This window comes from Rhizobium sp. WYCCWR10014 (assembly GCF_001657485.1).
In the GTDB taxonomy this organism is placed as follows: domain Bacteria; phylum Pseudomonadota; class Alphaproteobacteria; order Rhizobiales; family Rhizobiaceae; genus Rhizobium.
This window is the reverse complement of sequence record NZ_LXFU01000033.1, coordinates 1-56,702: the sequence shown is the minus strand read 5'-3', so window position 1 is coordinate 56,702 and position 56,702 is coordinate 1. Positions and strand designations below refer to the sequence as shown.

Annotated in this window: 54 protein-coding genes (1 of these 54 running past the window's edge); 25 read left to right on the top strand and 29 right to left on the bottom strand. The window is 61.6% G+C overall.

Annotated features, from left to right (window positions below):
* The 4 genes from A6U98_RS13800 to A6U98_RS13785 form a co-directional block, all read right to left on the bottom strand.
* On the bottom strand, positions 1-705 hold the 5' portion of the coding sequence (locus tag A6U98_RS13800) for a pirin family protein (protein WP_064650603.1). The gene continues 219 nt to the left of window position 1, outside the view; only the first 705 of its 924 coding nucleotides appear in the window; the start codon lies at positions 703-705; its stop codon lies off the left edge, out of view.
* A 139-nt stretch (positions 706-844) separates the two neighbouring features.
* Positions 845-1,612, bottom strand: coding sequence for an SDR family oxidoreductase (locus A6U98_RS13795; protein ID WP_064650602.1), 768 nt, complete (start codon positions 1,610-1,612; stop codon positions 845-847).
* A gap of 88 nt (positions 1,613-1,700) precedes the next feature.
* Complete coding sequence (locus tag A6U98_RS13790) at positions 1,701-1,952, bottom strand: exodeoxyribonuclease VII small subunit (protein WP_003545921.1); 252 nt, start codon at positions 1,950-1,952, stop codon at positions 1,701-1,703.
* 2 nt (positions 1,953-1,954) lie between these two features.
* Positions 1,955-2,890 (bottom strand): histone deacetylase family protein, encoded by a 936-nt coding sequence (locus A6U98_RS13785; RefSeq protein WP_017959231.1) that lies wholly within the window; start codon positions 2,888-2,890, stop codon positions 1,955-1,957.
* 285 nt (positions 2,891-3,175) lie between these two features.
* Between A6U98_RS13785 and A6U98_RS13780 the strand changes: the two genes are divergently transcribed.
* Positions 3,176-3,577: a hypothetical protein gene (locus A6U98_RS13780; protein WP_064650600.1), complete on the top strand. Its 402-nt coding sequence runs from the start codon at positions 3,176-3,178 to the stop codon at positions 3,575-3,577.
* A gap of 1,281 nt (positions 3,578-4,858) precedes the next feature.
* On the opposite strand, the gene A6U98_RS13765 is transcribed toward A6U98_RS13780, so the two are convergent.
* From A6U98_RS13765 to A6U98_RS13740, 6 genes are read right to left on the bottom strand one after another with little or no spacing between them, the layout of a single operon-like run.
* Positions 4,859-5,530, bottom strand: coding sequence for a flavin reductase family protein (locus tag A6U98_RS13765; RefSeq protein ID WP_064650594.1), 672 nt, complete (start codon positions 5,528-5,530; stop codon positions 4,859-4,861).
* A gap of 1 nt (position 5,531) precedes the next feature.
* Positions 5,532-6,956 carry a Xaa-Pro peptidase family protein gene (locus A6U98_RS13760; RefSeq protein ID WP_064650592.1) on the bottom strand — a complete coding sequence of 475 codons (1,425 nt, stop codon included), beginning with the start codon at positions 6,954-6,956 and terminating at the stop codon, positions 5,532-5,534.
* A 45-nt stretch (positions 6,957-7,001) separates the two neighbouring features.
* A complete protein-coding gene (locus tag A6U98_RS13755; RefSeq protein ID WP_020048729.1) occupies positions 7,002-7,823 on the bottom strand; it encodes an ABC transporter permease in 822 nt (273 codons plus the stop codon).
* Complete coding sequence (locus tag A6U98_RS13750; RefSeq protein ID WP_064650591.1) at positions 7,816-8,643, bottom strand: ABC transporter permease; 828 nt, start codon at positions 8,641-8,643, stop codon at positions 7,816-7,818. The genes A6U98_RS13755 and A6U98_RS13750 overlap by 8 nt, the downstream gene beginning before the upstream one ends.
* A gap of 9 nt (positions 8,644-8,652) precedes the next feature.
* Positions 8,653-9,702, bottom strand: a complete 1,050-nt coding sequence (locus A6U98_RS13745) for a PotD/PotF family extracellular solute-binding protein (protein WP_197496391.1) — start codon at positions 9,700-9,702, stop codon at positions 8,653-8,655.
* Entirely contained in the window at positions 9,699-10,934 is a 1,236-nt protein-coding gene (locus tag A6U98_RS13740; protein ID WP_064650589.1) for an ABC transporter ATP-binding protein, read from the bottom strand. The genes A6U98_RS13745 and A6U98_RS13740 overlap by 4 nt, the downstream gene beginning before the upstream one ends.
* Before the next feature lie 504 nt (positions 10,935-11,438).
* On the opposite strand from A6U98_RS13740, the gene A6U98_RS13735 reads away from it, so the two are divergent.
* The 4 genes from A6U98_RS13735 (at position 11,439) to A6U98_RS13720 (ending at position 15,376) form a co-directional block, all read left to right on the top strand.
* The gene (locus A6U98_RS13735; protein WP_064650586.1) at positions 11,439-12,371 is read left to right on the top strand and encodes an ABC transporter substrate-binding protein; all 933 of its coding nucleotides are present in this window, start codon (positions 11,439-11,441) and stop codon (positions 12,369-12,371) included.
* A 5-nt stretch (positions 12,372-12,376) separates the two neighbouring features.
* Entirely contained in the window at positions 12,377-13,249 is an 873-nt protein-coding gene (locus A6U98_RS13730) for an amino acid ABC transporter permease (protein ID WP_064650584.1), read from the top strand.
* A gap of 88 nt (positions 13,250-13,337) precedes the next feature.
* On the top strand, positions 13,338-14,468 hold the full coding sequence (locus A6U98_RS13725) for a sugar phosphate isomerase/epimerase family protein (protein WP_064650582.1): 1,131 nt from the start codon (positions 13,338-13,340) through the stop codon (positions 14,466-14,468).
* Positions 14,469-14,629: 161 nt separating this feature from the next.
* Positions 14,630-15,376, top strand: a complete 747-nt coding sequence (locus A6U98_RS13720; RefSeq protein ID WP_064650580.1) for a GntR family transcriptional regulator — start codon at positions 14,630-14,632, stop codon at positions 15,374-15,376.
* Between the two features lie 84 nt (positions 15,377-15,460).
* On the opposite strand, the gene A6U98_RS13715 is transcribed toward A6U98_RS13720, so the two are convergent.
* Positions 15,461-16,111, bottom strand: coding sequence for a GntR family transcriptional regulator (locus A6U98_RS13715; protein ID WP_064650577.1), 651 nt, complete (start codon positions 16,109-16,111; stop codon positions 15,461-15,463).
* Between the two features lie 162 nt (positions 16,112-16,273).
* Here A6U98_RS13715 and A6U98_RS13710 point away from each other — a divergent pair, with 162 nt between their 5' ends.
* From A6U98_RS13710 to metG, 4 genes are all read left to right on the top strand, one after another.
* The gene (locus A6U98_RS13710) at positions 16,274-17,698 is read left to right on the top strand and encodes a malonyl-CoA decarboxylase (protein WP_064650575.1); all 1,425 of its coding nucleotides are present in this window, start codon (positions 16,274-16,276) and stop codon (positions 17,696-17,698) included.
* Positions 17,695-19,224, top strand: coding sequence for a malonyl-CoA synthase (locus A6U98_RS13705; protein ID WP_064650573.1), 1,530 nt, complete (start codon positions 17,695-17,697; stop codon positions 19,222-19,224). The genes A6U98_RS13710 and A6U98_RS13705 overlap by 4 nt, the downstream gene beginning before the upstream one ends.
* 176 nt (positions 19,225-19,400) lie before the next feature.
* Complete coding sequence (locus A6U98_RS13700) at positions 19,401-20,747, top strand: SLC13 family permease (protein WP_064650571.1); 1,347 nt, start codon at positions 19,401-19,403, stop codon at positions 20,745-20,747.
* Between the two features lie 272 nt (positions 20,748-21,019).
* Positions 21,020-22,564: a methionine--tRNA ligase gene (gene metG / locus A6U98_RS13695; RefSeq protein WP_064650569.1), complete on the top strand. Its 1,545-nt coding sequence runs from the start codon at positions 21,020-21,022 to the stop codon at positions 22,562-22,564.
* Positions 22,565-23,051: 487 nt separating this feature from the next.
* On the opposite strand, the gene A6U98_RS13690 is transcribed toward metG, so the two are convergent.
* The 6 genes from A6U98_RS13690 to A6U98_RS13665 form a co-directional block, all read right to left on the bottom strand.
* On the bottom strand, positions 23,052-24,191 hold the full coding sequence (locus A6U98_RS13690) for a PAS domain-containing sensor histidine kinase (protein ID WP_064650567.1): 1,140 nt from the start codon (positions 24,189-24,191) through the stop codon (positions 23,052-23,054).
* Positions 24,188-24,979 carry an alpha/beta hydrolase gene (locus tag A6U98_RS13685; RefSeq protein WP_064650565.1) on the bottom strand — a complete coding sequence of 264 codons (792 nt, stop codon included), beginning with the start codon at positions 24,977-24,979 and terminating at the stop codon, positions 24,188-24,190. Before A6U98_RS13685 ends, A6U98_RS13690 begins: the two co-directional genes overlap by 4 nt.
* 87 nt (positions 24,980-25,066) lie before the next feature.
* The gene (locus A6U98_RS13680) at positions 25,067-25,603 is read right to left on the bottom strand and encodes a DUF4334 domain-containing protein (protein WP_064650563.1); all 537 of its coding nucleotides are present in this window, start codon (positions 25,601-25,603) and stop codon (positions 25,067-25,069) included.
* A 149-nt stretch (positions 25,604-25,752) separates the two neighbouring features.
* The gene (locus A6U98_RS13675; protein ID WP_064650561.1) at positions 25,753-26,316 is read right to left on the bottom strand and encodes a biotin transporter BioY; all 564 of its coding nucleotides are present in this window, start codon (positions 26,314-26,316) and stop codon (positions 25,753-25,755) included.
* 24 nt (positions 26,317-26,340) lie between these two features.
* Positions 26,341-26,949, bottom strand: coding sequence for an energy-coupling factor transporter transmembrane protein EcfT (locus A6U98_RS13670; RefSeq protein ID WP_064650559.1), 609 nt, complete (start codon positions 26,947-26,949; stop codon positions 26,341-26,343).
* The gene (locus tag A6U98_RS13665) at positions 26,949-27,623 is read right to left on the bottom strand and encodes an ABC transporter ATP-binding protein (protein WP_064650557.1); all 675 of its coding nucleotides are present in this window, start codon (positions 27,621-27,623) and stop codon (positions 26,949-26,951) included. The genes A6U98_RS13670 and A6U98_RS13665 overlap by 1 nt, the downstream gene beginning before the upstream one ends.
* Before the next feature lie 347 nt (positions 27,624-27,970).
* On the opposite strand from A6U98_RS13665, the gene A6U98_RS13660 reads away from it, so the two are divergent.
* On the top strand, positions 27,971-29,161 hold the full coding sequence (locus A6U98_RS13660; protein WP_064650555.1) for a winged helix-turn-helix domain-containing protein: 1,191 nt from the start codon (positions 27,971-27,973) through the stop codon (positions 29,159-29,161).
* A gap of 174 nt (positions 29,162-29,335) precedes the next feature.
* Here the strand turns inward: A6U98_RS13660 and ribB are convergent, their stop codons facing one another.
* The 3 genes from ribB to A6U98_RS13645 all read right to left on the bottom strand — a co-directional run bounded on the left by ribB (position 29,336) and on the right by A6U98_RS13645 (position 34,963).
* Entirely contained in the window at positions 29,336-30,439 is a 1,104-nt protein-coding gene (ribB, locus tag A6U98_RS13655; RefSeq protein WP_064650553.1) for a 3,4-dihydroxy-2-butanone-4-phosphate synthase, read from the bottom strand.
* A gap of 13 nt (positions 30,440-30,452) precedes the next feature.
* Positions 30,453-31,550 (bottom strand): chorismate synthase, encoded by a 1,098-nt coding sequence (aroC, locus tag A6U98_RS13650; RefSeq protein ID WP_064650551.1) that lies wholly within the window; start codon positions 31,548-31,550, stop codon positions 30,453-30,455.
* Between the two features lie 233 nt (positions 31,551-31,783).
* Positions 31,784-34,963, bottom strand: a complete 3,180-nt coding sequence (locus A6U98_RS13645; protein ID WP_064650549.1) for an EAL domain-containing protein — start codon at positions 34,961-34,963, stop codon at positions 31,784-31,786.
* 244 nt (positions 34,964-35,207) lie between these two features.
* Between A6U98_RS13645 and A6U98_RS13640 the strand changes: the two genes are divergently transcribed.
* Positions 35,208-35,468, top strand: a complete 261-nt coding sequence (locus A6U98_RS13640) for a DUF1344 domain-containing protein (protein ID WP_003569889.1) — start codon at positions 35,208-35,210, stop codon at positions 35,466-35,468.
* Positions 35,469-35,753: 285 nt separating this feature from the next.
* Here the strand turns inward: A6U98_RS13640 and A6U98_RS13635 are convergent, their stop codons facing one another.
* From A6U98_RS13635 to A6U98_RS13620, 4 genes are all read right to left on the bottom strand, one after another.
* Entirely contained in the window at positions 35,754-36,344 is a 591-nt protein-coding gene (locus A6U98_RS13635) for a histidine phosphatase family protein (RefSeq protein WP_064650547.1), read from the bottom strand.
* Positions 36,345-36,367: 23 nt separating this feature from the next.
* Positions 36,368-37,186 carry an enoyl-ACP reductase FabI gene (fabI, locus tag A6U98_RS13630; RefSeq protein ID WP_003545976.1) on the bottom strand — a complete coding sequence of 273 codons (819 nt, stop codon included), beginning with the start codon at positions 37,184-37,186 and terminating at the stop codon, positions 36,368-36,370.
* A 121-nt stretch (positions 37,187-37,307) separates the two neighbouring features.
* Positions 37,308-38,525: a DnaJ C-terminal domain-containing protein gene (locus A6U98_RS13625; RefSeq protein WP_197496390.1), complete on the bottom strand. Its 1,218-nt coding sequence runs from the start codon at positions 38,523-38,525 to the stop codon at positions 37,308-37,310.
* Between the two features lie 278 nt (positions 38,526-38,803).
* Positions 38,804-39,262, bottom strand: coding sequence for an RT0821/Lpp0805 family surface protein (locus A6U98_RS13620; RefSeq protein ID WP_064650545.1), 459 nt, complete (start codon positions 39,260-39,262; stop codon positions 38,804-38,806).
* Between the two features lie 65 nt (positions 39,263-39,327).
* On the opposite strand from A6U98_RS13620, the gene pdxH reads away from it, so the two are divergent.
* Positions 39,328-39,948 (top strand): pyridoxamine 5'-phosphate oxidase, encoded by a 621-nt coding sequence (gene pdxH, locus A6U98_RS13615; RefSeq protein ID WP_064650543.1) that lies wholly within the window; start codon positions 39,328-39,330, stop codon positions 39,946-39,948.
* Positions 39,949-39,954: 6 nt separating this feature from the next.
* On the opposite strand, the gene A6U98_RS13610 is transcribed toward pdxH, so the two are convergent.
* A complete protein-coding gene (locus A6U98_RS13610; RefSeq protein ID WP_064650541.1) occupies positions 39,955-40,992 on the bottom strand; it encodes a polysaccharide deacetylase family protein in 1,038 nt (345 codons plus the stop codon).
* 251 nt (positions 40,993-41,243) lie between these two features.
* Here A6U98_RS13610 and A6U98_RS13605 point away from each other — a divergent pair, with 251 nt between their 5' ends.
* Positions 41,244-42,527: a D-alanyl-D-alanine carboxypeptidase family protein gene (locus A6U98_RS13605; RefSeq protein WP_064650539.1), complete on the top strand. Its 1,284-nt coding sequence runs from the start codon at positions 41,244-41,246 to the stop codon at positions 42,525-42,527.
* An 82-nt stretch (positions 42,528-42,609) separates the two neighbouring features.
* Positions 42,610-42,927, top strand: a complete 318-nt coding sequence (locus A6U98_RS13600; protein ID WP_064650537.1) for a hypothetical protein — start codon at positions 42,610-42,612, stop codon at positions 42,925-42,927.
* A 49-nt stretch (positions 42,928-42,976) separates the two neighbouring features.
* Here A6U98_RS13600 and A6U98_RS13595 read toward each other — a convergent pair whose 3' ends face one another.
* The 3 genes from A6U98_RS13595 to A6U98_RS13585 all read right to left on the bottom strand — a co-directional run bounded on the left by A6U98_RS13595 (position 42,977) and on the right by A6U98_RS13585 (position 45,865).
* On the bottom strand, positions 42,977-43,468 hold the full coding sequence (locus A6U98_RS13595) for a GNAT family N-acetyltransferase (RefSeq protein WP_064650535.1): 492 nt from the start codon (positions 43,466-43,468) through the stop codon (positions 42,977-42,979).
* A 16-nt stretch (positions 43,469-43,484) separates the two neighbouring features.
* Positions 43,485-44,900, bottom strand: coding sequence for a metalloprotease TldD (gene tldD / locus A6U98_RS13590; protein WP_064650533.1), 1,416 nt, complete (start codon positions 44,898-44,900; stop codon positions 43,485-43,487).
* Positions 44,901-45,199: 299 nt separating this feature from the next.
* A complete protein-coding gene (locus tag A6U98_RS13585; protein WP_197496389.1) occupies positions 45,200-45,865 on the bottom strand; it encodes an invasion associated locus B family protein in 666 nt (221 codons plus the stop codon).
* 316 nt (positions 45,866-46,181) lie between these two features.
* Between A6U98_RS13585 and coxB the strand changes: the two genes are divergently transcribed.
* The 6 genes from coxB (at position 46,182) to A6U98_RS13560 (ending at position 51,484) form a co-directional block, all read left to right on the top strand.
* Positions 46,182-47,066, top strand: a complete 885-nt coding sequence (coxB, locus tag A6U98_RS13580) for a cytochrome c oxidase subunit II (RefSeq protein WP_064650529.1) — start codon at positions 46,182-46,184, stop codon at positions 47,064-47,066.
* 17 nt (positions 47,067-47,083) lie between these two features.
* A complete protein-coding gene (gene ctaD / locus A6U98_RS13575; RefSeq protein ID WP_011650757.1) occupies positions 47,084-48,784 on the top strand; it encodes a cytochrome c oxidase subunit I in 1,701 nt (566 codons plus the stop codon).
* A gap of 67 nt (positions 48,785-48,851) precedes the next feature.
* Positions 48,852-49,802: a heme o synthase gene (locus tag A6U98_RS13570; protein ID WP_064650607.1), complete on the top strand. Its 951-nt coding sequence runs from the start codon at positions 48,852-48,854 to the stop codon at positions 49,800-49,802.
* Positions 49,802-49,942, top strand: a complete 141-nt coding sequence (locus A6U98_RS37155) for a hypothetical protein (protein WP_012756322.1) — start codon at positions 49,802-49,804, stop codon at positions 49,940-49,942. Before A6U98_RS13570 ends, A6U98_RS37155 begins: the two co-directional genes overlap by 1 nt.
* On the top strand, positions 49,939-50,547 hold the full coding sequence (locus A6U98_RS13565; protein WP_064650527.1) for a cytochrome c oxidase assembly protein: 609 nt from the start codon (positions 49,939-49,941) through the stop codon (positions 50,545-50,547). Before A6U98_RS37155 ends, A6U98_RS13565 begins: the two co-directional genes overlap by 4 nt.
* Before the next feature lie 61 nt (positions 50,548-50,608).
* A complete protein-coding gene (locus A6U98_RS13560; RefSeq protein WP_064650525.1) occupies positions 50,609-51,484 on the top strand; it encodes a cytochrome c oxidase subunit 3 in 876 nt (291 codons plus the stop codon).
* A gap of 493 nt (positions 51,485-51,977) precedes the next feature.
* On the opposite strand, the gene A6U98_RS13555 is transcribed toward A6U98_RS13560, so the two are convergent.
* Positions 51,978-52,619: a chloramphenicol phosphotransferase gene (locus A6U98_RS13555; protein WP_064650523.1), complete on the bottom strand. Its 642-nt coding sequence runs from the start codon at positions 52,617-52,619 to the stop codon at positions 51,978-51,980.
* A 258-nt stretch (positions 52,620-52,877) separates the two neighbouring features.
* Here A6U98_RS13555 and A6U98_RS13550 point away from each other — a divergent pair, with 258 nt between their 5' ends.
* From A6U98_RS13550 to rnhA, 5 genes are all read left to right on the top strand, one after another.
* Complete coding sequence (locus tag A6U98_RS13550; RefSeq protein ID WP_064650522.1) at positions 52,878-53,258, top strand: DUF983 domain-containing protein; 381 nt, start codon at positions 52,878-52,880, stop codon at positions 53,256-53,258.
* Positions 53,251-54,006, top strand: a complete 756-nt coding sequence (locus A6U98_RS13545; RefSeq protein WP_064650520.1) for an SURF1 family protein — start codon at positions 53,251-53,253, stop codon at positions 54,004-54,006. The genes A6U98_RS13550 and A6U98_RS13545 overlap by 8 nt, the downstream gene beginning before the upstream one ends.
* Before the next feature lie 63 nt (positions 54,007-54,069).
* A complete protein-coding gene (ispH, locus tag A6U98_RS13540) occupies positions 54,070-55,071 on the top strand; it encodes a 4-hydroxy-3-methylbut-2-enyl diphosphate reductase (protein ID WP_064650518.1) in 1,002 nt (333 codons plus the stop codon).
* Positions 55,072-55,143: 72 nt separating this feature from the next.
* Positions 55,144-56,109: a homoserine kinase gene (locus A6U98_RS13535; RefSeq protein ID WP_064650516.1), complete on the top strand. Its 966-nt coding sequence runs from the start codon at positions 55,144-55,146 to the stop codon at positions 56,107-56,109.
* Complete coding sequence (rnhA, locus tag A6U98_RS13530) at positions 56,106-56,561, top strand: ribonuclease HI (protein ID WP_003545999.1); 456 nt, start codon at positions 56,106-56,108, stop codon at positions 56,559-56,561. Before A6U98_RS13535 ends, rnhA begins: the two co-directional genes overlap by 4 nt.
* Positions 56,562-56,702 lie beyond the last annotated feature (141 nt).

The following is a 56,702-nucleotide window of genomic DNA, read 5'->3' as shown; positions in this document are numbered from 1 at the left end:
GACCAGCAGCTGGTCGGCGGCGAAGCGGTCGCCCGATATGACGACCTCGCCCGACAGCACATAGACGGCGCGCTCCTCGTGGCCGGCGCCGAAGGGAAATTTGGCGCCCGCCTGCAGGTCGAGATCGACATAGAGCGTGTCGGAGAAAATACCGACCGGCGATGTCATGCCTTCGAACGAGCCGATGACCACGCGCCCGCGCACGCCTGCCGTCTCGATCAGCGGCATCGCCGACTTTTCCGTATGGGCGAAGGAGGGATCGATCTCCTCCTTGTCGTCGGGCAGCGCCAGCCAGGTCTGCAGTCCCGACATCAGCAGCGGATGGCCGCGCAGATTGTCGGGCGTGCGCTCGGAATGCACGATGCCGCGGCCGGCCGTCATCAGGTTGATGTCGCCGGGACGGATGACCTTTTCGGTGCCCAGGCTGTCGCGATGGCGGATCTCGCCGTCGAACAGATAGGTGACCGTCGACAGTCCGATATGCGGATGCGGCTTGACGTCGAGCGCCTCGTCCGGCTTCAGGATCGCCGGCCCCATGCGGTCGAAGAAGATGAACGGCCCGACCAGCCGCCGCTGCCGGCTGGGCAGCGCACGGCGCACCTGGAAACCGCCGATATCGCTGGTGCGCGGGATGATCAGGTTCTCGATCGCGTCGCAGGCGAAGGCATCGCCGGGCAGGGGGTCTTTACCGGGAAAGAAGGACATTGGGATCTCCGATCGCTACAGTGCCGAGCGTCATCGCCCACAGATAGCGCCTGGAGCGCCGCGCGTCCAATCGGACGCGTAAAAGGACGCTCCACCACCTGAAAGCGCGCCGTCCGTCCGATCGGACACGCGGCCGGTCTCAGATCGCGGTAAAGCCATTATCGACGAAGAGATGGGCACCGTTGACGAAGCTCGACTCGTCACTGGCGAGATAAAGGGCGGCTCGCGCGACATCTTCGGGCTCGCCGATCCGCCCCTGCTGCGCGGCAATCGCGGCGTCCGAAACGTCGACGCCGAGCGCCTGCAGATCGGCCACCTCGCGCAGGCCGTGCGGCGTGCGGATGAAGCCGGGGCAGACGGCGTTGCAGCGGATGTTGCGGTCACGGAATTCGACCGCGATGGCGCGGGCAAACATATGCACCGCCCCCTTGGTCGTGTCGTAAAGCACTTCCATTGGCGTGGCGGCGACCGCCGAGATCGACGAGGTGCAGACGATCGACCCGCCGCCGCTGGCAATCATCTTCGGCAGCACGGCCTTGGTCATCAGGAACATCGAGCGCACGTTGACGGCGTGCAGCCAGTCCCATTCCTCGACGGTCGTTTCCAGGAAAGGTTTAATAACGATCGTGCCGGCGTGATTGAAGAGCACAGTCACAGCGCCGTAACGTTCTTCGACACCGGCGACGGCCGCAATGACGGCTGCTTCGTCCGAGACGTCGGCCGTCCAGCAATCGGCATCGCCGCCGGCATCACGGATCTGCTTCACGGTCTCGGCGGCTGCATCGCCATTGCGGTCGATGATCGCAACGCGCGCGCCTTCCGCTGCAAAAAGCTTCGAGGCGGCGGCGCCCATGCCGGTCGCGCCGCCCGAGATAATGGCGACCTTGCCCTTCAATCTGTCCGACATTTCCTTGTCCCCTCATCGTTTTGGATGGGGATCATAGATCGGTCTGAAGCCGATAGCCAAGCGCCTTCGAAAGGGGGTTTTCTGCGCCTCAGGCGCCGTCCAGCGGCTCGACGCCCTGCGGCTTGCCGGCACGGTCGAGCCGGATCTTCTCGATGCGGTTCTCGGCGGCCGAAAGCAGGGTCTCGCAATGTTTCTTCAGCGCTTCGCCGCGCTCGTAGATCTCGATCGATTCATCCAGCGCCACATCGCCGCGTTCCAGCCGGGCGACGATGCTTTCGAGTTCGGCAACCGCCTTTTCGAAGGAAAGGCCGGACACCTCCGGCTTGGCGCTGTCAGTCATTCTCAACCCTTCATCATTCTCAGAATATGCATGCCCGCCGATTCGGCGAGTCCCTCGAGATCATAACCGCCTTCGAGCAGGCTGACGACCCGGTTCTTCGCGTGCCGGTCCGCGAGTTCGAGCACGCGCCCGGTCGCCCAGTCGAAATCCTCGCCGGTCAGATTGATCTGCGCTAAGGGATCGCGGTGATGCGCGTCGAAGCCGGCGGAGATGATGATGAGATCCGGCCGGAAATCGTCCAGCGCAGGCAGCACGCGCGATTTGAACGCCTCGCGGAAGTGGTCGCTGCCGACATTCGGCGACAGCGGCGCGTTGACGATGGTGTTGTGCTTGCCCTTCTCGTCCTTGGCGCCGGTGCCGGGATAGAGCGGCATCTGATGCGTCGAGCAGAACAGCACCGAAGGATCGTCCCAGAAGATATCCTGCGTGCCGTTGCCGTGATGCACGTCCCAGTCGACGATGGCGATGCGCTCGGCGCCATGGGTTTTCTGCGCATGCCGGGCGGCGATCGCCGCATTGTTGAAGAAGCAGAAGCCCATCGCCGTCATCTTCTCGGCATGGTGCCCCGGCGGCCGGGCGGCGACGAAGACATTGTCGGCCCGGCCGGTAAAGACGTCGTCCACCGCCGCCATCGCCCCGCCGATGCCGGTCAGCGCCGCCTGCAGGCTCTTGCTGCTGGCATAGGTATCGGCTTCGATCTGGTTGATCTCACCCTCTTCCTCCGGAATCTCCCGCATCACGGCGGTCAGATGCTCCTCCGGATGGGCAAGCAGCACCGCATCCTCGTTCGCCTGCGGCGCCTGCCGGCGCTCCAGCCGCTCGAAATTCGGATGTTCCAGCGCGACATTGATGGCGCGGATCCTGTCCGATCGCTCCGGATGACCGGCGGGCGTGACATGTTCCAGGAAGATCGGGTGTTCATAAAGACGGGTGCTCATGAAGACACTCTATCGGTCGCTTATGTCATGTGCCACAGCAGATGGGGCATCGCCTGACGATTTCAACAAGCGCTCTTGCCGCGCCTGCCGACCCTTCGGCTATCACGCTTCTCATTTGCGCCGTTTCCATCGAGCCGGTCCAGTGCAGCGGCGCCGCATCTTTTCAGGCGCGTGGAGGACACTGTAACACTTTGAACTATTGCGTAATTTTATCCTTAAGCAGGTTCCGGTATAAGCAATTATGAAGTAGTGTTGCGATGGGAACTCTGTAAGGCAGATCTGTTGATGAGTCAGTCGAAACGTCCTGATGTGGCGGAAATACGCCTGCCGTTTCGCGATGTCGATATGACCGGCCGGATGTTTCTGGCATCCTATATTTCCTATGCCGAGTCCGTGCTTGCGAGCTTCTGGTCGTCGCGGCCCGATGTCGATGACGAACCCGTCTATAGCCCCAGCAGGGTTTCCTGCTTTCTCCACCGTCCGCTGCACTACGACGAGCCGGCAACCTTCACCGCCACCATCGACAAGATCGGCGTGCGCTCCATCGGTTTCCTCATTTCGATCGATACCGGCGAGGAGCGCGCCGCCGAGGTGGAAATCATCTGGCAGGCCCACGCCCCCGAAGACCAGTCCCCGGCCTCGCTGCCGGAGGAGACGCGCGACTGGCTTTATCGGTTTTTGAATTAGGGCGTTATGCGGGCGGCGGGATGTGCTTTCTAAAATCGATTTCACTGCCGAGGCCGTGCCAAATTATCTAGCAAATGACACGCGCCTTTTCCCGCGCGAACGCAGATAGGTGATACCGAAGGCGTAGAGCCCAGTCATCGGATCACTTTTCTTCCGGGCAAGGAGTATTTGACGCGTAATTCGTAGAAATACTTGGAACGCCGGCAATGCTGGTTAACTGCAGGGATATCTCCCTGCCCACTGCGTCAGAGAAACGGGACGTAATTGTCGAAATACGCTTTGAGCCGGCCATGAAAGATACGATCTGGGTTCGGGGGTCACCCATCTCGATCTGGCGCCGCATGACTAATGCAGCGAAGTCATCAAGTCCGCCACTCTGGAGCGTTAGTATCGAGGCGACTCTGTCCTCACAAACGAACAGACGGAAATTCGTGTCTCGAACAACCCATTGGTGAGGTAGTTCAGATGATAGCGGTTGAAGGCTCCAACCGTTCGACTCGGCGTTCCGTCGAGCTTCGACAAATGAACTATCCAATTCGAAACCCTTGAGATCGTCAGCGGCTTTGGCGGGTCCAACGCTCGTCAGCATTATTCCAGCAAGGACACACATCCAGAGATTCCTCATTCCTATCCTCGCGGCTGCAGCGGTGATTGACCCGTCGTTCGAAAGGTTCTTCCAAAGGTTTGCGGTCCATGTCAATTGTTCCAGCCAATCTTGGAAAGGAGCCGTTCGGTGAAGCAAATTTCAATGCTCGCTACTGCGCTGTTACTTGTGTCCGTCTGCGCTGCTTGGGGCGATGAGGAGCCTCCCCGTCCTTATCAAGGTCCTCTCTTCTTCAACGGCAAGGGTTACGTCAGTACGCGCTTTATAAGCGCAATCGCACCGCTAGGTGACGGTTCTCCCATCTATGCGGGTGCCAAGCCCGGGGGCGGAAAGGTACTCGCAGTGCTGCACTCAGAGCCTGGTCCAGGAGTTCGTGCCGTTCATGTCGTTCCGAATGAAGACATCGTGGTAGTGGTAATCGCGCCGAAGCGCACCGGTCTTATAGGATGGAAGGGCTGGATCAGATTTACGGTTGTGACCGAACGCTTTCCGGACGGAAACGAGGTCTCTCGGACGTTTCCAGCCTTCCTCGAGAAAGTCGACAGCAGGTAAGCTGATTCTGGAGTTGCTCCAGCTCGACGAGCATGGCGGTCAGCCTGAGCCGGTTCTTCGCGTCACCCTCGATATATTGGACCGGATCACCCGACGGCGCGTGATCGGCCGGAGCCCAAGCCCGGCTATGCGATGACCGGCTCCGAAACGCTCTTTCGCGAATTCCACTCCTCCTTGGTCTGCGTCTTGACGTCGAACTGGTCGCGCGTCCTCGTGTAGGTATGGCCGCCCATTCTTCCGACGGCGTCCATCAGTTGCTGGTCGATATGCAGGTTCGTCGGATTGACCGCATCGCTTCTGACATAGACGCCGAGCACTTCGCCGAGGATGATTTCGCGGGCAGGGCCGACCTGCAGGGTGGTGTGGCGGCGGCATTCGAGTGCTGCGGGCGCTGCCAGGATGCGGGGGCCTCTGACCATCTGTCCCGGCGCCGTTGCCAGTCCGGCTTCGGTGAGTTCGTCGACCTCGGGCCCGAACTTGATGGCGCAGACCTCCATCTGGTCGACAAGGGCGTCATCGCAGATGTGCACCGTGAACTCGCCGGTTTCGCGGATGTTGCGGGCCGTATCCTTGAAGCGCATGTCGGCATAATTCTCGACGCCGATCGCAACGATTGCCGGGTCGTGGGTGAGAACGTTGAAGAAGCTGAACGGGCCGGCATTCGGCAGGCCTTCCTTGCTCAGGGTGGTGACCAGCGCGATGGGGCGCGGGATGACCGTGCCGATGAGGATCTTGTAACGCTCGCGCTCGGTCAGCTTGGCGAAATCGAAATGCGTGTGTTGTCTATGACGGGTCATGTCAGGCCTCGGTAGCGACGCGGTGGGTTTCAAGCGGGGTATGGCGGCTGAGGTTCTCGAAACCGTCCTTGGTCACGACATACATGTCGCCGATATTGCAGCCGGCCGACAGCGGCTCCAGCCACTGCGTATGCAGCACGAAGACCATGCCCTCCTCCATCCTGTCGTAGTTATGCGAGGAGATGTTGAAGCTGTTCTGGCCGCCGGCCATGCCGACCGAATGGCCGAGGTTCGGATTGTGTGGTCCGTGCGTTGCCGGATAGACGTGCATGAGCTTGCGGCCCTGCGCCTCCCAGTCGATGTCCTTCACATACTGATTGGGGATCAGGCGTGCGCCGCCATCCGGCATCGGCGACCAGTTATAGGGCATGGTGCGCGCTTCCGGTGACGAAAGCATGCCACGCTCGATCATCGGTTCGAAGGCGGCGTTATTGACGTCGCGCATCAATGCGCCGGGCCTGATGAGCTTCTCGGCCCGCTTGACGCCTTCGGTGCAGGCGGCAAGCACATCCTCCTGATGGCTGGTGATGTCGCCGATCGCGATCATGCGGGCGGTCTGGGCGGTATAGCCACGATAGGTCACGTTGGAGATATAGAGGTTGATGAGGTCGCCGGGCCTGACGATGTGGCCATAGGGCTTGCCGCAATGGGTGCCGAATTCATTGATGCCGATCTGGTAGCCGTCGCCGGTTTCGCCGCCGAGCGCCATCTGCGCATAGGTGAAGGCGGCCAGGATTTCATGGTCGGTGACGCCTGACTTCGCCACGTGATAGGCGGCCTGCGTGCCGATGCTGATCAGCTGGGCGGCGGCGCGGAACATCTCGATCTCGGGCAGTGAGCGGACCTTCTGCATGCGGTCGAGAATGGCGTTGTCAGCCACGAACTTGCTCTTCGGCAGCAGTTCGTCGAGGGCAGACCAGAAGGTCAGCGACGTACGGTCGCCGATCCTGCCGATCTGGGCCTTGGCAAGACCGAGACTGGCGAGAACCTCGGCGCATTTCTCGGCGGTCTTGATGACGGAATCGCCGGGACGGTCGGCATATTCGCGGCCGATCGGGCCGATCTGCCAGATTTCGTCGACGAGCACAGGCTCGCCGCCCGGCGGAAGCAGGACGGATTGGGTGAAGAAGGAGAGAAGCACCATCGCCTTGTCGGCATCGGTCGGGATGATCAGCACGCCCTCGCGCATCCAGTCGCAAATATAGCGCAAATAGGCATTCGAAGCGTGGAACCAGCCGACGCTGCCGGCATGGACGACCAGCGCGTCATGACCGGCTTCGACCGCCTGACGGCGAATTCTGCGAAGGCGATCCTCGAACTCTTCGACAGGAAGCGGCAGCGGCGCAGAGAAATCGAAATCCGGCTGGAAATCGGCCAGCAACGATCCCATCCGATAGGCGCCTGCGTTTGTCGGGCGCATGTTCATGAGTTTGTTCCTTCCAAGTTCAGGCATAGGTCAATGACGGATTGTTCAGGCCTGGCGCGGCGGCGCGAGAACGCGCCGTGCAACCAGCAGTCCGACCAGCGTCACGGCGATCAGAATTCCGGAGATTGCCGCGACCCGCACGTCGAGCGATTCCTCGATCAAAGCGAACATGCGCAGCGGCAGGACGGTCGTTCGAGCGTCGGCGAGGAAAAGCGATACCGACACATTGTCGAGCGACTGGATGAAGACAAGGAATGCGCCGGCCAGAATGCCGGGCATTAGCAGCGGCAGCGTGACGCGCCGCAGTGTCATGAACCAGCTCGCGCCCATCGTTGTCGATGCCTCGGCAAGCGAGGGGTTGAGACCCTGGGCGACGACGGAGGCGGCGCGGTACATCAGCGGCCCGAAGACCACGACATGGCCTGATACGGTCAGCCAGAGCGACGGCTTGAAGCCGATGAAATTGGCGACGATCAAGGCGGCAAGGCCGTAGACGAGGCTCGGCAGAACGAGCGGGGCGAGCAGCAGCGGCTCGATGGTGCCGGCGGTGCTGCGCTTCATGCGCGTCATGCCGATGGTTGCCGGAACCGCAAAGATCAGCGATCCGAGGACGGCAAGGCCGGCGATCTTCAGCGAGTTCCAGGCGGCAATATGTTCGGTTGCCGAGCGCACGGGATCGAGCAGCGCCGCGTACCACCTGAGCGAGAAGCCCTGCGGCGGGTATTTCAATGTCTGCCCCGAGGTAAACGACATCGTCAGCGCTATCACGATGGGTGCCACGAGATAGATGACGCAGAGCCCGCCGAAACCGTAGACGAATGCCTTGTAGAGCATGACGGGAATGGGATTTTCGCGGCGATCACGCATGGCCGACCAACCTCCTGTGACGGGACATCATGGTAAGGGCGACCAACAGGCAGCCGGTGGACAGCAGCAGGACGACGGCGATGGCCGAGGCCAGCGGCCAGTCGAACAGCGTACCGACCTCGCGGTAGATCAGCTGCGGAACATAGACGTTGCGCGCGCCGCCGATGACGGCCTGAGTAACGAAGGAGCTGCTGGTGCTGGCAAAGACGAGGATCCAGCCCGCCAGCAGGCCCGGCAGCATCAGCGGCAGAAGCACGGTCACAAGGATGCGCCAGGGACCGGCGCCGGAAACCTGGGCGGCTTCCGTCAGCTGGACGGGCGTGCGTGACAGGATGGCGATCAGCGGCAGAATGATCAGCGGCAGGTCGATCTGGCACATGGCCATGACCAGGCCGAGTTCGGTAAACAGCAGGCTGGTCGGCATTCCCGTCAGGCCGAGCGCAGCCAGCGCTTCGCTGATCGGCCCCTGGCGTCCGAGGATGACGATCCAGGCGAAGGTGCGCACGACATTGCTGGTCAGCATCGGAATGAGCGTCAGGAAGATCAGCACCTGCCGCAGGTTTCGGCCGCCGTGCCAGTAGAGGAGTGCGATCGGCACGCCGAGCAAGGTCGTGCCGATGACGGTTTCGAGCCCGAGCCTTGCGGTATTGACGAGGACACGGAAATTGAACGCGTCGCCGAAGAAGCGGGCATAATGGTCGAGGGTCGCTCCGCCGGGACCGGCGAAGCTGAAACCGACGAGGACGGCGAGCGGCGTTGCGAAGAACGCCACGCAAAGCAACAGCATCGGTAGGACGTATGGGAAGCCGCTCGCCTTCATCACATCACCTCAACCGGCAACGAGTGCGTCGAACTGGCGAATCCAGTCGTCGCGGTTCTTGTTGATCGCGACCCAGTCCGGATAGACCATGGTCTTGATCTGGTCGCGGGTGACATAGGCTTCGATGCCCGGCGTCAGCGCCACGTCCTTGTTGGTCGGGAACATCTCGGTCGGCGGCTCCTTGAGCTGGTCCTGGGCGGCCTTGGAGATGGCGGCATCCATATAGGCATAGGCCGCGTCGAGATTGGCCGAGCCCTTGGTCAGGTGGATGTTGACGGGGGCCGCCGGCGAGCCGGTTTCGGGATGGACGAATTCGGCGCTGAGGCCGAGGCTCTTCAGACGGGCGACGTTGCCGGTCGAGCACATGAAGACGGCGATTTCGCCCTGCTGGAACAGCGTCATCTGGTGGTTGGTGCTGTCGACCACGCCCTTCAGATGCTCCGGATGATCCTTGAACAGCTTGAAGACGGCGTCCATGTCGTTCGGGCCGGAACCGAAGATCTTGGCGATCTCGGTATAGGCCATGACGGCGGTGTTCGAGGCAAAGCCGGTCCAGGAAACCTTGCCGCTATAGGCCGGGTTTTCGAAGAGATCGCGATATCCCTTCGGCTTCGGAACGAGATCGGGATTGTAGGCGATGCCGTTGACCTCGATGGTCACGGTCGGGCCGAATTCGCCCTGGAAGGACGGATCGAGCATGCCCCAGTTCTTGAGCTTGCCAGGATCGATCTTCTGGATGAGATCCTTCTCGATGGCGACGGCCATCTGACCGGGCGACATCAGCAGCGTGTCATAGGGCGGGTTGCCGGGGCTTGCCATGATCTTGGCAAGCTGGTCCTGCGCCATCGCCGGCGCAATCGTCAGGTCGTAGCCTGCATCCTTGACCATCGGCGTCAGCACTGTGCGGTAGGCGTCTTCCCAGCTACCTGGGAAAGTGGCGGCAACGGCTCCGCCGCCGGCAGCGCGGGCGGTAAATGGAAGCATGGCCGATGCGGCGACACCGGCCGCCAGGAAGCCGAACCCACGACGGGTAATCTGAAAGTCCTTCATCACGTTCACCTCTGTTGAATTGTTTCTTCACTCATGATTTCCGGTTCGGCCGGAAAGGCGTGACACCTTGCGGTGTCGATCTCGGCAAATAGCTGCGTTCCCGGTTCGGGAATGAATGTGGAGGGGCCTCTGACCTCGGAAGCGCGCAGGCCCGTGCCATCTTCCAGAACAAGGTCATGGACGAGGGAGGGGCCGAGCGGTACGGAAACCGTCATGCGAACCGGCAGGGTGCTCTCGCTTGGCTGCGTCGACAGGCGAACCTCTTCCGGCCGGAAGGTTATCGTGACCTTCGAGCCGAGGGTGAAGTTCAGCCGGCGCGGCAGGAGCAGGGTCCTGTCATTCGCAAGGCCGATCAGCGTGTTGTCGGCATCGAGGCGCAGTACCGTTCCGTTGAGCAGGTTTGCCTGGCCGATGAAGGTGTTGACGAAGAGCGTCTTCGGGCGATCGTAGACGGTCATCGGCGTGTCGATCTGCTCGACATTGCCCTTGTTCATCAGCACCAGGCGGTTTGCGAGGCTCTGGGCCTCCTCCTGGTCATGCGTGACGATCAGCGTCGTGATGCCGAGCGTCTTCTGCAGGTGAAGCAGCTCCACCTGCAGATCGAAACGCAGGGCGCGATCGAGCGCGCCGAAGGGTTCGTCGAGAAGCAGAAGGGACGGGCGCCCGGCGATGGCGCGCGCGACGGCGACGCGCTGCTGCTGGCCGCCGGAGAGTTCCCGCGGCAGGCGGTTGCCATAATCCTTGAGCCTGACGAGAGACAGCATCTCCTCGACGCGCGCCTTGCGCTCGGCGCGGGGAAGCTTCTGGCAGGCCAGCGGATAGGCTATGTTTTCTGCGACCGTCAGATGCGGAAACAGAGCATAATTCTGAAAGACCATGCCGACGCCGCGCGAGCGGGCCGAGACATCGGCGAGATCCTGATCTCCCAGCACAATCTTGCCGGTCTTCGGCTGGATCAGCCCGGCGATGGCGCGCAGCACAGTCGACTTGCCGCAGCCGCTCGGCCCGAGCAGGGCAACGATCTCGCCGGCCTCGATATCGAAGGCCACGTCGCTGATGGCATTCTGGCCACCGTAACTATGGGTGAGGCCCTGAACGCGGAGCCGTTTGCGTTCAGCCGTATTCGGTATGCCTGGCATAGGGCCTCCCTGGTTCTGGGTCGAGGTCACGGATTGCTGCGCTGTCTCCGGCACAAGACGGAGATGCGGTCCGGCGAGAAATTTTGCGTCGAGCTTGTTCATGAGAAACGAATTGCAAGCGGCGTGCCAGTTTTGCAGTTCACCGTTGAAGAGGTGGTCAAGACTATGAAAATAAACGGATATTTTTGACTTACAAAGTTTCGAAAGTTTGTAATAATAATCATGCGGTTTGAAATTCGCATGCAGTTTATGTATAAATTTTCGCCAGCGCCGTATATTAAATGGGCATCAGATGGAAGTAGTCACGGCCCTGAACGGCAGATCAATCGCCGAAAACTGCGGGTTTTGGCATCTGAATCGGTGGTTTTGGGTCTTGGTGGCGAATGATACGGTCAAAAAATGATGCGGCACGGCCACGGCGGGTAAAAATTGTGCATTGTATGTTCGAAACTTTATGCGAATCCTATTGCGGAAATCCCTCCGAAATAGTGCTTTCGACAAAAATCCTTTAGATATCAAATTATTAGTGACACGCCACTGCAAGTGGCACGGCGATTGCATGAACGATCCCGAGAATTCACCAATACAAAAATGAAAGGGGATCACATGATGCGCATCCAGAAAATCTTGAAGGCAGGAGTTGCCGGAGCGATGGTCACTTTGATCGCGGCCTCTGATTGCGCTGCCGGAGGTGCCGCCGAGAAGATGACGGCCGATGCCGATATCGCCAAGCTCCCCGGTATCGTCCTCACGCAGAAACTGGCCGACGGGCTGCCGCCCTCCATCAAGTCGTCGGGCGTGCTGAAGGTTGCGACCGACCTGACGCCGCCGATCAGCTTTCACGGCGAGGATGGCAAGCTGATCGGCATCGATGCCGATATCGCTGCCGCACTCGGCGTCATCCTGGGTGTCGATGTTGAGATGACCGATGTCGGCGCGGGTGCTGCAATCGTGCCCTCCATATTGGCAAAGCGCTTCGACATCTCGATCTCGGGGATCAACGACGATCCGGAGTTGGAAAAGCAGGTCGACGTCATCGACTACATGTATGACGCCACCACGATCATGACCGGCAAGGACAATCCGCTCGGGATCAATGGCATGGAGGATCTGTGCGGCAAGAAGGTCGCCGTTCCGGTCGGTACCTTCCAGGCGAAGATGGTCGAGGCGACATCGGCCAAATGCGCGACGCCGGTCAACATCATGTCGATCCCGAAAATGCCGGATGTGCTGCAGGCCGTGCGCACGGGGAGGGCTGACGCCACGGTCAATGGCTACGCCACCAGCGTCTACACGACCGAACACCAGACCGGAAACGGCAAGGGCCTGCAGGCGCTGCCGGATATCCGCCTTGCCGTCGGTTATCTCGGCATGCTGACCGCCAAGGACAACCCGCAACTGCGCGACAGCGTCGTTGCCGCCCTGCAGCAGATGGTGGACTCCGGCGCCTACGAGGCCATCATGAAGAAGTGGAGCCTCGGACCGCTGGCCGTGAAGACCGTCAAGGTTAACGATGCCGCCAACATGCCTGCGGATTGACGCCGATGGCCCTGTTTCAAGCGTCACCAATATCGCTTACCGTTGCTTCATCGGTCGGAAGACCGAGGCGTTGGGGCCAGATCGCAACCGGTGCCATCGCGATTTCAGCGCTGGCCTTCTTCGCGCTCGTCGTCGGGCAAAGCCAGAGCATCCAGTGGTCCGAAATCCCCCGCTACCTGGTGGATCCTTCGATCCTGCGCGGCGTGCTGCTGACGCTTGAATTGACGGCTGGCGCCATGGTGTTCGGCATCGTGCTCGGATGCCTGCTGGCACTGATGGCGACGAGCCAGAACCTGGTCCTGAAGGCGATCGCCGCCGGCTTCGTCTGGTGGTTTCGCGGCGTCCCGCTCATTGTCCAGATCTTCTTCTGGTTCAATATCGCCCTCTTCATCCCGCAGGTCGGGGTGGGAAGCTTCACCATTTCGATCAACGATCTGGTGACGCCGGCCCTGGCCGGCTTCCTGGCACTCGGACTTCACGAAGCTGCGAACATGTCGGAGATCATCCGCGGTGGCCTGATTGCGGTCGATCGCGGCCAGCGCGAAGCGGCAACGGCGCTCGGGCTGAAAAAGACACAGACTTTTTTCACCGTCATCATGCCCCAGGCCACGCGTATCATCGTCCCGCCGACGGGGAACCAGGCCATCGGCATGCTGAAGGCCAGTGCCATCGTCTCGGTCATCGGCATGCAGGATCTGCTGACGCAGGCCCAGGCGATCTACGCCCGGAACTTCCTGGTCATCGAACTGCTGTTCGTCGCTTCGATCTGGTACCTCGCCATCACGAGTATCGCATCCATAGGCCAGCACTATCTCGAAAAGAGTCTCGTTCCGAAAGGCCGGGCAGCAGAGAAGCCTCGCGCTCCCGGACGGGCGTGATCGCGGATCCATCGATGTGAATTCAGATCAACAACGAAGGGGTCGCCAGTGCAGCGCGCTCCATCAGGAAACAGCAGAGGAGCATGACATGAAATTGGGAATCGACGGCATAAAGCTGCCCGAGGCAAAGAAGCGGGGGCCTCTGGCAAGCCTTGATCACGTCAAGGAACTTGGGCTCGCAGGCATTTTCTTCAGTACGGCGCTGGACATGAGCCCCGACCTCGACCGCGGCCTGCTGCGCGAAATCAGGGCAAAGGCCGACGACCTTGGCCTCTATCTCGAAAGCGGCATCGGCAAGATCAATCCCTATTGCAGCGCCGAGGAACCGGCCCTTCGGGCAGCCGGCGGCGGCGATATCATTGCCGGTTTCACGCGCATGATCGAGGCAAGTGCCGCAATCGGCTGCCATGAGCTCTGGGTTGCTCCGGGCAATTTCAAGAGCGAATATCGTGGCCGGCTGGCCAATGACCGCTTCCGCACCGATGTGACCTGGGAAGAGCAGTTGCTCGGAATCGAAAAGGTCCTCCGCAAGCTGGCGCCCGTCGCGCGCGCCAATGGCGCGCACATGAACATCGAAACCCATGACGAGATCACGTCCTTCGAGATCCTGCGATTGATCGAGAAGGTCGGCGCCGATTGCGTCGGCGTCGTCTTCGACACGGCAAACGGACTGCAGCGGGGCGAGCATCCGGTCTTCGCCGCCAAGCGCCTGGCTCCCTATATCCGCCAAACCCATATCAAGGATGCCTATGTCGGGCGCGCTCCGGGCGGTCTCGATTTCCAGACAAGACCCGTTGGCGGCGGCATCGTCGATTTCGCCGCGATCCTTCCCATTCTTGCGGACGCCCACTCGACGCTGAACCTGTCGCTGGAAGTCGCCCAGTCTGTCGCCGACAAGCCTCGCAAAGCCAATCCGCGCCAATGCATCGAGATCGACGATCCTATCTGGCGCGCCGGCCACCCCGACCTGACGGCGGATGAGCTTGCGGCCTATATGGCGATGGTGGATGCCTATGAGAAACGGGTCGCCTCAGGTGAATTTCCGGACTGGGTAGCCTATGAAAGCAGCCAATACGGCTATCCGACCTACGAAAATCAGTCTTACGGCTTCAACGAGGCGATCGGCTTCATCAGGCAATCGGCCCGTCACATCGAGGCGGTTTGCACCGAAAAGGGTATTGCCCTGTCCGCACCGGTGAAGAAGCAGAAAGCAGCTTAATTCCCAAGGCGGTGTCGGTGTTTTCGCCGGTACCGTCGATCGAAATACATGTGCCGAGATGATCTACGCAAGAATATTCTTATGGAAATAATTATCGGGCACGGATATCTGGTGAGCGATCGAATCCACACCGGGCCGCCAGAGGCAATTTGGAGACTGCAATGAGAAAGATGCGCCGTCAGAGTGCCAAAGCGATGACAGCTGCCAATGGGCCGGTGGAAAGCACCGATACCAATGACGATGTTTCGGAACGCATCCGCTCCACGCTTGCCGCGGCCATCGGCGAAGGGGCGCTGAAGCCTGGCACCAAGATCCTGGAGGAAGCGATCGCCGAGCATTTCGGTGTCAGCCGGACGGTGGTGCGCGGGGCGCTCGGCGTGCTTGAAAGCGACCACCTGCTGGAGCGAAAGAGAAACCGCGGGACTTTCGTTGCCGAGCCGAGCGTCGAGCAGGCGATGAGCCTTTTCGAAGCGCGCCGGAAGATCGAGGGCCTGCTGCTCGAACTGGTGATCGCCCGCGTCACGCCGGAGCAGCTGGATGCGCTGCAAAAGCTGACGGATGAAGAAGAGCACATCCACCACCATGGCGACGAAAAGTCGAAGACGGTTCTGTCCGGCAAGTTCCACATCGTGCTTGCCGAAATCGCCGGCAACCCGGTGCTGACCGAAGTGCTCGCCAAGATCGTTGCTCGGCTTTCGCTGGTCATGTCCTTGTACGAAGAGGACCGCAAGGACGACTGCGGCGCGGACCACCATCGCATGATCGTTGCCGCCCTGAAGGAGAAAAACCTTGCTAAGGCGCAACAGCTGATGGACCACCATCTCGCCGACATCGAGGGTCGCGTGCGCCTGACCGAAGGGCAGGGCGACCGGCATACGTTCCTGGCCGTGCTGGAGAATTTTTCCTGACGGAGATCCGCGCATATCGGACAGCGGCTTCCATCGCGCGGGTGTGGGGCTTTCCTGCCGCCTGAGATGACTCCCGCCGTCCAATCATCTCGCCGCCATGCTTGCGACCAGATCGCTGAACCTCTCTCCCTGAATACCGACATGCGTCCGCAGCAGACGACGGGCTTTATCTCCATCTCCGGCAAAGATCGCATCGACGATGGCGCAATGTTCCGAGAAGGACGTCGACAGGCGGTTGCGGACGCGCAGCTGGAGGCGGCGGTAAGGCCGCAGGCGGCGGTGCAATTGCACACATTGCTCCTCGAGGAATTCGCTTCGGCCGGCTGCGTAGATGGCCTTATGGAATTCCTCATTGTCGTAATAATAGGCATCGCTGTCACCCGCAGCGGCTGATTTCTCACAGCGGCCGTGGCTGGCCGTGATCGCTTCGCGGGAGGCCTCGTCCAGCCGCCGTGCGGCGAGCGACCCGGCCAGGCCCTCCAGCTCGGCCATCACCTCGAACATTTCATAGACGCGGTGCGGCCCCGGATCGATGACGATGGCACCTCTGCGCGGTCGAATTTCGATGAGGCCGATCGCATCGAGCTGCATCAGCGCCTCGCGCACCGGTGTGCGAGAGACCCCGAAACGCGTCGCAAGCACCGTTTCGTCGAGCCGCTCACCGGGGGAGAATTCGTTGGAAAGAATTGAATTTTCAATTTCATCCCGAAGCCATCGGCCGACATTCTCGGACATTCGTCTTACTTCCCTCATACATAAACACAATTCTTGTATACACGATTGTTGACCTCGTGTACGAAGAGTGGCATTCTACATACTACCGGTGAAACCCGACGATGGGAAGCAGCCGTCAAAAAGGTCCGCACCCAGCCGGCCGGCAGAAGAGAGGAGAATGGCATGTCTGAGGCTTCCTTCTTCACCGACATGCTGCAGAGCATCACGGATCGCGGACGCCAGCTTCTGTTTTCCGGCTCGCGCGCCACGCAGGTCGCGGCCAAGGCCGATCTCCAGACGCTCTGTGAAATGCTGCTATCGAGCCGGGGCGAAGCCTCGGGCATGGCGCTTGCTGCCGAGATCCTCGATCGATGGGGCGCACTTGAGAGGGAGGGCGCCCAGGCATTCCTCCTTATGCTTCGTGAAAAGTTCGGGCCCGACACGACCAAGCTCGACCAGGCGATTGAAAATTACCGGGCTGACAAAAGCTCTGCCGCGATCATTGCTCTCCACCAGGCAGCCGAGCCGCGGCGACAGGAGCTTCTGCGCCGATTGAACCACGCGCCGAACGGCACTGCCAAGCTCGTCCGGATGCGTGAGCAACTGCTGGCTTCCAAAGACCAATCCGCAGGATATCACGCGCTCGACGCCGACTTCACGCATCTGTTCGGCTCCTGGTTCAATCGCGGCTTTCTGACGCTGCGCCCCATCGACTGGTCGACGCCGGCCTACATCCTTGAAAAGATCATCAAATACGAGGCCGTGCACGAGATCGCCGGCTGGGAGGAGTTGCGCAGCCGGTTGGCGCCGGCCGACCGTCGATGCTTCGCCTTCTTCCACCCCCGATTGGCCGACGAGCCGCTGGTGTTCGTCGAGGTGGCCCTGACACGATCCGTGCCCAGCGCGATCGGAGATGTGCTCGTCGAGGGGAGGGCGCAGATCAATGCCGACGAGGCGACGACGGCTGTCTTCTATTCGATCTCCAACTGCCAGGATGGCTTGCGCGGCATTTCGTTCGGCAACTTCCTGATCAAGCAGGTCGTGGAAGACCTGCGCAGAGACCTGCCCGGCCTGAAGAATTTCGTCACGCTGTCGCCCGTTCCAGGCTTTGCTCGCTGGCTTGCCAGGGCGCGTACCTCGACCACCGACCGGTTGCTGCCGGAAGCGGCCCGCGAAACGCTGATGCTGCTGGACGATCCGAACTGGCCTGACAACGAGAAGGCGGCGACGGAAGTGGAGCGCGTGCTGCTGCCTCTTGCGGCGCGCTATTTCCTGACCGAACGGACGCCGGAGGGCCGCCCCGTCGATCCTGTCGCCCGCTTCCATCTCGGCAACGGCGCTCGACTGGAAAGACTGAATTTTCTTGGCGACCGCTCGACCAAGGCGATGCAGCAGGCACACGGCCTGATGGTCAACTACCTCTACAAGCTAGATGACATCGTGGCCAACCATGAGGCTCTGGCGCAGCGCGGCGAAGTGATTGCCTCGCCTGCTGTCAAAAGCTTGCTCAGCCAGAACGACGAAGGCCGCAGCGGCGGCAATGGCCAGCAAGGCTCCCGGCCATTCGCAAACATCATGAACTCAACGCTTGGAGGAGGGCGAAAGTGAGCAACCATCTTTTCGACGCCATGCGGGCTGCCGCGCCCGGTGACGCACCGTTCATCCGGATCGATGACACCCGCACATGGACCTATGATGACGCCTTCGCTCTTTCCGGCCGCATTGCCAGCGCGATGGACGCGCTCGGCATTCGCCCCGGCGACCGGGTGGCGGCGCAGGTCGAGAAAAGTGCCGAGGCGTTGATCCTCTATCTCGCCTGTCTTCGAAGCGGCGCCGTCTATCTGCCGCTCAACACCGCCTATACGTTGGCTGAGCTCGATTACTTTATCGGCGATGCGGAGCCGCGTTTGGTGGTGGTTGCGCCGGCGGCTCGTGGCGGCGTGGAGACAATCGCCAAGCCCCACGGCGCGATCGTCGAAACGCTCGACACCGACGGCAGCGGCTCGTTGCTGGATCTCGCACGCGATGAGCCGGCCGACTTTGTCGATGCCTCGCGTTCCGCCGATGATCTGGCGGCGATCCTCTACACGTCGGGAACGACCGGACGCTCCAAGGGGGCGATGCTCACGCATGGAAACCTGCTCTCCAACGCCCTGACCTTGCGAGATTATTGGCGCGTCACATCAGGTGATCGGCTGATCCATGCCTTGCCGATCTTCCACACGCATGGGCTATTCGTCGCCACGAACGTCACGCTGCTTTCCGGCGCCTCGATGTTCCTGCTGTCGAAATTCGACGCCGACGAGGTCGTTTCACTGATGCCGCAGGCAACCATGCTGATGGGCGTGCCGACCTTCTATGTGCGCCTGCTGCAAAGCCCGCGCCTCGACAGAGGGGCGGTTGCCAGCATCCGCCTCTTCATTTCCGGTTCGGCTCCCCTGCTCGCCGAAACCCATACCGAGTTCCACGCCCGTACCGGTCACGCCATTCTCGAGCGCTACGGCATGACGGAAACCAATATGAACACCTCCAACCCCTATGAGGGGAAACGGATTGCCGGAACCGTCGGCTTCCCGCTGCCTGATGTGACGGTGCGCGTCACCGACCCCGCCAGCGGGCTCGAACTGCCGCCTGAAGAAACGGGGATGATCGAGATCAAAGGGCCGAACGTCTTCAAGGGCTATTGGCGCATGCCGGAAAAGACGGCGGCCGAGTTCACCGCAGACGGATTCTTCATCAGCGGCGATCTCGGCAAGATCGACCGGGAAGGCTATGTCCACATCGTCGGCCGCGGCAAGGATCTGGTGATTTCGGGTGGATACAACATCTATCCGAAAGAGGTCGAAGGCGAGATCGACCAGATCGAGGGTGTGGTCGAAAGCGCTGTGATCGGTGTGCCGCATCCCGATTTCGGAGAAGGCGTAACGGCAATCGTCGTGTGCAAGCCCGGCGCTGTCCTCGATGAAAAGACCATCGTCAGCGCCCTCCAGCAACGTCTCGCCCGCTACAAACAACCCAAGCGCATCATCTTCGCCGAGGACCTGCCGCGCAACACGATGGGCAAGGTTCAGAAAAACATCCTGCGGCAGCAATACGCCGATCTTTACACTAGAGCAATTCCAGGAAAAGTGTGAAGCGGTTTTCCGTAAGGAATTGCGTAAAAACAAAAACTTAGAGCGGTTCCGCGTTTCCATGAAAAGCTGAACCGCTCGAAGGCGGCCGCGCCCTCTGGGAGGAGGGTGCGTCGACATCCCGCATCAATCTTGAACACAACAACTACGGCGCTGGAGGCGTCGGAGGGAGGGGAATCATGGGTATTGAATTACTGGCCATAGGCCTGTTGGTCGCCATGTTCATCATTGCGACGATCCAGCCGATCAACATGGGTGCGCTTGCCTTTGCCGGCGCCTTCGTGCTCGGCTCGATGATCATCGGGATGAAAACCACCGACATTTTCGCCGGCTTTCCGAGTGATCTGTTTCTGACGCTCGTCGCCGTCACCTACCTCTTCGCCATCGCGCAGATCAACGGCACGATCGACTGGCTCGTCGAATGCGCCGTCCGCCTGGTGCGCGGGCGGATCGGGCTGATTCCCTGGGTGATGTTCCTGGTCGCCGCCATCATTACCGGTTTCGGTGCACTTGGGCCTGCCGCGGTCGCCATTCTCGCACCCGTCGCGTTGAGCTTTGCCGTGCAGTACCGCATTCACCCTGTCATGATGGGCCTGATGGTGATCCATGGCGCGCAGGCAGGCGGCTTTTCGCCGATCAGCATCTATGGCGGTATCACCAACCAGATCGTTGCGAAGGCCGGCCTGCCTTTCGCGCCGACCTCGCTGTTTCTCTCCAGCTTCTTCTTCAACCTGGCGATCGCGGTGCTGGTCTTCTTCATTTTCGGCGGCGCAAGGGTGATGAAGCAAGATCCCACATCATTTGGCCCCTTGCCCGAACTCCATCCCGAGGGCGTATCGGAGTCGATCAGAGGTCACGGCGGCACGCCTGCAAAACCGATCAGGGAGCATGCCTATGGTACGGCGGCTGATACCGCGACGACATTGCGCCTGAACAATGAGAGAATTACCACCCTGATCGGGCTGACGGCGCTCGGCATCGGCGCCCTGGTTTTCAAGTTCAACGTTGGCCTCGTCGCCATGACCGTGGCTGTCGCCTTGGCGCTGCTGTCACCGAAGACCCAGAAGGCAGCAATCGACAAGGTCAGCTGGTCGACCGTGCTGCTGATATCAGGCATCATCACCTATGTCGGCGTTATGGAGAAAGCCGGCACGGTCAACTACGTGGCGAACGGCATATCCAGTCTCGGCATGCCGTTGCTGGTGGCGCTCCTGCTGTGCTTTACCGGCGCCATCGTCTCGGCCTTTGCATCCTCGACCGCTCTGCTCGGCGCGATCATCCCGCTCGCCGTTCCGTTCCTCCTGCAAGGACATGTCAGCGCCATCGGTGTGGTCGCGGCGATCGCGATCTCGACGACGATCGTCGATACCAGCCCATTCTCCACCAATGGCGCCCTTGTCGTCGCCAATGCACCCGATGACAGCCGTGAGCAGGTGCTGCGACAGTTGCTGATCTACAGTGCCCTCATCGCGATCATCGGCCCGATCGTCGCCTGGTTGGTGTTCGTCGTGCCCGGGCTGGTGTGACGGCGGGCTGCCAGGAACCATCGCTTTCCGCCGCAGGTCATGCCCGCGGCGGCCAACGCATCCGGATCGACGAACGCGCTTGTCCGAAACCGCCCTTGATGCTAGGAAAGTTGCATGGACAACACCGTGATCAGCACTTTCGTGATGATGATGCCGCGCTCATAGCGTGGCGGGTTTCGTGCGTCCAGAATGCACCAGCGACCGCCCTCGAGGCGGTCTTTTCATGGGTCGATCCGTCTCGCGGGGCAAACAGCCTTCGAAAGGAAACACCGATGAACAAGATCTACATCACCACCTCGATCCCCTATGTGAATGCCGCGCCGCACGTGGGCTTTGCCCTCGAGCTCGTCCAGGCCGATGCCTATGCCCGCCATTTTCGCCTTCTCGGCCACGACGTCAGGTTCCAGTGCGGAACCGACGACAACAGCCTGAAGAATGTCCGGTCGGCGGAAGCCGCGGGAGTGCCGGTCAAGGACTTCGTCAATGCGAATGCAGACAGGTTCGAGCACCTTGGCGGCCTGCTCGATATCTCCAACGAGGAATTCGTCCGCACGTCGCGCGATCCGAGGCATATTGCCTGCGTCCACGCCTTGTGGAGGGCCTGCGCTGAAAATGGCGACCTCTATCGCAAGGCCTATGAGGGCCTCTATTGCGTCGGCTGCGAGCAATTCTACGAGCCGTCGGAACTCGATGACGGGCGCTGCCCGGAACATGGCATCGCCCTTGAGAGCATCCGGGAGGAGAACTGGTTCTTCCGTCTCTCGCGATATGGCGATCGGCTGCTTGAGCTTGTCGAGACCGGGGAGCTTCGGATCGTTCCCGCCCATCGGCGCAACGAAATACTTGCCCAGCTGCGGCGTGGCCTGACCGACATCAGCGTGTCGCGCAGTTCTGAGCGGGCGCGCGGCTGGGGCGTGCCCGTCCCCGATGGGGATGAGGTCGTCTATGTCTGGTTCGATGCGCTGGCGAACTATCTCACAGGTCTCGGCCACGGGTCCGATGAATCCCTCTTGCAGCGCTATTGGAACGGCGGCCAACGCATCCACGTCGTCGGCAAGGGCATCTCCAAATTCCACGCCATCTACTGGCCGGCCATCCTGCTATCCGCAGGCCTGCCGCCACCTTCGTCGATCCTGGTGCACGGCTACGTCACGGTGGACGGCCGGAAGATCGGCAAGTCGGCCGGCAACGGCATCGATCCAGAACGCATCATCCAATCCTACGAAACGCCCGACGCGCTGCGATATTACCTGCTCCGGCATATACGCTCGGGTGACGATGGCGATTTCTCAGATGAGCGTCTGGAAGCCGCCTGGTCGGGAGAGCTCGCCGGGCAGCTCGGAAATCTCGCCAACCGGGTGCTGGCGCTTCTGTCCACGTCATTCGACGGAATCGTTCCGCCCGTGCCGGACAGCGCGTTCGTAGACGAGGCTGCCCGCCTTCCGGGGAAGGTGGCTGAAGCCTTCGATGCCTACGAACTCCATGTCGGCCTCGCGGATATCTTCGAGTTTATCGGCGAGGCGAACAGACGGTTTACACAACGCGCGCCGTGGGCGGATGCAAAAGCCCTGCTTGGCGATCTCTCGCCGGAGGATCGAAAGACGACCACTGCGCGCCTCGGCGCCTCCCTGGCCGAGCAGGTCCACGGCCTTGCGATCATTGCCCGCTCCCTCCTGCCGTTCCTGCCCAGCTCGGCCGCAAAGCTGCATTCGAGGCTGGGAATAGCGTCGCCTCGCCTCTATCGGGACCCCTTGATCGTGGGCGGGGTCAAAGCCGCTCCGCAAGCCGTCCTCTTTCCGCAAAGAGCGGCGGCTTGAAATTCTCTGCGCTGCAACTGAGGCAGCGCAGAGTTTTGACGTGCCCCAGAATGTCATGAAAGTTTCATATTCAGGCTATTTCCGGGAGCGGGAAAATAATCTACTATTTTAGTCAGGAAACAAGATTTCCTGAAACAAACGAAGGAGACTGATTGAGTATATTTCTTATGACTACCATGCTCATCGCAGGCTTTGGCCTGTTTGCCCTGATCACCGGGACAGCAGGAGGGCGCACCGCCCGGACCACCGCAAACACCAAGCGCAGGTCGGGCAGTTCAGGAAGCTCCGGCGATGGAGGTGGAGGCTGGTTCGACGCCTCAGGCGACTGTGACGGCGGTGGCGGAGATGGTGGAGGAGGAGACTAAATAAAACTGAAATCGATAGAATGCCCGACCGCCTCAAGGCGGTTTTTTGTTGCCCGGATTTTGGGCCGGGCCGACAATCGACTGGAACGTTTGGCCATGCCGGCGCAGCTGTGCAGGTCGGTTCAATCCAAGGGCATCACAAAGGTGAAACGTGTCTCCTTGTCATCGGAACTGACCGTGATCGTCCCACCATGGGCGCGGGCGATTTCCGAAGCGATATGCAGACCCAGCCCCAATCCTCTTTGACTTGTGCCGGCTTCGCCTTTGAAGAAAGGCTGGAAAAGCCGTGTCATCGCATCGCTGGAAATAGGAGCGCCGCCATTGGCGATCCAAAGCTCCAGTTTTCCGTCGACGGTTGCCGCCGATAGCCGCACCGGTTCGTCCGGCGTCCCATGGGTGAGGGCATTTCCCAAGAGATTAGACACCAGCTGGCCAATCCGGCTGCTGTCGCAACTTATAGGGCCGTCCAATTCGATGCGCACCTCAATTGCGCGGTCGAGGTGACTATAGCGGAGTTCTTCGATGACCTGCCGCAGGATCGGCTCGAGCTGCTCCGCTCGCCTGTCGAGCACGATGCCGCCACCCAATCTTGCACGCGCGAAGTCGAGCACGTTGTCGATCAGGCCAGACATGCGAACGACGCTGCCCTGCATCAAATCGAGAACTTTGATCGAGCGATCGGTCTGCTCTTCCTTTCGCAACATACGCCCCGCAGCGGTAATCGAGGCAAGCGGGTTGCGCAGGTCATGGCCAAGGATGGCGATGAACTGCTCCCGCAACTCGGCGGTTTGCTGTTCGAAGTCGAGCTGGGATTTGACGATGGCGCCGGCCGTGTCCGCCGCCGCGCGCGCTTCGACCAGCTCCCGTTCATAACGGCGACGCTCGGCAGCCTGGAACATCGTCACCCGGGTGAAAAGCAGGGCACCGTCTTCTGCACGTCTTTCCATGGCATTGGCGAGCACAGGCAACCGTCTGCCGTCCGCCGCCACAAGATCGAGGGCAACCTCGTTGAAAAACCCTTGCATGCGCAGCAGAGGCGCAAAATGGGTTTCATAGAATATACGGCCCGAGGTGTTGAGCAGGTCGTGAAGTCGTTTGCCATGCAGTTGCTCGGCAGGCATGCCGATCCAGGTCGACAGCGTTTTGTTCACCTTGACGATGCGTCCGTCCGGCTGCAGCGAAAGATAGCCGCATGGCGCGTTCTCGTACAAATCCTCAAGGTCTTCCGCCGGCATGGAGATCTGCGTGTCGGGACCGCTCATCGGACGAACCGCCGGATTGCAGAGATGACCTCGTCGGGAGCGCTGAGGTTAGGACAGTGGCCACTCGCATTCAGCACGACCAATTGACTATTCGGGACCTGCTGATGGACGAATTCACCGACCTCTTCGGAGGCGATGATATCATCGCGGCATTGAAGGATCAGCGTTCTGGCGGTGACCTGCGGAAGGTCGCGGCGATTGTCTGAGGTGAATGTCACCCGTGCGAATGCCTTGGCGATCTCTGGATCGGTACGGCAGAAACTATTTGTCAGCTCTTCGCTAAGTTCCGGTCGATCCGGATTGCCCATGATGGCGGGCGCCATGGCGGCAGACCACCCCAAGTGATTGTCATCCAACGATGTCAGGAGTTCGTCTATCTCAGCCGCGCTGAAGCCGCCGATATAATCGCCGTCGTTGATATAGCGCGGCGACGGCCCGACAAGGACCAGGCTTTCAAACAGTTCGGGTGCCTTAAGCGACGCGATGACGCCAATCATCGCGCTGACGGAGTGCCCGACGAAGACCGTTTGCGTCAGGCCAAGCGCGCGGCAAATTTCCACGAGGTCATCCGCATAACCAGACAATGAAGAATACTTTCCCGCATCATAAGCGGTGAGATCGGATCGTCCTGCGCCAACATGATCGAACAGCACTGTCTTGAAGTCGCCTTCGAAGGCCGGAGCCACGAAACGCCACATATTCTGATCGCACCCGAATCCATGCGAAAAGATCATCGCACGCTGGCCATCGCCCCGGATTTGAACATGATTTCGATCGATGACGGTCATCTCGTCCTCTTCCCTGCTTTCATAGCACGCTCAGCCTGTTTTGGATTGAGGAAAGATTATCCAGGCGCCAGCCCTTTGCTTCATACCTCAGTCCGTTACTCTATGGAGCTTGAAGAAGAATCGCCGAGGGTCGTCGCGAACGCACATCATTCCGGCAATCTCGTCATCGTCAATCCTCCGGAAGTAGTCGACGATCGGCTGTTTGTCGTAGATCATCGCAGCCGTTTCAATGCCGTCGAAGGCCTGAAGCCGTAACGAAGCGGTCGTGCCTCTCGCTCGAAGCAGCTTCTGCAGGTAGGAGAACCAGCTGCGGGCGACGAACGTGCGGCCAAAGGGTGCTATCTTGATCGCCAGCCTGATGGGTAAGAAGCTTGGCTCGAGCGCCACGAGTCGGCCCGGTCTCCACGTGAAGAGCAGGGCGTCCGCCCTCATGTCGGCATGGAAGCGCTTGCCAAACCAGTTGAGATTCTCGAGCACGCCGTCCAGTGGATGATCCGACGGAATACCGGCGCCGCTCCAGAGGCCGACCAAGTCCTTCGGCTGGACAGGATCCAGCGAGCGGAACCAGGCAGCCATCTCCTCCTGCTGGTCGCCTCGCATGATTTCTCCTTCGGGGATGTTCATTGCGGAAAAATGAAAAGAAAGTTTGGAAGTTTCCGTTCATGCGGACCGGCGGAACGCCTGGTGAAGGCTTTCGCATAGGTTCTATGTCTTTAAGCCCAACGGCCCCGAAGGGCCGTTGGGGTATTCACCGGACAAGACCGGTCTATGCGTCAGGCGCGCGACGGCAGCAGGGGATAGCCGACCATGACGGCGCGGCCGAGCAGGGCTGCGACGAAGGCCTTGATAACGTCACCCGGAATGAAGGCCATCGAGCCGACGAAGGCTTTCTGGAAGCCGAGGCCGGCGACGATTGCGAGATAGGCGATGCCGAAAGCGTAGAGCACGACGATGCCGCCGGCCATGGCGGTAAGGAAGAAGCTCACCGTCTGCACCAGTCCGGATTGCTGTTCGTTGACCAGCCGCTCGCTGAGATAGCCGGTGACGAAGGCGGCAAAGATCCAGCCGATCAGGAAGCCGGCCGTTGGCGACGCGAAGATCGCAAGCCCGCCGCGGCCGCCGGAAAGCACCGGCAGGCCGATTGCCACCAGCACCAGCACGATCAGCACGGCAATTGCGCCGCGCCGGGCGCCGAGCACGACGCCGGCCATCATGACGCCGAGGGATTGGGCGGTGATCGGCACCGGAATGAAGCCGAGCGAGATCGGCGGCAGCAGGCCGAGCGCCACGATGATCGCGGCAAAGAGGGCGGTAAGAACGAGATCGCGAGTGCTCATCATGAATTCCGTGTTTATCAATCGTTAACTCACATGCCGCCGAATGCCGCGCGCGTCAATCGCCGCGGCGATATTATCCGCGTCCTTGAGCGTCAGGATGATCAGCGGCGCAAGCAGCGTTGTCGGCCGGACCTTCAGCCCGCGTGCCTTATGCGCCTCGCGGATCGCCTGATAACGGCCGACGATCTCCGGCACGAAGCGCAGCACCAGCCCCAGCGCCAGGCCGATATCGTCGGCCTGCACCCAGCCGGTGCGTTCGAGCGGGCGGGCAAGCGCCGTCACCTCGTCGATGAACTCGGTGATCGAGGTCGTCGCCGTCACGGTGGCGGCAAGCAGCATCAACGCCGTCAGCCGCAGCAGCGGCACGAGCGCCTCCTGCCAGGGATTGAAGATGAGGTTGAAGAGTGCGACGACCGCGATCGTCAGGAAGATCGGTCGCAGCCGCCTGAGGGCATCGGCAAGCGGCAGGCCGACCATGCTATAGAGAGCCGCCGTCAGCAGCACGGCGATCGAGAGCAGGATGAGGTTGTCGCTGATGAACAGGAGGACGCCGAAGACCGTCAGCGACAACAGCTTTAGCCGCGGCGAAAGCCGGTGCATGACGCTGTTGCCTTCGACATAGAGCGATTGCATCAGGCGGCGATCTCCTTGTAGCGGGCGATCGCTTCGGCAGCCGGCGCATCCGCGGCAAGCCGCCCTTCATGAAACAGCAGCACCCGCTCGAAACCGGCGATCAGCTCCAGATCATGTGTGATGATGATGGCGCTTTCCGGCAGCCCGGCGATAATCCCTTCGACCAGCGCCCGGTTCTTGAGGTCTAGCTGGTTGGTCGGTTCATCGAGGATGAGAATGCCCGGCCCCGTCGCCAGCACCGAGCAGAGAGCGGCCACCTGCAGCTCGCCGCCGGAAAGCTCATGCGCGCGCCGATCGGCCAGCGCCTCGGCACCGAAGCGGGCCAGCACGCCCTCGACCTTCGCCTCGATCTCCGCCTTGGTGAAGCCGCGCCGTTTCAGCCCGAAGGCGATGTCGTCTTTGACGATCGGCAGGATGATCTGGTTCTGCGGTGACTGGAAGATGAAGCCGACATCGGCCACAGCAGCCTTCTCATCGCTCGTGTCGCGGCCATTGACGGTGACGCGGCCGACCGACGGTTTGGTCAATCCATTGATCAGCCGCGCGAAAGTCGTCTTGCCCGAGCCGTTCAGCCCGATGACGCCGATACGTTTTCCACTGATGCCAAGCGTCAGCGGCTGCAGCGCCACCCGCGCCCCGAAACTGACCCCGGCGCCTTCGAAACGAATATCCAAACCAAACCCTCGCATCCTGCGGTCTTCGAGACACGAGCAGGAGGTTCAATGTCATCTTCGACACCGCGGCCTAGGAGATCGCCGAAACCTGCCCCTCATCCGGCTGCCGCCACCTTCTCCCCGTAAACGGGGCGAAGGGGATATGCCGCGACCTCTCCGTTCCCCACCAACCTCTCGCAGGGCACGTCCCCTCTCCCCGCGAGCGGGGAGAGGGTTAGGGTGAGGGGCCAGCCATTGGCGCCAACCTGATAGCAGTGCTTCTATACGGGGAACCCGTGATGATGAAAGCGCAAATCTCGCTGTCGATATCGGGTGGCTAGGAAGATTTTCCGGATTATGATGGGGCCATGACGAATCTGCTTTCCAATTCCGACGCCCGCCGTGTCTTCCTTGCCAAGCAGGGCCTCAGCGCCCCGCCGAACCGCGCCTTGACCAAGGCCGGCTTGTTGCAGCTCATCCATGAACTGGGTTTCGTCCAGGTGGACAGCATCCAGACGGTGGAGCGGGCGCATCATCAGATCCTGTTTTCCCGCAATCAGACCTACAGGCGCGAGCATCTGACCGCGCTGCTCGAAAAGGACGGCGCGCTGTTCGAGCACTGGACGCACGACGCCTCCATCCTGCCGAGCGCCTTCTTCGTCTATTGGAAGCACAAGTTCCGCCATCAGGAAAAGGTGATCGTCGAGCGCTGGCGCAAATGGCGCGGCGAGGGCTTCGAGGCGGCGTTCGCGGAGACCTATGAGCGCGTTGAGCGCGACGGCGCGATCCTCTCACGCGATATCAAGGCCGATGGCCACGTTTCCGGCGGCTGGTGGAACTGGCATCCGAACAAGACGGCGCTCGAATATTTCTGGCACACCGGCAAGTTCGCCATCGCCGGCCGCTCGAATTTCCAGAAGATCTACGACCTGGCGGAACGCGTCATCCCGGCCGAATTCCGCGAGCCGGAGGTGAGCCGCGAGGAATTCGTCGACTGGGCTTGCCGCAGCGCGCTCACCCGGCTCGGCTTCGCCACCCATGGCGAGATATCAGCCTTCTGGAACCTGGTCTCGCCCGAAGAGGCCAAGGCCTGGGTATCAACCCATCGCGACGAACTGATCGAAGTGTTGATCGAACCGGCGCTTGGCGGCAAGGCGCGCCCATCTTGGGCGTTTGCCTATTTCCTCTCGACGCTCGACAACTACCCCGGCGCGCCGCCGCGCATCCGCGTGCTCAGCCCCTTCGACCCGATGATCCGCGACCGCAACCGTACCGAACGCCTGTTCGGCTTCTTCTACCGCATCGAGATTTTCGTGCCCGAGCCGAAGCGCGAATATGGCTATTACGTCTTCCCGCTGCTTGAAGGCGACCGGCTGATCGGCCGCATCGACATGAAGGCGGATCGGAAGAAGTCGACGCTCGATGTCAAGCGGCTCTGGCTGGAGCCGGGCGTCAAGCCGTCAGCCGGGCGGCTGGAGAGGCTGGAAGCGGAGCTTGATCGGGTTGCGCGTTTTGCGGGTGTGGAGAAGGTCGTGCTTTTGGAGGGGTGGAGAGGGTAATCCCTTCTCCCCAGCGGGGAGAAGGTGGCGGCAGCCGGATGAGGGGGCCTCATGGCACGCCGCTCAATATTGCCCTTCGCTTGCGCTCAGTGCACTCGCTCCTAAACGTCGCTCACCCCCTCATCTGTCCTTCGGACATCTTCTCCCCGCTGGGGAGAAGGGGGGAAAGCTCCTTCAGCAGATCTCGGTCGTGCTGATCTTGATGCCGAAACCTTCGAGGCCGACATAGTGGCGCTCGCGGCTGGTGAGCAGCTTGATCGAGCTGACGCCGAGATCCCTGAGGATCTGCGCGCCGAGGCCGATTTCCAGCCATTCGCTGTCGCGCGTCTGGGCTTCGGCATGGGCTTCGCGGCCCTGGTTGCGGGCCTTGCGGCCGTTATCGTGATGGCCGACGCCGACCGAGCCTTCGCGCAGATAGACGATGACGCCGCGGCCTTGTTCGGCGATCTTCTGCATGTAGAAATCGACCGGGCTGTTCTTGCCGAAGAGATCCTCGGCGACATTCTCTGGATGCAGACGCACCGGGATGTCGACGCCGTCCCGGATGTCGCCGAAGACGACGGCGAGATGCTGCATCGGGTCCCAGGGCAGGGAATAGGTATGGGCCTTCGCCTTGCCGAACGGCGTCTCGATGTCGAAGCTGGCGCCGAGTTCGATCAGCGTTTCCTTGCGCTGGCGATAGGCGATGAGGTCGGCGACGGAGACGAGCTTCAGCCCGTGCTGTCCGGCAAAGTCGACCACCTGCGGTCCGCGCGTGACGGTACCGTCATCGTTGACGAGCTCAGAGATGACGCCGATCAGCGGCAGGCCGGCAAGCTTGCAGAGGTCGACGGCGGCTTCCGTATGGCCGGAGCGCATCAGCACCCCGCCTTCGCGGGAAACCAGCGGGAAGATGTGGCCGGGACGGACGAAATCGGAAGCGCCGACATTCGGATTGGCAAGGTTGCGCACCGTCAGCGTCCGGTCGTCGGCCGAGATACCGGTCGATGTGCCGTGCTTGAAATCGACCGAGACGGTGAAGGCCGTCGTATGGGCCGAATCGTTTTCCGCCACCATGGCGTTGAGGTTGAGGCGCTTGGCCTCCTCCTTCGGCATCGGCGCGCAGACGATGCCGGAGGTGTGGCGCACGATGAAGGCCATCTTCTCCGGCGTGCAATGCACGGCGGCGACGATCAGGTCGCCCTCATTCTCCCGGTCATTGTCGTCCATCACGACGACGATCTCGCCGGCCTCGAAGGCCCGGATGGCGTCGACGACGCGCTTCTGGTCATAAGACATGGGGCGAGCGCTCCTATTTCAGACGGCCGGTCTGGCCGCGGTCGCGAAGGTAATGGTCGGCGACGGCGCAGGCGACCATCGCCTCGCCGATCGGCACGGCGCGGATGCCGACGCAGGGGTCGTGTCGGCCCTTGGTGCGGATATCGACATTCTTGCCCTCCGCATCGATCGACTGGCGTTCGGTCAGGATCGACGAGGTCGGCTTGACGGCGAAACGCGCCACCACCGGCTGCCCGGTCGAGATGCCGCCGAGAATACCGCCGGCATTGTTGGAAAGGAAGATCGGCGTGCCGTCATTGCCCATGCGCATCTCGTCGGCATTGTCTTCGCCTGACGTTTCGGCGGCGGCAAAACCATTGCCGATTTCGACGCCCTTGACGGCGTTGATCGACATCAGCAGCGAGGCGATGTCCTGGTCGAGCTTGGCATAGATCGGCGCGCCGAGGCCGGCCGGCACACCTTCGGCGATCACCTCGATGACGGCGCCGATCGAGGAGCCGTTCTTGCGGATGCTGTCGAGATATTCCTCCCAGACCGGCACGATTGCGGCATCGGGCGAGAAGAACGGGTTCTGATCGACCTGGTCCCAATCCCAGTTGCGGCGGTTGATCTTGTGTTTGCCGATCTGCACCAGCGCGCCGCGCACGGCAACACCTGGCACGACCAGGCGGGCGATGCCGCCGGCGGCAACCCGCGCGGCGGTCTCACGCGCCGAGGAGCGGCCGCCGCCGCGATAGTCGCGAATGCCGTATTTGAGGTCATAGGTATAATCGGCATGGCCGGGGCGGTATTGCTTGGCGATCTCACCATAATCCTTGGAGCGCTGGTCGGTGTTTTCGATCAGCATGGAGATCGGCGTGCCGGTGGTCGTCATCGTCTCGCCGTCGGCGTCCAGCATGACGCCTGATAGTACCTTCACCAGATCGTCCTCGCGCCGCTGCGTGACGAAGCGGGATTGTCCCGGCTTGCGCTTGTCGAGCCAGACCTGCAGGTCCTCGAGCTTGAAGCTGAGCCCCGGAGGACAGCCGTCGACGACGCAGCCGAGCGCCGGACCATGGCTTTCGCCCCAGGTGGTTACGCGGAAGAGGTGACCGAATGTATTGTGCGACATGTGTTCCGACCGGTGGCGCGCCAAAGCCGATCGCTGCCGGCCACGCCATTGCTTGAAAAGGCGCGACACTCATAGGCCAAAAAGCCGCCAAGGCAAAAGCCTTTCTTTGCGCCAAACCGGCAGCCCAGGAAACGCTGTTTCCGTTCGTTGCCACGGATGGGCGGCACATCTTGCCGCCATTCTCTCTGCGCAGGCGGGGAGGGGTCAGGGCGCGGCCGATCGGCAGGCGGCGATCAGGACGCCAGCCGCCACCCCGTTCCTGTGGCTTCGTTGGTGAAATCGTCGAAGGAGAGCGGCCGCGAGAAGGCGTAGCCCTGCAGGATATCGCAGCCGAGATCGCGCAGCAGTGCGGCATGGGCCGCCGTCTCCACCCCTTCGGCCACCGTCTCGACGCCGAGCGAACGGGCGATTTCGATGATCGAGCTGACCAGCGCCCGCTCCTGCGAGGCATTGACAATCGGCTGCACCAGCTGGCGATCGATCTTCAGGCGCTTCGGCTTCAGCTTCAACAGGCTGACGATCGAGGTATGGCCGGTGCCGAAATCGTCGATCTCGATGTCGATGCCGAGCGCCTTGATGCGCTCGAGATTCTGCGAGACGACGTCCTCGCTCTCGTCGAGGAAGATCGATTCCACCAGTTCGAAGGAGATCTCGCCCGGACGGATATGCAGGTCGGCGAGCGATTCCAACAGGCTGCCGTCATGCAGCCGCCGGGCCGAAACGTTGACCGAGACCTTGGGCACGGCAATGCCGCGCGCCGTCCAGCGCATCTTGTCGCGCAGCGCCGTTTCGAGGACGATCCGGTCGAGCATCTGCACGACGTTGATCTCGTCGGCGATACGCAGGAACTTGTCGGGCGTCAGCAACCCCTTGGACGGATGCTTCCAGCGCACCAGCGCCTCGACGCCGGTCAGCTCCATCGTCCGGGCGCAGAATTGCGGCTGATACCAGGCGGTGAATTCGCAATTGTCGATGCCGGCGAGGATCTCGTCGGCGGTGCGCTTGGTGTTGATGATATCGGCCTGGAGATTGTGATTGAAGAATTCGAAGCGGTTGCGGCCCATGCTCTTGGCGCGATAGAGCGCGATGTCGGCATTGATCAGCACCTTGCGCGCATCGACATGGATGCCGTTGGCGAGCGCAATGCCGATCGACACGCCGCAGCGGCAGGAAAAGCCCTGGAAATCGATCGGCTGGCGCATCTCCTCGATGATCCGCGTCGAAAGCTGCGCCATCTCCTTGTCGCCGACGTCGAGGGCGAGGATGACGAATTCGTCGCCGCCGATGCGCGCGACGATGTCGCTGCCGCGGACATTCTTGGCGAGCACCTTCGAGGCGTGCACCAGCATCGCATCGCCGGCAGCATGGCCGAGCGTGTCGTTGATGTCCTTGAAGCGGTCGAGATCGATGTGCAGGATCGAGAATTTCTGCCGCTGCTGACGACCATCCTGGGTGAGATCTTCGAGCGCGATGTCGAGCTTGCGGCGGTTGGCGAGCGCGGTCAGCGGGTCGTGCAGCGAATTGTGCTCGATCCTGTTCTTGACAAGCTCGAGCTCGATATTCTTGGCGACTGCCTCGTCCTTGGCCGCTTTCAGCCGGATCGTCATCAGCACGTCTTCCGTGGCGTCGAAGGCGATGCCCATGATCTTCATCTCGCCGGTCCCCGTCTGGTGGACCTTGCCGACCGAGCGCACATAGCGCACCGAGCCGTCGTCGACGATCACCCGGCAGACGAGGGTGTGCGTATCGCCGTTGCGCTTGAAGTGACGCGCGCTCTCGAGCGCCAGGCTCCTGTCTTCGGGGTGGATGCGGCTTAGCCAGGTCTCCTCGGTCATGAAGCCGTTGCGCGGCGCAAGCCCATAGAGCTCGTGCATCCGCTCGTTCCAGATCGAGCCGCCGAGGCCCGGCCGAGCCTCCCATATGCCGCACTGATAGGAATTGAGCGCCAGGTCGAGCCGGCTGGAAAGCTCGGCGAGCTGCCCCTCGCGGCTTGACAGCTCTTCAAGCGCCAGCTCCAGCTCGGCATTCTTGACCTCGCTCGTATCCTTGGCTTTGCGCAGCGTGTCGGTAATCTCCGCATCGGCAGTCACGTCCCAGACGATGCCGATCGTCTTGCTGACGCCGCCGGCATCCGTATAGAAGGCGCCGACCGAGCGCAGGTGGCGGATGCCGCCGTCGCCAAGCAGGATCCGGTACTGCGCCGTGCAGGCGGCACCCGCAATGCTGCAGCTGAAGAAATGCACTTCGGCGGTCTCGCGATCCTCGGGCAGGATCGCCGCCAGCCATTCGTCGAGCGCCCGGCTTCCTTCTGCCGCCGGTTTGCCGTGCAGGGCTGCAGCGCGCGCGTCCCAGAGCAGGCTGCTCGAATGATCCTCCAGCTCCCAGATGCCGATATTGGAGGATTCCAGCGCCAGGTTGAGCCGCTGCGACAGTTCCAGCAATTTTGCCTCGCGCGTCTCCAGCGCGGTGATGTTGCGATTGCGCTCGCCGAGCAGCAGGGTCGCGAAGAAGATCGGCACGATGATGATGAAGCCGGCGGCAACGATGATCAGGCGCAGCTCGGTGCGGTTTTCGGGTATCGCGTTCCAGCCGCTGTTCGGGACAGCGGAAAGCTCCCACTTGCCGCCGGCAAAACCGATCTTCTGGCGCATCGGATCCTTGCCGTCGATATCGGAGGACCCGAAGAACGGTGCGGGGGGAGGAGCTTTGGCGGCGGCCGGCAAGCCGATATCGCGAATGGCGATCGAAAGATGGCCGAGATGCGGATAGCGCTCCTGATTTTCCCGGTCGCGTGCCGGCATCAGCCCGGTCGCCTGGTAGAACATCGTCTGGTCAATGGCGACTTCGACCGCCCCCCAGATCCGCCGCTGGCCATTCTCCTTGACGTAAACCGGGAAGAAGATGGCAAAGGCGTCCCGGCCGTCGGTGCTGATCGGGCCGTAGAAGCGCGCCGACTGGTCGCCGGTCGCGCTGGTCATCGCCTTGCGAAAGAAGAGAGCTTCGCGCACGTCGCGGCCGATCCGCTCATTGCCGGACTGCGGCGGGTAAATGTCACGGACGATGAAATCAGGCGCGACGGCGATATGAATGAAAGACGGGTTCTGGATCAGCAGCCAGTTGATCTGGCGCTCCATCTCCTCCCCGTTTGCCGCGCTGACGGAGATCAGGTTCGTCAGGTCGCGCACGACGCTGAGGTCCATATTGATCTCGGCCATAACGCGGGCGCGGATGAGGTTCGTCTCGTTTTCGGTGCGGATATGAAGTTCACGCACATGAGACCCAGTATTGGCCTGGTCGAGCCCGAAGCCGACCATGATGACGACGAGGGCGACAAGCGACGAAACCAGAAACGAGACGCGGCTATTCTTCAACACGCGCCGCAACTGCTTGCTGTCGCTCAGCCTGGATAACAAAATGAAACCCCCATGTTGACGAGCAACTGTAGGGCGCGCGGGTTAATTTACGATTGCCCGCCGGCGATGCCGAGAGCTCGCGGGAAGGGAAAAATCGCGGATTAACGCACCATCTTGATTATATTTAAAATCCTATTCATCAATTGGGCGGGAAAAGCCATTCTTACGGGCAATTTTCGCCATATTCAGGAGCTTATCTGTGGCCAGTCATGTTTTCGTGCAGCGTCTTAAAAGGATTGTCGCCATGCGTTTCGTCGTCGCCACGCTTTTGGCAACAGCCAGCTTCCTGTCACCGATGAGCGGATTTGCCGAGAGCGCCGATGTCGAGGCGACGATCAAAAAGGTCGACACGGCCAACCTCGTGCTGACGCTCGACGACGGCAAGACCTATCAGGCGCCCGAGGAATTCAATTTCGACGGCCTCGAAGCCGGCGTGAAGGTGATCGTCTTCTATACCGAGGTCGACGGCAAGCGCGTCATCAACGATCTCGACATCGTTAAGTAGGCAGTTCTCTAGAGAATGATCGGGTGACGTACGCGCCGATGGCTGCCCCTCACCCTAACCTACCGGGGTCGAGCCACTCGTCTCGACCCGTCCTTCGGACCCCCGTAAAAACGGGGCGAGGGGACGTGCCCTGCGAGAGGTTGGCGGGGAACGGAGAGGTTGCGACATGTCCCTTCGCCCCGTTTACGGGGAGAGGTGCCGGCAGGCGGATGAGGGGCTGGTGTCGGCAATCTCATTGGCCGACAACTCGCTCGTGTCCCAATCCGACCTATCGCCCTGCAATGCCTACAGCCAGGCGATCGTCCGCTCAGTGGTTTCGATCCTGATAATCCGGTCCTGCGGGATCGCGCCTTCCGCAGCGCTGCTTTTCGGCAGGTCGGCGATGGTCTGGAAAAGCGTGCGGATGACGCCGCCATGGGTGACGCAGACCGTCGGACGATCGACGGAGTTCAGCCAAGAGCCGGTGCGCCAGGAGAGAATTTCATAGCTTTCCGCATCATCGCCGGGCGGGATGAAATCCCATTTCGAGGCGTTGCGTTCCGCCACCCGCTCGCGCTGCGTCGCCTTAAGCTCCTTGATCGTCGAGCCCTCCCAGTCGCCGAAGGAAATTTCCACCAGCCTCGGATCGGTGCGATAGGCAAGCGGCGGCAGGCCCATGGCGCTGCGCATGATTTCCATGGTCGCGCGCGTGCGCCCGAGCGGGCTTGCGACGAAATCGAATTCGTCGACCGTGTCGCCGAGAATCTCCGCAAGCGCGATACCGTTCTGCCGGGCCTGTTCCAGGCCCGTGGCATTCATCGGGATATCCTTCTGACCCTGCAGACGCCGCTCCGCATTCCAGGCGGTCTGGCCGTGTCTGATCACGTAGATAAGCACGGTCTCACATCCCTATGGAGAACTCAGTCCTTGACGACGGAAATGTCGGGTGCGTCGACCGCCTTCATGCCGATCACATGATAGCCGCTGTCGGCATGGTGCACTTCGCCGGTGACGGAGCGCGACAGGTCCGACAGGAGATAGAGGCCGACATCGCCGACCTCCTCGATGGTGACGGTGCGGCGCAGCGGCGCGTTATATTCGTTCCACTTCAGAATGTAGCGGAAATCGCCGATGCCGGAGGCGGCAAGCGTCTTGATCGGTCCGGCCGAAACCGCGTTGACGCGGATATTCTGCGGCCCGAGGTCGACGGCGAGATACTTGACGCTCGCTTCGAGCGCGGCCTTGGCGACACCCATGACGTTATAGTTCGGCATCACCTTTTCGGCGCCGTAATAGGTCAGCGTCAGCATGGCGCCGCCATCCGTCATCAGCTTCTCGGCGCGGCGTGCGACCGAGGTGAAGGAATAGACGGAGATCTGCATCGTCTTGGCGAAGTTGTCGGCCGAGGTGTCAACGTAGCGGCCGGTCAGCTCGTCCTTGTCGGAAAAGCCGATCGCATGCACGAGGAAATCGATCTTGCCCCACAGCTTTTCGACGTTCCCGAAAACCTCATCGATGGTGGCTTCATCGGCGACGTCACAATGGCCGACGAGCGTCGCGCCGATTTCGGCGGCGAGCGGCTCGACGCGCTTCTTCAGCGCATCGCCCTGATAGGTGAACGCAACTTCTCCGCCCTGCGCATGAATGGCCTTGGCAATACCCCACGCAATCGAACGATTGTTGGCGACACCCATGATGACGCCGCGTTTGCCTGCCATGAGGCCGGATGCTTGAGCCATATTTCGCTCCCTAGGATTCTGATCGATCCTGCCTATGGCATAGGCCGTTAATCGGTTCAAGCTTGGCCGGGATCATCAACTGTTAGGGATCGTAATAAAGGGTGCGAATGTCATAAAAATTTCATAGGAACAGGCCTTCGCGCATGCTCCGCATGAGATCGGTGATTTTATCGTCGGGTTTTTCCCACAAGATAATGCGCAATTCGACGACCAGATCGCCTCTGCCGCCCTCTTCGCGGGGCAATCCCTGGCCGGGAACTCTAATCGTCTTGTCCGAGCCGGACCATGCGGGGATCGTCACGCTCAGCGGCCCGCTCGGTCCTTCGATACGCGCCTCGGTGCCGAGCACGGCATTTTCGATGCTGAGCGGCAGCACGGCGTGCAGATCGAAACCATCGACCGAAAAACGCGGATCGGGTGCGATGCGAATATTGATGACGGCGTCGCCGCGCTGCATGCCAGGCAGCTTGAAGCCCTGTCCCTTGAGCCTGATCTCGTGACCGTCGGTCGTGCCTGGCGGCAATGCGAAGCCGATTTCGCGGCCCTCCGGCAGCGACGCGGTGATCCAGCCGCTCTTCAACACGTCGTCGATCGTGACCGTCGCCGTCGTCACCTCATCCGGTGCTTTATCGAGGCCGGTATCCTTGGCGCCGGTGAAACGGCGCACCAGATTTGTCAGGATGCTGAGCGGCAGCGACAGGTTGGCGGCGGCATTCTGCGCAGCTTCGCCCGACTCCTCATCGCCCTTGACCTCGGCCTCGGCGGCATCGCCATCCATGCGCTTGCCGGTATCGCCCTGGGCGTTTTGTGTCTGCTGATTTTGGGCCTGCTGATATTGCGTCTGCTGGGCGCGACCCTGCGCCTGGCCGCCGCCGGCCGCGCGGGCCTGAGCGCCAAAAATGCGATCCACCATCTCGTCGGCGGCCTCAGCGGAACCTGCCTGTTGCCTGGAGCCGTCGGCGGCGGCCTTCTGGGCGGCGCGCGCCAGCTCTTCCATCACGCGCTCGGCATTGGCCTGCGCCGCCTTTGCGCGCACGGCCGCCTCGCGGGCGGCCTGGCGCTGCTGCATGATCGTCTGCTCGTGCTTCTTGGCTTCGGCCATCCGCAGGGCATTGTCGAACAGGCTGCGTTTGCGCGGATCCTTCAGCGTTTCATAGGCGCGGCCGATCTCGGCGAACCGGGCCGTCGCCGTCGGGTCGTCCTGATTGTGATCGGGATGGGCTGATTTGGCCATGTTGCGCCAAGCCGCCTTGATCTCGTCTACTGCCGCGTCGCGCTTGACGCCCAGAATTTTATAAGGATCGCGCATGTCAAAACCGCCGGTGTTGCGATGCGGCAAGCCTCGTCCTTGCCCGGCATCCCCGTCCAATAAAACGTATGTGGCGCCACCCGCCGCAAAGGCAGGAACAGCCACTCTCAACGCCGATCCTGCGGCGGAGTTGCTAATCACTTGTTATTTCTGTGAAGAGATGTGGGGTGTTTCGCGGTAAATGGTTAGCTCTTTGCTAAGCATTCGGCAGAAAGCGTTCACGCGTTAACCTGTTGAGGGCGCGCGCGCCCCGCGTCTTTTCGAACGCGCAAAGGCACGCTGTAATATTTTGAACGACCTTAGGAAGATCAGCTCTCGGGCTGGAAGCTTAAGAGCTGCCAGTTGCCGCCGCCGACGAGGCAGGTCTTGCCGTAGAATTTGGCAATGCCGACATAGGAATGCCGGGTCGTGCGGAACTGGCGGCAAACCTGGCCGGACTCATTGTTCTCGACGATCGTATCGATGACGCCGGCACTGCCGGTCGATGCGTTCGCCCAGGGAAGCGGCTGGCCCTCGAGCCTTTGCACGTCGGCCGAGGTCACGGCATTGCGCACGGTCATTTCGTCGGAAAGCGTGTCGGTGCTCGGCGGCGTCTGCGGCACGGTGCCGGTTGCCACCGACCGGTCGACCTTGGCTTCACTCAGGAAATCCATGCCGCCGCCGACGCAGCCGGACAGCGACAACATCGCGATGCCGATGACGAAGAACGCGCTGCTGCGTCGCCGCAGGCCCTTTGTATGGCGAGATGACTTTGCTATGACTTCCACCCTGCATCCTGTCCAGTTATCAAAAGCTGGGCGAGTTTTGAATAATCCGGGGCATTTGAACCAATATGTCGGCAAACGAGTTAACAAGCGGTGACTTTACCGAAAGTGGCGAGCCCTTCAAGCTCTTTGCAGAATGGCTGAAAGAAGCCGAGGTTTCCGAGCCCAATGACCCCAATGCGGTGGCGCTGGCAACGGTCGATGAGGATGGTCTTCCCAATGTCCGCATGGTTCTCCTGAAGGGATTCGACGACGACGGTTTCGTCTTTTACACCAATTTCGAGAGCCAGAAAGGCCGCGAAATTCTCGGCCAGAAAAAGGCCGCCATGTGCTTTCACTGGAAAAGCCTGCGTCGTCAGGTAAGGCTGCGCGGTCCCGTCGAGATCGTCACCGATGCCGAAGCGGACGACTATTTCAAGACGCGGGCGCGCGGCAGCCGCATCGGCGCCTGGGCCTCCAAACAATCCCGTCCGCTCGAAAGCCGTTTCGCGCTGGAAAAGGCCGTGGCCGAATATACCGCGCGTTATGCCATCGGCGAGATTCCGCGCCCCGCCCACTGGTCGGGCTTCCGCATCCGGCCGACCTCGATCGAGTTCTGGAAGGACCAAAAATTCCGCCTGCACGACCGCGTCGAATTCCGCCGGCCGTCACCGGAAGGTGAATGGGACAAGGTGCGGATGTATCCGTAACGGGCTCTACCGGCCCATCAGCTTCAGCGGTATGCCCGAGGCGAGCGCCGAGACGTAGCGTCGCTTCTGGTAGAAGCCGTTAAGCGAAATGCGCGGGAGATAGCCGGTCAGCTGCGCTGACGGCAGCCCGGGCTGGGTGGTGACGGCGAGGGTGAAGCCGAGATTGCGAGCGAGGCGCGCCTCGCGGGCGGTCGCAGCCGCCGGCGTGCCATAGGGGTAGGCGATCGTCTCGGGACGGATGCCGGTCACTGCTTCGACGTAATCCGCCGAAGCCTGCATTTCGATTCGGGCTTCGGCTTCCGGCAGCCGGGCGAGCGCCCGATGGCTGATCGTATGGGCGCCGAGCGCTGCGAGCGGATGTGCCGCCAGCCATTGCAATTCTCCCGGCCCCATTACCAGCTCGCGGACGATATCCGTCGGCTCGATGCCGTTTTCGCGCGCCAGCAGATCGATGGCGGCAACGGCGCTCGCCTCGTCGGAGCCGTGGATATAGGCGGCAAAGCAGTCGAAGGCATGCCATTGCTGCTGCGGGCTATCGAGCGCCAGCCGTTCTATGCCGCGGCCGAAATCGAAGTGGAGTTCGGCCGCCCGGCGCAAGAGGATCGCCAGCGTCTCCCACCAGATGCTGTGAGAGCCCTCGGCAAAACCCTTGGCTGCGAATACCGTGAACGGCGCTTGATGCCGCTCGAACACCGGCAGCGCATGCTCCAGATTGTTGCGGTATCCGTCGTCGAGCGTGAAGGCCGCGAAGGGCTTTGCGCCTTCCGGCTCCGCCAGCAGCGCCGGCACCTCGCCGAGCGGCACAAAACGATAACCCTCCCGCCTCAGCCGCCGCAGTGCCGCGTCGAGAAAACGCGGGGTGATTTCGAGATGCGCATTCGGCTCGAAGGCCTCGGCCACGTGCGGGCGGACATGATGCAGCGTGAAGACGACGCCGCGCCCGCGTGCTTCGCGCATCAGCCCGACCGAGGCGAGCAGCCAGGAAAACTCGAGCCCGGCGCCGATCGCCAGTCGCTTGCCCAATCGCTTGAATTGTCCCGTCATGCGGCGCCCGTCCCTTGCCTTTTCCGGACACTAGCAAGTGCGACTTAAGCCTTGCTGAATCCCGGTTCAGCACAGGTCTTTGATTTCTTGTTAACCAAGACGATGAAAAGACTAGAAAAATGATAGGCGTTGCCTCAAAGTCGCGCCAAACTTACGGCTTCTGTCACAATACGGGACAAAACGCCGATCCTATCGCGGGCCAATGCATGAAGGGCCTGCGCATGAAGGGCCAGCATATGAGGGGAAAGTGCATGAGAAAGCTTTTGGCGGCTGTTTTGACCGTAACGCTTGCCGTTTCGGCGCCGCTTGCGGCCCTTGCCGGCAACGCTTCGCTGATCCTCGATGCCCGAACCGGCAAGGTTCTCGCCGCCGAAAACGCCGATACGCTGAACCATCCGGCCTCGCTGACGAAGATGATGACGCTCTATCTCACCTTCGAGGCGTTGAAACGCGGCAAGATCGCCTGGGACACCCCGATCCAAATGTCGAAATACGCTGCCTCCCGGCCGCCGACCAAGCTTGGCGTCAAGGCGGGCGGCACGATCACCGTGCGCGAGGCGGTCTATGGCATGATCGTCAAATCCGCCAATGATGCCGCCTCCGCCATGGGCGAGAAGCTCGCCGGCTCGGAAAGCGGCTTTGCCCGGGTAATGACGGCCAAAGCCCGCCAGCTCGGCATGAGCCGCACCGTCTTCGTCAATGCCTCCGGTCTGCCGGACGGCCGCCAGGTCACGACGGCGCGTGACATGTCGACGCTCGCCATCGCGCTGATGAAGAATTATCCGAACGAATACCGGCTGTTTTCGACGGCCAGTTTCAATTTCCGCGGCCGGACGGTGCGCGGCCACAACAATCTCATGTACCGCTACCAGGGCATGGACGGCATCAAGACCGGTTATACCAACGCGTCAGGCTTCAATCTCGTCAGCGCGGTCAGAGACGGCAACCGCCGCGTCGTCGGCGTCGTGCTCGGCGGCCGCACCGCCCGCAGCCGCGACGCCAAGATGGCTGGCTTGCTCGACCGTTATCTCGGCCGCGCCTCGTCTTCCGGCGGCGCAAAGCTGATGGCGAGCGTCGGCGCCAAGGAGCCCGTCGAAGTCGCGTCCGCCGCTGAGGCTTCTGATGTCCCGGTGCCATTCAACGCACCGCGGCAAGTCGACGATCTCGCAGCCAAGAGCCTTGCTTATGCCGATGACGCCGTCGTCCCGCTGGATCGTCCCGTTGCGATGGACGAGATCCTGAACGCCGGCAAGACGCCGAAGACATCGGCAGCGAAGACCAATGGCGACTGGCAGATCCAGATTTCAGCCGCACCAAGTGCCGATGCGGCGCGTGCACTTCTCGCCCAGGCGAAGTCGGAAGGCGGCGCACCGCTCGTGTCCGCCTCGCCCTATACCGAGGCGGTCGGGCAGGGGGCCAACAAGATCTATCGCGCCCGCTTCGTCGGTTTCGCCAGCAGGGATGCCGCCGTCTCGGCCTGCGATGCGCTGAAGCAGCGCTCCTATGACTGCATGCTGCTGCCGGACCACGGCTGATCGCAGCCCCGGCACTGCCCCAATTCACTCTGGACAAGCATCGGGAATCAGCGTCTCCTCCATAAACAAAAGGAGAACGCCCATGTTGCGTCGTCTTGCCGACCAGTTCGAAATCTCATCCTCTGTTCACGTCGCTGCCAACAACATCGAGCGTGATGCCGACTGGTTCCTGTTGAAGCTGCAGGAGGAAATGGGTGAACTGACCCAGGCATGGAACCGGCTGACCGGCCGCGGCCGTGCGAAGGGCCGCTCGCCTGAAGACATGCAGCGCGACCTCGCCGACGAGACCGCCGACGTTCTAGGCCATCTTCTGCTGTTTGCCCGCCACAACGATCTCGATCTTGCCGCCGCGATCGAACGGAAGTGGCTGTTTCGGCCGGCGGAGGTGCCGAAGAGCTGATGGGGGTCGCCCCACGTTACGCGCGGCCGTCAGTCTTCGGAAACTTAAGTCAGCCGACCTTATAACGGTAGAACTTGCTGTCCACCACCATCAGCGGGAAGGAGCGGGGCAGGGCGCTTTTGGCGATCTCGGTAAAGCCGTTCTTCTCGTAGAAGCGATGCGCGGCGACGAACTTGTCGGTCGTGCCAAGGAAGATATCGGTGAGGCCGGCATCCCTGGCATGGGCAAACAGCCGGTCAAGGAGCCGCGCCGCCACGCCATGCTCGTGGCCGCGAACCGCAGCGGCGACGAACATCTTGCGCAGCGCCGCCTGGTTGTTGCCGATATCCTTGAGCCCGACCGTGCCGACGATGGCGCCATCCTTGACGGCGACCCAGAACTGCCCCTTGCCGGACTGGTAGAAATCCGGGATGACCCTGAGATCCGGCTGCGCATCCACGGTGATATCGATGCCGAATTCTTCGCGCTGGATCGGCAGGATCACCGAAAGCACGGCATCGGCGTCATCGGCGGTGAAGGTTCTGATTTCGACGTCCGCCATGACGGGTCCTTTCGCCTCAGGTCTGCGTTCCGCCGACCGTCACCTGATCCATGCGCAGATGCGGCTGGCCGACGCCGACGGGAACCCACTGGCCGGCCTTGCCGCAATTGCCGATGCCGGTATCGAGCTTCATGTCATTGCCGATCATCGACACCCGCTTCATCGCATCCGGGCCGTTGCCGATCAGCATCGCGCCCTTGATCGGCGCGCCGACCTTGCCGTTCTCGATGAGATAGGCCTCGGTGCAGCCGAAGACGAATTTGCCGGAGGTGATGTCCACCTGGCCGCCGCCGAAGGAGACGGCGTAGATGCCCTTCTTGACCGAGGCGATGATTTCCTCAGGCGTCTTGTCGCCGCCGAGCATATAGGTATTGGTCATGCGCGGCATCGGCACATGGGAATAGCCCTGGCGGCGGCCGTTGCCGGTCGGCGCCATGCCCATCAGCCGGGCATTCTGCCGATCCTGCATATAGCCGACGAGCTTGCCGTTTTCGATCAGCACGTTGTAGGCAGACGGCGTGCCCTCGTCGTCGATGGTGATCGAGCCGCGGCGATTGTCGATCGTGCCGTCATCGACGACGGTGACGCCTGGAGCGGCGACCATCTGGCCGAGAAGGCCGGCAAAGGCCGAGGTTTTCTTGCGGTTGAAATCGCCTTCTAGCCCATGGCCGACAGCCTCGTGCAGCATCACGCCCGGCCAGCCGGAGCCGAGCACCACGTCCATCGTGCCCGCCGGCGCATCGATCGCCTCGAGATTGACGAGCGCCTGGCGCAGCGCCTCGTCGGCGCCGTATTGCCAGCTGCGCTCGGCGATGAAATCACCAAAGCCGATGCGCCCGCCGTGGCCATACGAGCCGCTCTCCTGCCGATCGCCTTCGCCGACCATCACCGAAATGTTGATGCGCGTCATTGGCCTGATGTCGCGCACACGGTGCCCGTCGGCGCGCAGGATATCGACGACCTGCCAGCTTGCGGCGACCGAGGCCGTCACCTGGCGCACCTTGTCATCCTTGCCCCTGAGATAGGCGTCGATGTCCTGCAGGACCTTGACCTTCTCCTCGAAGCTCGGCTGACCGATCGGGTTCTCGTCGCTGTAGAATTTCTTGTTGGTGCCCTGGGGCGCGGCCGCATAGGAGCCGGAATAGCCGCGCGTCACCGCGCCGACGGCATCGGCCGCCCGCTTCAGCGCCGCCACCGAGAGATCGCCGGCATGGGCATAGCCGACCGCTTCGCCGGCCACGGCGCGCAGGCCGAAACCCTGTTCGGTGTTGAAGCTGCCGCCCTTCAGCCGACCATTGTCGAAGGTCAGCGCTTCCGCCTGCGCATGCTCGATGAACAGTTCGCCGTCATCGGCCCCGGACAGCGCCTCGGCCACGTGCTTGCGCATTGTGGCTTCATCGGCATCGAAAAGCGTCAGGAGATCGGTGGTCATGGTATGGCTCCAATGGGCATGCGTTCAGGAGTGCACTTACTCCTAGATAGGGCTCCACATAATAAGGAGTGAAGCCCCGCCGTCGAATTATTCTTTTTTAAAGGGATGGGAGCGGCAAAACGCGCCCTCCGTCATCCTCGGCCTTGTGCCGAGGATCTGCTACATATCAGCCGACTGCAGATGCTCGGGACAGGCCCGAGCATGACGGAGTATAGGTTGAGCTTCTGGAGCAAGGACGGCGATGGGTGACGGAATAGGAGCGTAGCTGCACTCTACACTCGACGCCGTCGGAGCCCGCCTCACGGCAGAGCGTCGAAACCTTCGGCGAAGCCCTTGAGGTCGACGGGGATGCCGATGCCTTCTTCCGGGGTCTGGAAGACGATGAAGGTTGCCTGGGCGCCGCTGCGGAAGGTCTTCAGCAACTCGTCCTCGAGCACGACCTCGGCGTAGCATCCGTCGGCAAAGCAGCGGACGAAATAGGCGCGGCCGATATCCTTGCCGTCGACATTGAGCCCGAGGCCGTTCGGCAGCAGCACGCCAAGCGGCGCCAGCACGCGGAGGATCTTCGACTTGCGGTCGGCCGTCTTCAGGACGACGACGGAAAGCCCGACCTCCGGCCGATCCTCGGCGATGACATTCTGCATCAGCGCGCATTGTTCGGTCGCCGCACCCGCCGGCTTGTCGCAGACGACGGACCATGCGCCATGATTGGACTTCACCGTGCCCGGCGCCGGGGGCTGTGTCTGGCCTTGCACCGGTTCGACATTCGGTTTGGCGGCGCTCGGCTGTTGCGGCGCCGGAGCAGGGGTCGGCGCCGGCGCGGAAGCCGGGGGCTTGGCCTGTGACGGCGTGGGTTGCTGCTGTGCGAAAACGGGCGTCGTCGCTGCGGCCGCGATGCTGGCAGTCAGGAGAAGCGACTGCGCGAGGGAACGGAAACCCATGGAAACCTCTGGATATCGAATCATTGCGGCTATTGTTGAAGCTGCCCACCAAAAATGAAAAGCCCCACCCCGTGAAAACCGGGGGACTGCGGCGGAAATTGGACCTTTGCGAAATAATGTGTCGCGCGCGGATTGGCCGGAAAGCCGATTTTTCATATGCTGATGAAAAACTTGGGATGTTTTGCCGTTCTGACCTGCCTATGCTTTGAGCAAAAATGCCGCATAGACAATTGCTCTGACCTGTTGCGGCAAATGCCAAACTGTGGTTTGAAGCGCTGAAGATGGCAAGGATTCTGCGTTCTATTTTGCAGGTCAAGCGCTCGAGGGAGATAATAAGGTGATGAAGAAGGCTTATGCAGCCCTGACCACGCTGGTCTGTCTGCTTTTTGCTTCCGGCACATATGCCGACCAGCCCATGCCGTGGCAGGCGACGCTGCAGCCGGCGGCAACGCCGATCATGCGGGAAATCCATTGGTTCGAACAATATACCCTGTGGTTTATCGTTCCGATCACGCTTTTCGTTCTGGTCCTGCTCATCGTCGTCTGTTTCAAGTTCCGCGCCAGCGCGAACCCGGTTCCCTCGAAGACGAGCCACAACACGCTGATCGAGATTGCCTGGACCGTGGGGCCGGTTCTGGTGCTTCTTCTTCTCGCCATTCCTTCGTTCAACCTGCTGACGGCGCAGCTGACGCTGCCGGAAAACCCCGACGTCACGATCAAGGCGACCGCCACCCAGTGGCAGTGGAACTACGAATATGAAGGTTCGGGCGAAAGCCCGCTGGCTTTCGATTCCTACCTGCTGAAGGATCAGGACCGCGCGGCCGCCGGCAAGGAAGACAAGTCGATCTATCCGCGCCTTCTCGCCGTCGACAACGAGCTGGTCCTGCCGGTCAACAAGACGGTCCGCGTTCTCGTCACTTCGGCGCCGACCGACGTTATCCACGCTTTCGCCATGCCGTCCTTCGGCGTCAAGATCGATGCCGTGCCGGGCCGCCTGAACGAGACCTGGTTCAAGGCCGAGCGCGAAGGCCTGTTCTACGGCCAGTGTTCCGAGCTCTGCGGCAAGGACCATGCGTTCATGCCGATCGCCATCCGCGTCGTCTCCGAGGACAAGTACAAGCAGTGGCTGACCGCAGCCGCCAGCGACCTGCCCGGCGCCTACAAGACACTCATGGCCGCAACCGATGGTCCCGCAAAGACCGTCAACGTCGCCGAAGCACAGTAATTAAGGGGATCGGGACAATGGCTGGACCTTCCGCTCACGACGATCATTCTCATGATCACGCCGCCCATCATGACCACGCGCATGACGATCACGATCACGGGCACAAGCCGAGCTTTGCCAATCGCTGGCTGTTCTCGACCAATCACAAGGACATCGGCACGCTCTACCTGATCTTCGCGATCATTGCCGGCATCATCGGCGGCGCGCTGTCGGTTGCCATGCGCATGGAGCTGCAGGAGCCTGGCATCCAGATCTTCCACGGCCTGGCCTCGATGGTCTACGGCTATGAGGGCGATGCCGCGATCGACGGCGCCAAGCAGATGTTCAACATGTTCACGACGGCGCACGCGCTGATCATGATCTTCTTCATGGTCATGCCGGCGATGATCGGCGGTTTCGCCAACTGGATGGTGCCGATCATGATCGGCGCGCCGGATATGGCCTTCCCGCGCCTCAACAACATCTCCTTCTGGCTGATCGTTCCCGCCTTCGCGCTGCTGCTGCTGTCGATGTTCGTCGAAGGCCCGGCAGGCGCTTATGGCACGGGTGGCGGCTGGACGATGTATCCGCCGCTGGCGACAACCGGCACGCCGGGACCGGCGGTCGACCTTGCGATCTTCGCGCTCCACATTGCCGGCGCCTCGTCGATCCTCGGTGCGATCAACTTCATCACCACGATCCTCAACATGCGCGCTCCCGGCATGACGCTGCACAAGATGCCGCTGTTTGCCTGGTCCGTGCTGATCACCGCCTTCCTGCTGCTGCTATCGCTGCCGGTTCTGGCAGGCGGCATCACCATGCTGCTCACCGACCGCAATTTCGGCACTGCTTTCTTCTCTCCGGAAGGCGGCGGCGATCCGATCCTTTACCAGCACCTGTTCTGGTTCTTCGGTCACCCCGAGGTCTACATCCTCATCCTGCCGGGCTTCGGCATGGTCAGCCACATCATCTCGACCTTCTCGAAGAAGCCGATCTTCGGCTATCTCGGCATGGCCTACGCCATGGTCGCGATCGGCGCCGTCGGCTTCGTCGTCTGGGCCCACCACATGTACACGGTCGGCCTGTCGCTCGACGCGCAGCGCTACTTCGTCTTCGCGACGATGGTCATCGCCGTTCCGACGGGTGTGAAGATCTTCTCCTGGATTGCGACGATGTGGGGCGGCTCGATCTCGTTCCGCACGCCGATGCTCTGGGCGATCGGCTTCATCTTCCTGTTCACGGTCGGCGGCGTCACCGGCGTCCAGCTCGCCAATGCCGGTCTCGACCGCTCGCTGCATGACACCTATTACGTCGTGGCCCACTTCCACTACGTTCTGTCGCTCGGCGCCGTTTTCGCGATCTTCGCCGGCTGGTACTACTGGTTCCCGAAGATGACCGGCTACATGTACAACGAGCTGGTCGGCAAGCTGCATTTCTGGATCATGTTCATCGGCGTCAACCTGGTGTTCTTCCCGCAGCACTTCCTCGGCCTCGCCGGCATGCCGCGCCGCTACATCGATTATCCGGATGCCTTTGCCGGCTGGAACTACGTTTCCTCGATCGGCTCCTACATCTCGGCCTTCGGTGTGCTGATCTTCCTCTACGGCGTCTTCGAAGCCTTCGCCAAGAAGCGTGTGGCCGGCGACAATCCGTGGGGTGAGGGTGCAACGACGCTCGAATGGCAGCTGCCTTCGCCGCCGCCTTATCACCAGTGGGAACAGCTTCCGCGCATCAAGTAAATTGCGCGGGCATCAGGACGCCGCATTCGATACGGCGTCCTGATGGTAAGACATTCAGGACGGAATGATGACTGTTATCGACAATCACGGGGCGCTTGCAAAGGACGGCGAATTGTCGGAAGCGAGTGCGCGCGATTATTTCGAATTGTTGAAGCCACGGGTCATGTCGCTCGTGGTCTTCACTGCCTTTGCCGGTCTCGTGCTGGCGCCGGGCCACATCCATCCCGTCCTCGGCATGATCGCCATCCTCTGCATCGCCGTCGGCGCCGGCGCCTCCGGCGCGCTGAACATGTGGTATGACGCCGATATCGACGCCATCATGAGCCGCACTGCCAACCGTCCGATCCCGGCAGGCCGCATCGCGCCCTCCGAGGCACTTGCCTTCGGTCTGGTGCTGTCGGGCTTTTCGGTGGTGATCCTCGGCCTGGCCGTCAACTGGCTCTCGGCCGGCATCCTCGCCTTCACCATCTTCTTCTATGCCGTGGTCTACACCATGTGGCTGAAGCGCTCGACGCCGCAGAACATCGTCATCGGCGGTGCTGCCGGCGCTTTCCCGCCGATGATCGGCTGGGCTTGCGTCACCAACAGCGTGACGATCGAGAGCACCGTTCTCTTCCTCATCATCTTCCTGTGGACGCCGGCGCATTTCTGGGCGCTTGCCCTCTTCAAGATGCGCGATTACGAGGCCGTCGGCGTGCCGATGCTGCCGAACGTCGCCGGCGAACGGGTGACCAAGCATCAGATCGTCGCCTATGCGGTGCTGACCGCTATCTGCGCGGTCTTGCCATCCTTCCTCGGTTTCGCGAGCCTCGGTTATGGCCTCGTCGCCGCCGCTCTCGGTGCGATCTTCATATACTGTTCCATCGCCGTCTGGCGCATGCCCGACGGCGATCTGAAGATGATCCCGGCGAAGAAGCTCTTCGGCTTCTCGATCTTCTATCTCTTCGCCGTGTTCTCCGCCTTGATGATCGATCGGCTGGCGTCGGTGCTGGTCTCGCATGCGGGAGGTTGGTTCTGATGGAATTGGTCAAGCTCACGGAAAAGCAGCTCAAGTCGCGCCGCAACCGCAACGTCGCGCTGGGGCTGGTGCTTGCCGGCCTCGTCGTTCTCTTCTACGTGATGGCAATCGTGAAGATCGGCGGGGGAACGGCCGGATGAGCGACAACGCCGGTACACCGAAGAAGCAGGGCCGCAACAACGGTGCCGTCGTCATGATGTGCCTGAGCTTCGTCTTCGGCATGGGCGCGATGAGCTATGCCGCCGTGCCGCTCTACCGCATCTTCTGCCAGGTGACCGGCTATAACGGCACGACGCAGCGCGTCGACCAGGTGTCGAGCGTCGTGCTCGACCGCACGATGCGCGTCACCTTCGACGCCAATGTCGCTCCCGGCCTGCAATGGGACTTCAAGCCGGTCGAGCGCGAGGTCAATCCGAAGATCGGCGAGACCATCCAGGTCAATTTCACCGCCGAGAATCGTTCGAACGAGACCCAGCGCGGCCAGGCGGTTTTCAACGTCACGCCGGGCGAAGCCGGCGTCTATTTCAACAAGGTGCAATGTTTCTGCTTTACGGAAACGGACCTGAAGCCGGGCGAGAAGCTCGACATGCCGGTGGTGTTCTACATCGATCCTGAAATCGTCAAGGCGGTGGAATCCAAGAATATCCATACGGTTACGCTGTCATATACGTTCTACCCGAAAGAAGGTCCGAAGCCGGTGGCTTCGAATGAGGGTGGAGCGGAGAAGATTGAAAAGAAACTTTGATCAAGGCTCGTTTCCGGTTATGCCGGGAGCGGAGTGAAGGAAGACATCCGGGGATAGCGACATGGCCGATGCTCATCAGAAGAATCACGACTATCACATCATCGATCCGAGCCCGTGGCCGATTCTAGCCTCGCTCGGCGCCTTCATCATGGCGATCGGCGGCGTCTCCTACATGCGCTACCTGAACGGCGGCTCGTTCAAGGTCGCCGGCTTCGAGCTTGCCAATCCCTGGGTTTTCTATATCGGCTTCGCGCTGGTGCTCTACGTCATGTACGGCTGGTGGGCCGATACGGTGAAGGAAGCCCATGAGGGCGCCCATACCCGCGTCGTCTCGCTGCACCTGCGCTACGGCATGATCATGTTCATCGCTTCGGAAGTGATGTTCTTCGTCGCCTGGTTCTGGGCCTATTTCGACGCCAGCCTCTATCCGAATGAAGCGATCCAGGCCTCGCGCCTGCTCTATACCGGCGGCACCTGGCCGCCGAAGGGCATCGAGGTCCTCGACCCCTGGCACCTGCCGATCTACAACACTGTCATCCTGCTGCTCTCGGGCACAACGGTCACCTGGGCGCACCATGCGCTGCTGCACAACGACCGCAAGGGCCTGATCCAGGGCCTGACGCTGACGGTGTTGCTCGGTATGTTCTTCTCTGCCGTTCAGGCCTACGAATATGCTCACGCCCCCTTCGCCTTCAAAAGCTCGATCTACGGCGCGACCTTCTTCATGGCGACCGGCTTCCACGGTTTCCACGTGCTTGTCGGCACGATCTTCCTGGCTGTCTGCCTGATCCGTGCGCTGCGCGGCGACTTCACTCCGAAGCAGCATTTCGGCTTCGAGGCGGCCGCCTGGTACTGGCACTTCGTCGACGTCGTCTGGCTGTTCCTGTTCTTCTGCATCTACGTCTGGGGCGGCTGGGGCGCACCGGTAGCTGGCTGACCGGAACGAAACTTGAGAAAAGGCGGGCCCCGTGCCCGCCTTTTTTGTTGGCGGTTCCCCACGCTCCGTCATCGTGGGACGGGCAGCAGAGGTTGCCGCAAATCGCTTCTCCCCTCGGGGAGAAGGTGCCGGCAGGCGGATGAGGGGGCTACACGGCACACTCTTTCCGCAATAAGCTATCCCGCCATGCCGACGGCAACGCCGGCCACAGCGTTCTGAACAGCGGTGAGACAATACCAGCGCGGTCGAAGCCGCATAGATATTGTTGAAAGACCGGCATTCCCGGCCCCCTCATCCGCCCTACGGGCACCTTCTCCCCGAGGGGAGAAGAGGGAAACGCGAGGCTGCGGCGTATCCCTTCGCCCCGTTTGCGGGGGTCCAAAGGACGGGTCGAGACCAGTGGCTCGACCCCCGTCGGTGGCGGCAGCCGGACGAGGGGCAGGTGCGGCAATCTCCTGGGCCGAGGTGAGGGCCCGTGCCCGCTTTTCATCACTCAGCGCGCCCCGGCGATCCGTTCGAAAGCCGAAGGTTCGGGAATGCCGAGATCCAGCTGGTGGCGGATGGCTTCGGCGCATTCGAGCGGTGTCAGCACTGACGTATCGACCTCCATGTCGTAGATGCCGGGACGATGAACCTCATCCTGCCAGCGTTGCACCGGTTCTGGAATGGGCACGTCCTCCGTGGCGCTGAGATAAAGCGTCTCGCGCCCCTCTTGGACAATGTCGCGCCGCTGCATGATCGTCTCGATCGGACAGCGGACGCCGACGAACAGCACGGGAAAGTTTTCCAACCGCCGGGCGCAATCGCCGAGGATGCCGAGCGGCTGCGAATAGCTGTCGTGATGGCCGAGATCGGCAACGACATTGAGCCCCAGGCTGGCATGGATGGCGATCGATTCGTAGAGCGCCGCATAAAAGAACGGCACCAGTTCCTCCAGGTCCGGCCGTTCGCCGCCCGGCCGCAGTCCGATGCCCGGAAGGTAGCGCTTCGGTGTCATCGCATTGTAGCTGTCGACGCCGAGGTTGATCCACGGCCCCTCGAAGTGTTCCTGCACTGCGCGCGCGATGCTCGATTTGCCGCTCCGCGGCGCGCCGTTCAGGATTATGATCTGCACGGAATGGCTATCATTGGTCATCAGTCTTCTTCTTCTGTTTGGCGCGAATCATTACAGCGCCGCGCGACCTTTTCAGACGCGGCAAGGACGCTGTAACACTTTGAATTGCTGATAGTTCCTCACATCGATTCCGATGTGAGGAACTATCAGCGGGACGAAATCACGCAGGCATTTCCCTTCGTCCTGCGAATACTTTATGGGAGAGTTAAGGCGGCATCGCGCCGCGACCACCAAGGCTGCCGGAAGGAATGGCCAGAAGGAGTGGCCAGAAGGAGTGGAATGAACGACGACAGCGCCCATTTTCCCCCCGTCGATCCGGTGAAGACAGGCATCAAGGGCTGCTGCCCGCGCTGCGGGCAAGGCAAGCTGTTCGATGGCCTGCTCGGCGTAAAGCCGCGCTGTGCAGCCTGCGGCCTCGATTATTCCTTTGCCGATTCCGGTGACGGTCCCGCCGTCTTCGTCATCCTCATCGTCGGCTTCATCGTCATCGGCATGGTGCTATGGCTGCAGGTGAATTACGGACCGCCGATCTGGGTGCATATCCTGCTCTTCGCTCCGCTGACCATCATCCTGTCGCTGCTGACGCTGCGCTGGTTCAAAGGCATCCTGATCGCCATGCAATACCGCCATAATGCCCGCGAAGGACGCCTGAGTGACTGATATCGATCATGCCGCGCCGCGCCGCCGGCTGCCGGTTTTTACCGGCACCCTGGTGCTGATCGCCCTTGCCATCCTGATTTCGCTCGGCACCTGGCAGGTGGAGCGCCTGCACTGGAAGGAGGGCCTGATCGCCGATATCGCCGCACGCCAAGTTGCAGCCCCCGTGCCGCTCGCCGACATCGAGGCGATGGCGGCTGCAGGCGGCGAAATCGAATACCGCAAGGTGACCGCCACCGGCCGCTATATCAACAATAAGGAGCGGCACTTCTTCGCCACCTGGCGCGGCCAGACCGGATATTACATCTATACCCCGCTGGAGCTTGCCGACGGGCGCATTCTCTTCGTCAATCGCGGCTTCGTTCCCTTTGACAACAAGGAGCCGGAAACGCGCATGCAGGGCCAGCTGACGGATCAGCAGACCGTCACCGGCCTGGCGCGCGAAAAGCTTCCCGGCAAGCCCTCCTGGGTGGTGCCGGATAACGACGTCGCCAAGAACATCTTCTATTGGAAGGATCTCGACGTCATGGCCGAGAGCGTCGGGCTGGAGAAAGCGAGCGTCATTCCCTTTTTCGTCGACGCTGATTCGACCCCCAATCCGGCTGGCCTGCCAATCGGCGGCGTCACCCAGGTGGATCTGCCGAACGACCATCTGCAATATGCTTTCACCTGGTATGGGCTTGCCGCCGTGCTTCTCGTCGTGGTGGCGATCTCCTGGTTCCGCAAGGGCGCCAAGACACCTCAGCAATAGTATCACTTCAATTCTGGACCATTTTGGGCTAGAGGTCCCTAAATCTCTCAACCCGGAACTGACATGAATATTGCGGCGAAACCTCCCTTGACGATCAGGCTCTGCGGTCCGCGCGGCTTCTGCGCCGGTGTCGACCGTGCCATCCAGATCGTCGTGCTGGCGCTGAAATCCTATGGCGCGCCGGTCTATGTGCGCCACGAGATCGTCCACAATCGTTATGTCGTCGAGGGGCTGGAGGCCAAGGGCGCCGTCTTCGTCGAGGAGTTGGACGAGATTCCGGCCGAACACCGCGCCCAGCCGGTGGTATTCTCCGCCCATGGCGTGCCGAAATCCGTGCCGGAGGATGCAGCAAGCCGCAACCTCTTTTATCTCGACGCCACCTGCCCGCTGGTCTCCAAGGTCCACAAACAGGCGATGCGCCACAATCGCCTCGGCCGCCATGTCGTCCTCATCGGCCACGCCGGCCATCCCGAGGTGATCGGCACGATGGGGCAACTGCCGGAGGGTTCGGTCTCGCTGATCGAGACGATCGAGGATGCCGATGCCTACGTCCCTGTTGATCCCGACAATCTCGGCTATGTCACCCAGACGACGCTGTCGGTCGACGATACGGCCGGCGTCATCACCCGCCTGCACGAGCGCTTCCCGAACCTGACCGCGCCGGCGGCGGACTCGATCTGTTATGCGACGACCAACCGCCAGGAGGTGGTGAAGCAGGCAGCGCCGGGCTGCGATCTCTTCATCATCGTCGGCGCGCCGAATTCGTCCAATTCCAAGCGCCTCGTCGAAGTGGCGCTCAGGGCAGGGGCGAAAAAATCGATCCTCGTGCAGCGCGCCGCCGAGCTCGACTGGGACGAGATCGGCGCGATTTCGACGCTCGGCCTTTCCGCGGGCGCATCGGCCCCCGAGGTCATCGTCAACGAGATCATCGAGGCTTTCCGTGCCCGCTTCGACGCCCACGTCGAGCTGGCCGAAACGGTGCAGGAAACCGAAAATTTCCTCGTCAATCGCGAACTGCGCAACATCGAGCTGACGGCGGCCGACATGGCCTTCGTCAACGGCTAGATCGGCCATTCGGCCCTGGCGTCCACTCCGGCAAAATCCAATATCAACAAGGCATGAAGGGCGAGACCTCACTTGGCAGTCTATACCGATATCGCCGAAGACGATCTGAAGTGGTTCCTGACGGAATATGACGCAGGCACGCTGCTCTCCTATAAGGGCATCGCCGAAGGCGTCGAAAACTCCAACTTCCTGCTGCACACCTCCAAGGATCCGCTGATCCTGACGCTCTATGAAAAGCGCGTGGAAAAGAGCGATCTGCCTTTCTTCCTCGGCCTGATGCAGCATCTCGCCGCCCGCGGTCTGTCCTGCCCACTGCCGCTGCCGCGCCGGGATGGCGCGCTGCTCGGCTCGCTGTCCGGCCGCCCGGCAGCACTGATCTCCTTCCTCGAAGGCATGTGGCTGAGAAAGCCGGAGGCCAAACATTGCCGCGAAGTCGGCAGGGCGCTGGCCGAGATGCATGTGGCGGGCGATGGTTTCGCGCTGAAGCGCCCGAATGCGCTATCGATCGACGGCTGGCGGGGCCTCTGGGAGAAATCCGAGCCGCGCGCCGGCGAGGTCGAGCCCGGCCTGCAGACCGAGATCCGCAGCGAACTCGATTTCCTCTCTGCAGCCTGGCCGGGCGGCCTGCCGGCCGGCGTCATCCATGCCGACCTCTTCCCCGACAACGTCTTCTTCCTCGGCGACCAGCTCTCCGGCCTGATCGATTTCTATTTCGCCTGCAACGACCTGCTCGCCTATGACGTCTCGATCTGCCTGAATGCCTGGTGCTTCGAGAAGGACGGCGCCTATAACATCACCAAGGGCACGGCGATGCTCGAGGGTTACCAGAGCGTCCGGCCGTTGAGCGATGCCGAAGTCGCTGCCCTGCCGGTGCTGTCGCGTGGGTCGGCGCTGCGCTTCTTCCTGACCCGGCTCTATGACTGGCTGACGACGCCGGAGGGCGCCATGGTCACCAAGAAGGACCCGCTCGAATATCTCCGCAAGCTGCGGTTCCACCGCCAGATCAAGACGCCCGCCGAATATGGATTGAGCCTATGAAACACGTCGATATCTTCACCGACGGCGCATGCTCCGGCAATCCCGGCCCCGGCGGATGGGGCGCCGTCCTGCGGTATGGCGATGTCGAAAAGGAGCTTTGCGGCGGCGAGGCGGATACGACCAACAATCGCATGGAGCTGCTGGCGGCGATCTCGGCGCTATCGGCCTTGAAGAGCCCCTGCGAGGTCGATCTCTATACCGACAGCGCCTATGTCAAGGACGGCATTTCCAAGTGGATTTTCGGCTGGAAGAAAAACGGCTGGAAGACCGCCGACAAGAAGCCGGTGAAGAATGCCGAACTCTGGCAGGCGCTGGAGGCGGCCCGCGACCGCCACAAGGTGACGCTGCACTGGGTCAAGGGCCACGCCGGCCACCCGGAAAACGAACGCGCCGACGAACTCGCCCGCCGGGGCATGGAGCCCTTCAAGAAGGGCAAGGCGGTTTCGTTTTAGCAGGCCTGCGCATTCGCCGGGAAAAGCCCGCTTGCGTGAATTGCCTTCCGCCCACCCCACCCGTCATCCTCGGGCTTGACCCCATAGGCGCTAACTTAGTTGTCGATGTGCGATGGCTCGTCGCCTTCGCGGTGGCTCGCG

Excerpts from the sequence above, each read along its gene's own strand:
- A6U98_RS13795 (WP_064650602.1), bottom strand. The coding sequence starts at position 1,612 with ATGTCGGACAGATTGAAGGGCAAGGTCGCCATTATCTCGGGCGGCGCG.
- A6U98_RS13790 (WP_003545921.1), bottom strand. The coding sequence starts at position 1,952 with ATGACTGACAGCGCCAAGCCGGAGGTGTCCGGCCTTTCCTTCGAAAAG.
- A6U98_RS13785 (WP_017959231.1), bottom strand. The coding sequence starts at position 2,890 with ATGAGCACCCGTCTTTATGAACACCCGATCTTCCTGGAACATGTCACG.
- A6U98_RS13780 (WP_064650600.1), top strand. The coding sequence starts at position 3,176 with ATGAGTCAGTCGAAACGTCCTGATGTGGCGGAAATACGCCTGCCGTTT.
- A6U98_RS13765 (WP_064650594.1), bottom strand. The coding sequence starts at position 5,530 with ATGACCCGTCATAGACAACACACGCATTTCGATTTCGCCAAGCTGACC.
- A6U98_RS13760 (WP_064650592.1), bottom strand. The coding sequence starts at position 6,956 with ATGAACATGCGCCCGACAAACGCAGGCGCCTATCGGATGGGATCGTTG.
- A6U98_RS13755 (WP_020048729.1), bottom strand. The coding sequence starts at position 7,823 with ATGCGTGATCGCCGCGAAAATCCCATTCCCGTCATGCTCTACAAGGCA.
- A6U98_RS13750 (WP_064650591.1), bottom strand. The coding sequence starts at position 8,643 with ATGAAGGCGAGCGGCTTCCCATACGTCCTACCGATGCTGTTGCTTTGC.
- A6U98_RS13740 (WP_064650589.1), bottom strand. The coding sequence starts at position 10,934 with ATGAACAAGCTCGACGCAAAATTTCTCGCCGGACCGCATCTCCGTCTT.
- A6U98_RS13735 (WP_064650586.1), top strand. The coding sequence starts at position 11,439 with ATGATGCGCATCCAGAAAATCTTGAAGGCAGGAGTTGCCGGAGCGATG.
- A6U98_RS13730 (WP_064650584.1), top strand. The coding sequence starts at position 12,377 with ATGGCCCTGTTTCAAGCGTCACCAATATCGCTTACCGTTGCTTCATCG.
- A6U98_RS13725 (WP_064650582.1), top strand. The coding sequence starts at position 13,338 with ATGAAATTGGGAATCGACGGCATAAAGCTGCCCGAGGCAAAGAAGCGG.
- A6U98_RS13720 (WP_064650580.1), top strand. The coding sequence starts at position 14,630 with ATGAGAAAGATGCGCCGTCAGAGTGCCAAAGCGATGACAGCTGCCAAT.
- A6U98_RS13715 (WP_064650577.1), bottom strand. The coding sequence starts at position 16,111 with ATGTCCGAGAATGTCGGCCGATGGCTTCGGGATGAAATTGAAAATTCA.
- A6U98_RS13710 (WP_064650575.1), top strand. The coding sequence starts at position 16,274 with ATGTCTGAGGCTTCCTTCTTCACCGACATGCTGCAGAGCATCACGGAT.
- A6U98_RS13700 (WP_064650571.1), top strand. The coding sequence starts at position 19,401 with ATGGGTATTGAATTACTGGCCATAGGCCTGTTGGTCGCCATGTTCATC.
- metG (WP_064650569.1), top strand. The coding sequence starts at position 21,020 with ATGAACAAGATCTACATCACCACCTCGATCCCCTATGTGAATGCCGCG.
- A6U98_RS13690 (WP_064650567.1), bottom strand. The coding sequence starts at position 24,191 with ATGAGCGGTCCCGACACGCAGATCTCCATGCCGGCGGAAGACCTTGAG.
- A6U98_RS13685 (WP_064650565.1), bottom strand. The coding sequence starts at position 24,979 with ATGACCGTCATCGATCGAAATCATGTTCAAATCCGGGGCGATGGCCAG.
- A6U98_RS13680 (WP_064650563.1), bottom strand. The coding sequence starts at position 25,603 with ATGAACATCCCCGAAGGAGAAATCATGCGAGGCGACCAGCAGGAGGAG.
- A6U98_RS13675 (WP_064650561.1), bottom strand. The coding sequence starts at position 26,316 with ATGAGCACTCGCGATCTCGTTCTTACCGCCCTCTTTGCCGCGATCATC.
- A6U98_RS13670 (WP_064650559.1), bottom strand. The coding sequence starts at position 26,949 with ATGCAATCGCTCTATGTCGAAGGCAACAGCGTCATGCACCGGCTTTCG.
- A6U98_RS13660 (WP_064650555.1), top strand. The coding sequence starts at position 27,971 with ATGACGAATCTGCTTTCCAATTCCGACGCCCGCCGTGTCTTCCTTGCC.
- ribB (WP_064650553.1), bottom strand. The coding sequence starts at position 30,439 with ATGTCTTATGACCAGAAGCGCGTCGTCGACGCCATCCGGGCCTTCGAG.
- aroC (WP_064650551.1), bottom strand. The coding sequence starts at position 31,550 with ATGTCGCACAATACATTCGGTCACCTCTTCCGCGTAACCACCTGGGGC.
- A6U98_RS13640 (WP_003569889.1), top strand. The coding sequence starts at position 35,208 with ATGCGTTTCGTCGTCGCCACGCTTTTGGCAACAGCCAGCTTCCTGTCA.
- fabI (WP_003545976.1), bottom strand. The coding sequence starts at position 37,186 with ATGGCTCAAGCATCCGGCCTCATGGCAGGCAAACGCGGCGTCATCATG.
- pdxH (WP_064650543.1), top strand. The coding sequence starts at position 39,328 with ATGTCGGCAAACGAGTTAACAAGCGGTGACTTTACCGAAAGTGGCGAG.
- A6U98_RS13610 (WP_064650541.1), bottom strand. The coding sequence starts at position 40,992 with ATGACGGGACAATTCAAGCGATTGGGCAAGCGACTGGCGATCGGCGCC.
- A6U98_RS13605 (WP_064650539.1), top strand. The coding sequence starts at position 41,244 with ATGAGAAAGCTTTTGGCGGCTGTTTTGACCGTAACGCTTGCCGTTTCG.
- A6U98_RS13600 (WP_064650537.1), top strand. The coding sequence starts at position 42,610 with ATGTTGCGTCGTCTTGCCGACCAGTTCGAAATCTCATCCTCTGTTCAC.
- A6U98_RS13595 (WP_064650535.1), bottom strand. The coding sequence starts at position 43,468 with ATGGCGGACGTCGAAATCAGAACCTTCACCGCCGATGACGCCGATGCC.
- tldD (WP_064650533.1), bottom strand. The coding sequence starts at position 44,900 with ATGACCACCGATCTCCTGACGCTTTTCGATGCCGATGAAGCCACAATG.
- A6U98_RS13585 (WP_197496389.1), bottom strand. The coding sequence starts at position 45,865 with ATGATTCGATATCCAGAGGTTTCCATGGGTTTCCGTTCCCTCGCGCAG.
- coxB (WP_064650529.1), top strand. The coding sequence starts at position 46,182 with ATGAAGAAGGCTTATGCAGCCCTGACCACGCTGGTCTGTCTGCTTTTT.
- ctaD (WP_011650757.1), top strand. The coding sequence starts at position 47,084 with ATGGCTGGACCTTCCGCTCACGACGATCATTCTCATGATCACGCCGCC.
- A6U98_RS13570 (WP_064650607.1), top strand. The coding sequence starts at position 48,852 with ATGACTGTTATCGACAATCACGGGGCGCTTGCAAAGGACGGCGAATTG.
- A6U98_RS37155 (WP_012756322.1), top strand. The coding sequence starts at position 49,802 with ATGGAATTGGTCAAGCTCACGGAAAAGCAGCTCAAGTCGCGCCGCAAC.
- A6U98_RS13565 (WP_064650527.1), top strand. The coding sequence starts at position 49,939 with ATGAGCGACAACGCCGGTACACCGAAGAAGCAGGGCCGCAACAACGGT.
- A6U98_RS13560 (WP_064650525.1), top strand. The coding sequence starts at position 50,609 with ATGGCCGATGCTCATCAGAAGAATCACGACTATCACATCATCGATCCG.
- A6U98_RS13555 (WP_064650523.1), bottom strand. The coding sequence starts at position 52,619 with ATGACCAATGATAGCCATTCCGTGCAGATCATAATCCTGAACGGCGCG.
- A6U98_RS13550 (WP_064650522.1), top strand. The coding sequence starts at position 52,878 with ATGAACGACGACAGCGCCCATTTTCCCCCCGTCGATCCGGTGAAGACA.
- ispH (WP_064650518.1), top strand. The coding sequence starts at position 54,070 with ATGAATATTGCGGCGAAACCTCCCTTGACGATCAGGCTCTGCGGTCCG.
- rnhA (WP_003545999.1), top strand. The coding sequence starts at position 56,106 with ATGAAACACGTCGATATCTTCACCGACGGCGCATGCTCCGGCAATCCC.